Genomic DNA, 54855 nt, shown 5'->3' with positions numbered 1-54855 from the left:
AACATGTTCATCAGGGCGTAGTAGTTGATCTCGAGATTGAGCGTGTAGCCGATGGCGTCCATCAACGCCCGGGGACCCTTGTTGTGGCCGCCCATGATCTCCGGGTGGTCGTTGGCGTACTGCCAGACCTCGTTGAGCAGGCCGCCGTTCGGCAGCTCGGCCATGTAGCCGTTCGGGAACTGCTTGTGCAGCGGCGACGACGGCGGGAAGCGCACGTGCTGGAGGTTGCGCGGCAGGCTGAACAGCACCGTGTTGCCCGTCCGGATGTCGACGCTGGCCACCGTCATGCTGTCGGTGCGCACGCCCGTCCGGTTGCCCGCCGCGTCGCCGCCGATCAGCAGGAAGTTCACCCGGTTCTTGCCGTTCCAGGGGTCCGCCTCCTTGATGGGCGCCACGTCCGGGTCGCTCGGGACGCTGGGGAAGATGGTCTGGATGGCGTCCCTGGTCTCCAGCACGGTGTTCGCGGTGAGCGCGAACGGCGCCATCACCGACACGCACAGCACGCCGACCACGATGCCGGAGACGATCTGACCCTGCTGGTTCAGCCGGTTGGGGCTCAGCGCCACGTACGAGGTCACCACCACGGCGAACCAGCACAGCGCGCCCAGCGCCGCCAGCGCGGTCACCGCGATCAGCGCGTCGTCCCCGACGAGGGTGGCGACGTTCTCCTGGGTACGCGTCAGGACGTAGGCGAGGGCGGCGAGCAGCAGCACCGCGTACGCGCCGATCAGCACCAGCCCGGTACGGCGGTGCCCGGCGCGCAGGTGCGCGACGCCGGGCACGATCACGGACAGGGCCGTCCAGCCGAGGACGGAGCCGACGGTCAGCGGCTTGGCGAAGCGCGGCGCGCCGCCGGCCGGCCGTCCCGGTCCCCGGCCGACCTTCCCGCCGGGCGGGCGGCCCTTGCCTGCCGGCCGGGTCTCACCGGCTCGGCGGCCTTGGCCGGTCTCGTCCGCCCGATGCCCTTCGCCGGCCTCATCGGCCTGGCGGCCCTCCCGGGTCTCGTCGGCCCGGTGGCGCTCCCCGGTCTTGCCGGCTCGGCGGACCTCCCGGGTCTTGTCGGCCTGGCGGCCCTCCCCGGTGCCATTGCTCCGGACGCCCTCGCCGGTGCCCCCGGCCTGGCGTCCCTCGCCGTTGGTGTCCCCGGCCCGGAGGCCCTCGCCGGTGTCCTCTGCGCGGCGGCCCTCGCCGGGCGCGACCGGCTTTGTGGAGGGGCGCGGCGGTTCGCTCCGAGGGCCGCTCACGGGTGCCGCAGGGGATTCGGCGCCCTCCGACGCGGAGGGGCCCGACCCGGAGCCGGACGCCGCGCGAGGACGGCGCGGACGTCGTTTCCCGCCCCCCGTCCCGGCGTCTACCCCATCGCGCTTGCTCACACCGGCTCCTTCACGCCTGCCAGGCAAAACTCGGTTTTGCCCCCCGTTGGGCACAAGATTGCCAGGATTCTAGTCCCCATATACGGACAACCGAGACATGTGCTCAAGCTGAGATGAACGCCGAATGACGTCAGGACGTCGTGGAGGACGGAGCCATCCACGTATTGCACTGGTACACCTGACTGCGCTCCCAGCCCTGCCGGAACCACCGGTTGTTGTTGGGCGGCGAGCCGTGGTCGCGCGGGTAACCCGGGTAGTCGCCCACCTGGCCGTAGAACCAGAACAGGCGGCCGCGGTTCGAGGTGTTCACCGGGTACGAGCTCGCGACGGAGCGCATCCACATGCCCGCGAAACAGGTCGCCTGCAGCTCCAGCTTCCGGCTGAGCGCCAGCTTGCCGCTCCTGCCGCTCGTCTCCAGCGTGCGCTCCCACCAGGAGTCCATGAGGCCCGTCAGGTTCTGCACGTGATGGCCGTACTCGTGGGCCATCATGCTGACGATCCCGCCGTTCCACGCGAGGAGCTGGGCGTAACCGCGTGACGTGCCGTTGCCGCGCGCCATCGCCGAGGTCGAGGCGTAGATGGTGTTGTTGCGCGGGCAGTAGTACGGGACCATGCCGCCCGGTGCCGGGTAGTCGCCGCACGCTCCTCGGCCGCGCTTGGCGGCGATGGCGTAACCCGGCGGGCTGAACGCGATGCCCTGCTTCTCCAGGATCGGCCGCCACGCCTTGTCCATGCACGCGCCGGTCTTCAGGATGAGTGCCTTGAGCTGGGCGTGGTCGAACACGTTCGCGTTGCCGGCCCGGCAGCTCAGCCTCGGGAGCGAGCCGGCGCGGTAGACCGTGTTCGTCTTCAGGCTCCGGTCCAGCTTGACCTGGGCCGGCGGGGTGACCGTGTCGTCGGGGGCCGGCGTCTCCTCGGGCTGCTGCGTGTCGCGGGTCTCCGAGGGGCGGGCCCGGGTCGTGGTGGGGAACGGGTCCGCGGTGCCGCGCGAGGTGGGCCGCTCGTAGGTGGGGATGGCGACGGGCGTGGTCGTCTCGGTGCCGGAGGTCCTGAACGCCACGGTGCCGATGACGAGCAGCACGAACAGCGCCGCCATCGACGCGAACACCAGGCCCACGATCCCTGCCGCGCTCATGCCCCGCTTCTTCCGGGGCTGCTGCGGCCACCCGTACGGGCCCGGGGGTGGGGGTGGGGGTGGCTGGGGCGGGCCCGGTTGGTACGGCGGTTGGTGGGGGCCCGGCGGGGGCGGCCACGCCGAGCCGCCCGGAGGCGGCGGCGGTGGCGGCGGCGGTGGCGGGACCTGCCGGGGCGGGCCCTGCGGGGGAGAGGGCGCCTGCGGGTGGGAGTACGGCGTGCCGTACGGGGAGCCAGGCTGTCCCTGCCGCCCAGGGGCCGGGTACCCGGGATACGGCTGGCCGGGAGACGGCGGGCCGTACGGCGAGTTCCCAGGTGCCGGGGACGGGCCCGGCCGGCCGTACGGGGTCCCGCCTTGAGGGGGCGCGGACGGCGGCCCGTACGGCGTTCCGCTCTGAGGTGGCCCGTACGGCGTTCCGCTCTGAGGTGGCGCGGACGGTGGCCCGTAAGGAGAGCCGCTCGGGGGCGGCGCCGACGGCCATCCGTGGGGAGAGCCGTCCGGGGAAGGGGCGTGGTCCTCGCCGGACGGGCGGTGGCCGGGGGGCGGCCAGGGGAGCGAGGGTGGCCGCTGGGGGTGGCCGGGCTCCTGGGGCGTGGGGGGATGCTGCCCGTTGCCTGTCACGCTGTCTCCCCGACTGGTCGCTTGTCCGTAATGCGTGACTTGAGAAGTCACTGGCCGAAGCTTTGCCAAATTTGGGGCAGAAGCATACTGATTTCTCACCCGTCACGGATGTGACAGCACTCGGTCACGGTCCGAAATCATTCGAGGTGATCTCCGCTATGTTCCCCACCGCGCGGCGGGCGGTGTCCTAGCTTCTTTGGCATGAACCTCCAGCAGCTCCGCTATGTGGTCGCGACTGCGGAGCACCGCACCATGACCGACGCGGCCAGGTCGCTCTATATCGCACAGCCTGCGCTTTCGCGTGCGATAAGGGATCTGGAACGCGAACTCGGCCTGACGCTCTTCGCCCGGTCCGGACGCGGTGTCGTCGTCACCGCCCAGGGCCGCCGGGTGGTGAAGCTGGCTAGGGAGGCGCTCGACGCCGTCCACGAGATCGAAGGACTCGCCAGCCACGCCGGCTCCACCGACACGGAGCTGCGCATCGCCTCCACCCCCACCCTCGAACCCGGCCTCGCCGGACGCCTCCTGCCCGCCTACGCCGCCGAGCATCCCGGTGTACGTGTGCAGATCGTCCGCTGCGAGGGGCGCGAGGCCGTGGTCAACGCCATCCGGGAGCAACGCGCCGACCTCGGGCTCACCGACCTGCCCGTGCCGGCCGACCTGATCACCCATCCCCTGGAACGTCAGGAGATCGTGCTGATCTCACCCCCCGGCATGGAGCTGCCGAACCCGGTGCCGATGGGCCGGCTCGACGGCATGCGCCTGGCGTTACCCGCCCGTGGCAGCCTGCGGCGCAGGGAGCTGGACGCGATGTTCGGCAAGTACTCCGTCAACCCGGTGGTGGTCCTGGAGACCGACGAGCGCAACGGCTGGCTCAATGCCGTGCGCAGCGGGAAGGCGTCGCTCCTGTGGTACCGGGGGATGGCCGAGCAGGCCAGCCGCGCCGGGCTCGTGGTGCGCTCGCTCGAACCCGCCGTCCGCCGCGTCATCGCCGTCGTCCACGCTCGCCGCCGCCTGCCGCTGATCGCCCAGGACTTCCTGTCCGCCGCCGAGAAGGGCTCCGCCGCCTGACGGCGCCGCCGTCGGCCGCCTCACCCTTCACTCCCCGCCCCTCACTCCCGCACTCCGTGCACGGGCCCCGCCCCTGCCGCCGGCACCGAACCCTCCTCCGGTGCCACCCCTCCCCGGCCGCGCACCGATCCAGGTGCGTCGCCTCCCCGGCCTCGCACCGCCTCGGGTGTGTCGCCTCCTGGAACGGCCTACCTAGATCCACCCGGCCTTTCCGGCACCACTCGCCGGCCACGACCGCACCGGCGCACTCGCACCACCGCCGCCTCCGGCGCCGCACCATCGCCCTCCACGGCACCGCACCACCCGCCGGCCCGTTACGGCTACCCCGCGGGCGCCGCCTTGCCGCAACCCGTCGGACCGCATGTCCCGTATGTCCTGGAAGCCGGAAATGCCCGCCCCACGGGCATCGGGTCCTCCGGGGCGGGGCCTGGAACGGTCCGGCGGGGGCTGCCGCACAGTGGACGCCCCATGACGAGGCCGCGCGCAGGACCGCCCAGCGGCCCTGGAGCGTGGTCCTGGAGTGGGGGCGGGAGGGTGGGCCGGAGGTGGGTGGGTGCGCGGTACGCTCGCCCCTGATGAGCACTTTGCGGCTGCGCCACCGGACGTTCGGGCCGGGGGAGTACGCGGTGATGGCCGTGGTCAACCGAACTCCCGACTCGTTCTACGACAAGGGCCGCACCTACGGCTTCGGCGCGGCCGTCGAGGCGGTCGACCGGGCCGTCGAGGGCGGCGCGGACATCGTGGACATCGGCGGCGTCAAGGCGGGCCCCGGTGACGACGTTGACCCCCGGGAGGAGATCCGCCGTGTCGCCGGGCTGGTCGAGGCCGTCCGCGAGCGGCACCCCGAGCTGATCATCAGCGTCGACACGTGGCGGGCCGAGGTGGGCGAGGTGGTCGCCGGCGCCGGCGCGGACCTGCTGAACGACACCTGGGGCGGCCCCGACCCGGGCCTGGCCGAGGTGGCCGCGCGGCACGGCATCGGGCTGGTGTGCGCCCACGCGGGCCCCGCGGCGCCCCGTACCCGGCCGCACCGGGTCGCCTACGCCGACGTGGTGGCCGACGTCGTCTCCCACACGGTGGGCCTGGCGCGCCGGGCCGTGGCCGCCGGGGTGCCGCGCGAGTCGATCCTCATCGACCCGGCCCACGACTTCGGCAAGAACACGTACCACTCGCTGGAGGTCAGCCGCCGGCTGGGGGAGATGACCGCGACCGGGTGGCCGGTGCTGGTGGCGGTGTCGAACAAGGACTTCGTCGGCGAGACGCTCGGCGGGCTGCCCGTCGAGGAGCGGCACGCCGGCACGATCGCCACCCTGGCGGTGTCGGCGCTGCTCGGGGCGCGGGTGTTCCGGGTCCACGACGCCGCGTCCGCCCGTACGGCGCTGGCCGAGATCGCCCGGCTCGGGTGATCAGACGGTCCGGGCAGCGGTATGGCTGATCACACGGCCGGGCGCCGCCATACGGCTGATCGGACGGCCGGGCGCCGTCGTACGGCTGATCGGACGGCCGGGGCAGCCGTACGGTTGATCAGACGGCCGGAGGCAGCCGTACGACGGCCCGCAGCCCCGGCCCGGCGTCCTCCAGATGAACCGTGCCGCCGTGGGCGCGCACCGTCTCCCGCACGATCGCCAGCCCCAGCCCGGCGCCGCCCTCGTCCCGGCTGCGCCCCGAGTCGAGCCGTGTGAACCGGTTGAACACCCGCTCCCGGTCCGCCTCCGGGATGCCCGGCCCGTCGTCGGTCACCGTCAGCACCCCGTCGCGCGTCAGCGCCACCTCCACCTTGGAGGCCGTGTGCCGGACGGCGTTGTCCACCAGGTTCGTCAGCACGCGGCTCAGGTCGAGGGCGTCGCCCCGCACCACCACCGGGTCGCACACGACCAGCCGCGCCTCGCCGTACCTGTCGACGATCTGCCGCACGACCTCGTCGAGGTCGACCGGCTCCCTCCGGGCGGGCACGCCGCCGCGCTCGTCCAGCCGGGCCAGCGCGAGCAGGTCCTCGGCCAGCCGCGACAGCCGCATCGCGTCCTCCAGGACGCCCTCGGCCGTCTCCGGCCAGTCCTGACCCTCGGGGTGGCCGAGCGCCACCTCCAGTTGCAGCCGGATGCTGGCCAGGGGGCTGCGCAGCTCGTGCGCGGCGTCCGAGACGAGGGCCCGCTGGCGCTGCTCGGCCTCCTCCAGCCGGGCCAGCATGCCGTTCAGCGTGACGGCCAGGAAGTGGACCTCGTCCCGCGACTCCGGCACGGGCAGCCGGCGCGAGCGTGCCGTGTGCGTGATGTCGGCCGCGCCCCGGCGCAGCGCGGCGATCGGCCGCAGCGTCCGCCCGATGATCATCCAGCTCGCCAGGGCCAGCACCACGACCAGCAGCGGCGTGCCGACGAGCAGCACCCGCCCCGCCGTGCCGACGCTCGTCTGGATCTCGCCCACGGGCCTGGCCGCGAGCACGGTACGCCCGTGGTCCGCGCTGACCGCCATCACCCGCAGCGGCCCCGGGATCGCGTACGGCCGGCCGTCCAGGAAGATCGCGGAGCCGTCGCGCAGCAGCCGTGCCCGCTGCCGGGCGTCGACCAGGGGCACCAGCCGGTCGGTGCCGTACGTGGCGTGCGTGATGCGGCCGGAGGCGTCGACGACCTGCACGATCGTGCCGTCGTTGGTGGTGATCGGGTTGGTCAGGGTGCCGGCGTCGGCGTGGACGCGCACGGTCTGCGCCTGCTGCCGCGTCGTCTCGTCGATGGTGTCGACCAGCGCCCGGTCCAGCACGCTGACCAGCACCGACGCCGACAGCGCCAGCGCCGCCGCGAGCACCGCGACGGCCACCACGGTCAACCGGAACCGCAGCCCCTGCCGCCGCCACCACGCGTACGGCGTGTCAGGCACCGTCGCCGGCCAGCCGGTAGCCCGCGCCGCGCACGGTCTGCAGCGAGTTACGGCCGAACGGCCCGTCGAGCTTGCGCCGCAGGTAGCCCACGTACACCTCCACCACGTTGGGGTCGGTGTCGAAGGTGTCCCAGACGTGCTCCAGGATCTCCGCCTTCGACACCACCTCGTCGCGCCGGCGCATCAGGTACTCCAGCAGCGCGAACTCGCGGGGGGTCAGCTCCACCGGCGTCTCGCCGCGCTGGACCTTGCGCCGCGCCGGGTCGAGCGACAGGTCGCCGGCGGTCAGCACGGCCGGGCGCCGCCCGGAGTCGCGCCGCAGCAGCGCGCGCAGCCGCGCCACCAGCACCACGTACGAGAACGGCTTGGTCAGGTAGTCGTCGGCGCCCAGGTCGAGCCCGTCGGCCATGTCGTACTCGCCGTCCTTGGCCGACAGCATGAGGATGGGCACCCAGTTGTCCTCGGCGCGCAGCCGCTTGCACACGTTGTAGCCCGACAGGCGCGGCAGCATGATGTCCAGCACCACCACGTCGTAGTCGCCGTGCCGGGCCAGGTGCAGCCCGTCCTCGCCGTCGTGGGCGAGGTCGACGGCGAACCCCTCGGCCTGCAGCCCGCGCTGCAGCGCCGCCGCCATCCGCCGCTCGTCCTCGACGACCAGTACTCTCATGCGCCCCATCCTCCCGTGCCCGCCCTGAGACGGAGCTGAGAAGCCTGAGAGCCGTCTCAGCCCGTCTCAGGCTCCTCAAAGGATGCATGACGCAAGCTGCTGACATCGACATGAGCGTCGAGCTGAACATCCGCATACGGTTGAGGAGTGACATGCGTAGAGGCACGTTCGTGAGGTGGGCGGTCCCGGTCGCGGCGGCAGCCGTCATCGGAGGGGCGCTCGGCGCCGGTCCCGTCATCGCCGCCGTCAGCGGTGAGCCGGCGCTGCCGGAGCGATCGGCGCAGCAGCTGCTCGCCGACGCGGTGGCCGCGTCCAAGGACAAGAACGGCCCGCCGGCCATGTCCGGCACCGTCCAGCAGACCGCGTCGCTCGGCCTGCCCGCCCTGCCGCAGAGCGGCGGCGAATCGCCGTTGACGCTGCTGTCGGGCTCGCACGAGATCAAGGTCTGGTACGGCTCCAGGAACCGGCTGCGCGTGGCCATGCCGACGCAGATGAACGAGACCGACCTGATCGTCAACGACGACCAGACGTGGTACTGGGACAGCGCCGCCAACACGGCCACCCGCCTCAAGGTCAAGGCGGGCGCCAGGGACACCCCCGAGGCGCACCGCCCGGCCACCTCCACGCCCGCGGCGATGACCCCGCAGGCGGTGGCCGAGCACCTGCTGGCCACGGCGGGCGAGTACAGCACCATCAGCGTGGCCAACACCGACAAGGTGGCCGGCCGCCCCGTCTACCAGCTCGTCGTCGCCCCCAAGGACGAGGGCTCGCTGGTGAAGGAGGTGCGGCTCTCGCTCGACGGCGAGACGTACGTGCCGCTGCAGGTGCAGGTGTTCGCCAAGGGCTCGTCCGAGCCGGCGTTCCAGCTCGGCTTCACCCAGGTGACCTTCAGCGAGCCGGCGGAGGAGAACTTCACCTTCACCCCGCCCGCCGGGGCCAAGGTGAAGGAGACGACCATCGGCGACGAGCCGCCCGCCGGTCAGGAGAAGGCCGTGGAGAAGGCCGAGGAGGCGCGGAAGGCCGCCGGCGACCGGCTGAAGATCGTCGGCGACGGCTGGACCAGCGTCGCGGTGCTGAAGATGTCCGAGGCCGACCTCAAGGGCCTGCAGTCCGGACAGCCTCAGCTGGACGGCCAGGACGGCCGGAAGGGCCAGGACGGCAAGGCCGACGGCGCGCAGGCCGGCGCGATCACCGAGAGCCTGCTCAAGGCCGCCACCCCGGTGAGCGGCACGTGGGGCTCCGGCAAGCTGATCAGGACGAAGCTCGTCACCGCCCTGATCACCGACGACGGCCGGGTCCTCATCGGCGCGGTCACCCCGGAGGAGATCACCAAGGCGGCGGGCATCAGGTGACGACCGTCACGCTCGAAGCGGGGGCGCCCTTCGGGGCGGCCCCGCCCTCCGCCGGCCCCGCGATCGTCACGCGGGAGCTCACCAAGCGCTTTCGCGGCGGTCAGGTAGCGGTGGACGCGCTCGACCTGACCGTGCCGCGCGGCTCGGTCTTCGGGTTCCTCGGGCCGAACGGCTCGGGCAAGACCACCACCATCCGCATGCTGCTCGGCCTCGTCGCGCCCACCTCCGGTGAGCACGAGCTGCTCGGGCTGCCGCTGGGCGAGGCGCTGCCCCGGGTCGGGGCGCTGGTCGAGGGGCCCGCGTTCTACCCGTACCTGTCGGGCGAGGCCAACCTGCGCCGCTTCGACGCCGCCGACCCCACCGCGCCGCCCGCGACCGCGCGCCGGCGCGTCGCCGAGGCGCTCGACCGGGTCGGCCTGACGGCCGCCGCGGGCAAGCGCTACCGCATGTACTCGCTCGGCATGCGCCAGCGGCTGGCCATCGCCGCGGCGCTGCTCGGGCCGCGCGAGCTGCTCGTCCTGGACGAGCCGACGAACGGGCTCGACCCGCAGGGCACCCGGGAGGTGCGCTCGCTGGTCAAGGAGATCGCGGCCGGCGGCACCACGGTGTTCGTCTCGTCGCACCTGCTGGCCGAGGTGGAGCAGATGTGCACCCACGCGGCGGTCATGCGGGCCGGCCGGCTCGTCGCCCAGGGGTCGATGGCCTCGCTCAGCGGCGGCCAGGCCACCCGGGTCCAGGTGCGGACGCCGGACCCGGCCGCCGCGCAGCGCGTCCTGCGCTCGCTGGGCCTCACCGACGTGCGGGCCGACGCGCGGGCCGAGGCCACGGCGGAGGGCTCCGCGGTGAGCGCCGAGCTGGGCGGGCACGCGCCGGAGCGGGTCAACGCCGCCCTCGTGGGGGAGGACGTCGCCGTCCGGGGGTTCGCGGTCGTACGGCCGAGCCTGGAGGACGTGTTCGTCAGACTGACGGGAGAAGGATTCGATGTCGACGGCTGAGACGCGCCCCCGGCGCACCCCGGGCCTCGTCCCGGTCTCCGAGACGCTCCGCACCGCCGACCGCGACAGCCCCGAGTTCGCCCCTGCCGTGACCGAAGGGCCGGCCGTGGCGGAGGCGGGCACCGGAGCGGGCGCAGCGGGGGGAGGCGCCCGGGGCGACGGCGGGCCGCTCCCGCGCCGCGCCGGGGCGTTCTGGCGGCTGCTCGGCTCCGAGCTGGGGCTGACCTTCCGCCGGCCGCGCAACCTCGTGATGCTCGCCGTGCTGGCCAGCGTCCCGATCATTCTCGGCGTCGCGCTGCGCCTGGTCGCCGACGGTATGGGCGACGACGGCCGGGGCGGCGGGATGGGCGGTCTCATCGAGTCGGTCGCGGGCAACAGCCTCATGCTGGCCTTCGCGTCGCTGTCGTTCCTCGTCGTGCTGCTGATGCCGGTCGCCGTGAGCGTGGTGGCGGGCGACGCGATCGCCGGCGAGGCGGGCGCGGGCACCCTGCGCTACCTGCTGGCCGCCCCGGCGGGGCGCACCCGGCTGCTGGCGGTCAAGTACCTGAACGCGGTCGTGTTCTCCTTCGCCGTCGCCGCCGTCGTGGCCGTGTCGGCCCTGCTGACGGGGCTGGCGTTGTTCCCGGTGGGGCCGGTGACGCTGCTGTCGGGCACCACCGTGTCCGTGGCCGACGGGCTGCTGCGCATCCTGGTCAGCGTCGGGTACGTCGGCGCGGGCATGGCCGCGCTGGCGGCCGTGGCGCTGGCGCTGTCGACGTTCACCGAGGTGTCCATCGGGGCCATCGCCGGCACCGTGGTCATCGTCATCGTGTCGCAGGTGCTGCGCGCCGTGCCGCAGCTGGAGGCGGTCAGCCAGTACCTCCTGCCGACCTGGTGGCCGCGCTTCGACGGGGCGCTGCGTGACCCGATCGACGTGGGGGCGATGCGGGACGGGCTGGTCGCGTTCGGCGCGTACATCGTGCTGTTCGGCTCCGTGGCGTGGGCGCGCTTCACCGGCAAGGACATCACGTCCTGAGCCGGACGAGGGGCCTGTCCCGGGGGAGTTCGTCGCCGTCGGGTCCGCGGCCGGGGGAGCGGTGGGGGCCGGAGAGCCTGCCCCCGCGTGGCTCTCCGGCCCCCTGACCCGGTGTTTCCGCAGCTTGCGCGCGTACCGGGTGCAAGGTGTGGATGCCCGATAACCATCTGTGTATGGGTGAACGCGCCCCGATGTGGGGCACCTCACAGACGCCGGGCGGTGTTTCCGGGGCCGTCCTCCGGATAGGGGGAACGGCAAGAGCGGACGAGACCCGAAGGAGGCACCGACATGGGGACCGACGACAAGATCTCCAACAAGGCGGAGGAACTGAAGGGCCGGGCCAAGGAGAACATCGGCGACGTCACCGACGACGAGCAGCTCCAGGCCGAAGGCCGCGCCGACCAGACCGAGGGCGCGCTCAAGCAGGCCGGCGAGAAGGTGAAGGACGCCGGGAAGAAGGTGAAGGACGCCTTCACCAAGGACACGTGACCGCGCCCGCGCCGCGGCGCGGACCCCGGGTGGGGCCCGCGCCGCGGGGGCCGGTCACGGCATCAGCCGGATGAACTCCTCCAGCGAGAACCGTCCGTCGCCGTCCGCGTCGCCGGTGTCGCGCAGCGCGGGCATCGCCTCGGCCGGCAGCGCCGGGAAGTGGGCCCGGAACTCCGCCTCGGTGATGTAACCGTCGCCGTCGCCGTCGAGCGCCGCGAACTCCTTCTTCAGCCGCGTCAGCCGCTCATCCGTCACGTCTCATCACCTTTCCGTCGGGGCCCGTCGGGGGCACGTCCACCCGACAACCTAGCGACCCCGCCGTGCCGGCTCGCGGGCCGCCCTGCCGGTCAGGAGGGGCGGCGGCGCAGGGCGAGGACCGCGACCACGATCCCGACGACGCCCACCAGGAGCCCCGCCCCGCCCAGCAGCCGGGCCGTGCCGTCGGAGGCGGACGACGCCGCCACCGGCTGGGCCGCCACAGAGGGGGCCGAGGCGGGGGCGGCCGCCGGGCTCGCCGCCGGTTCCGCCTTGGCGGCGGCCGGGGTGAGCTTCAGCAGCGGCGCCGGGTGCTCCGCCTCCGTGCCGTCCGTCTTGGGGGCGTCGGACCAGTTCACGACCTCGCCGCCCGAGTACGTCTGCTTGGTCGGGAACATGAGCTGGTCGACGCCCTCGGGCAGCTTGCCCATGGACACCTCGAACTCCTGGAACTCGCCCTTGGAGATCTTGCCGCCGGACCAGACGACCTTGGAGACGGCCTCGGTCAGGTCGCCGTACTCGGTCTTGACCGGGGCGGGCAGCTTGCTCTCGGTGACCTTGACCGTCCAGCCGGGCACGGGCTTGACCGACACGAACGCCAGCGGGTGGTCGGTGGGGAAGGTGACCTCGACGCGCTCGGTCGAGGCGTCGTCGCGCTCGTTCGGCACCCGGAACGCGACCTTGGTGAAGCCGCCCTGCTCGGCGGCGGCGGGGTTGATGGTGACGTGCGCCAGGGCGGGCAGCGCGGTGGCGGCGGTCACGGCGGTGACGGCGGCGAGCACGGTGACGGCGCGGCGCGCCAGCGAGCGCCCGGACACGGCGAAGGACATGGTGAACGACATGCTGGATCTCCACGTGAGAATCGGGGGGAATGACAAGGGGTGTCAGAGGTCAGGCGGTACGTGGAGGACCGCGCCTGGCCAGGCTGTGACGGAGAGCGGGATCAGGAGGGACGACGCGCACCCGCACCACGGGGGGCGCCTGCCGCGTGGACGGCAGCGCCGGGAACGGCCCGGCGAGCAGCGCGCGCCCGAGACGGCGTCCCAGGCCGTCGTGGAGGCGGCGCAGCAGTGACCAGAGCGCGGTCTCGCCGCGCGCCAGCCACCAGCCGGTGACGAGTGTGGCCGTCAGATGCGCGGTCAGCATGCCGGCGTCGACGGCCAGGCCGTGTCCGCTGCCGGGCATGCCGGCGTCGACGGCGAGGCCCGTCCCGCCGGCAGGAGAGCCGGGCAGGTGGACGGTCACGTAGCCGGTGTAGCCGTGGGTGGTGCCCCCGGCGAACAGCTCGTGCAGGCCCGCCTGCGCGGCGGCCAGCGCGAGGTTGACCGTCAGCGGGTGCCGCTCCCTGCCGCCCAGCGCGAGCGCCAGCACGGACACCGCCCCGAGGCCGAGCGCGGCCGTGCCCGGCGCGGGCACCGATCCGCCGCCCGCGGCGTGCGCCAGGGCCGCGAGGACGACGCAGACGGCGGAGAAGACGGCCGTCCGCGCGATCCTGAGGGGAAGGTGGGCGCGCATGAGCGGCCCCATCGTCTCACGGTCCCCCGGCCCTCGCGCAGCCAACACCCATAACGGTCAGGCCATGTCACCCGAGCCATGTCACCCGAGCCGCGCCACCCGAGCCGGGGCCGTCCAGGCCGGTCCCGTCCAAGCCGTGCAATGCGCGTTCGATTTGCGGAGAATGTCGCTAGGGTCGTGCCGATCACGTTGACATAGAGGTGAGAACGTTGCGGCACTTTGCTGGATTACTCCTCGGGGTCGTGGTGACGGCGGCCCTGGTCGGAGGCGGGGGATGGGCGGTCCAGCAGGCGCTGAGCACCGCGCAGCCGCCGGCCGGCCAGAAGCTCTGGATCGCGCTCGGCACGATGGCCGCACTGGGCCTGGTGATGGGGCTGGTGGTGGCGGGACGGGTCTCACCGCTGGCGACCTTCCTGCCGTCGATGGCGCTGCTCGCCTGGACGGTCGTGTACGCGCTGGACATGAACCGCGCGCTCTCCTGGATCCCGGCGGAGCCGTCGGTGAACCAGATCGTCCGCGAGGCCGGGCAGGGCGCCAGGACCCTGCTGACCACGGGGATGTTCGCGCTGCTGGGCGTGGCGCTGTTCATCCCGGTGCTGATGCCCTCGCGCTGGGCGCGCCGCTACGACGACGATGACGACGAGTACGAGGAGAGCCCGCAGGGCGGCTACTACTGACGGCCGCCCTGGCGCGCGCTCACACGGACTCGACCGGCGGCGGGACGGCCTCCCCGCGCGTGTAGAGGCGGGTGACGACCTCCTCGATCGTCGCCTGCCCGGGGGCGGTGGCCATGAGGTCGCCGACCGTGCCGTCGAAGGCCAGCCGCCCGTGGTCGATGAGCATGACCCGGCGGCAGAGCCGCTCGACGTCGCCGAGGTCGTGCGTGGTCAGCAGCACGGTGGTGCCCCGCTCGGCGTTGACCCGCAGCAGGAACGACCGGATGCCGGCCTTGCTGACCACGTCCAGCCCGATGGTGGGCTCGTCGAGCACCAGGACCTCGGGGCCGTGCAGCAGCGCGGCGGCCAGATCGCCGCGCATCCGCTGGCCCAGGCTGAGCTGCCGCACGGGCGTGCCCATGAACCCGCCCAGGTCGAGGGTCTCGGTCAACTCGTCCAGCCGCGCGGCGAACAGCTTGCGATCTACTTTGTAAAGGAGCCGGATCAGCTCGAAACTGTCCCGCAGCGGCAGGTCCCACCACAAGGTGGTCCGCTGCCCGAACACCACGCCGATCCGCCGCGCCAGCGCCGTCCGCCTGCGCGACGGGTCGAGCCCGGCGACGCGCACGCTGCCGGAGCTGGGGGTGAGGATGCCGCACAGCATCTTGATCGTGGTGGACTTGCCGGCGCCGTTCGGGCCGAGGCAGCCGACGAACTCGCCCGGCTCGATCCGGAACGACAGGTCGCTCACGGCGTGCACGACGGCGCGCCGCACCTTGAAGGTACGGCCGACGCGGTCCGCCTCGATGATGGGCATGGTCAACTCCCCGTGGATCGATAGTGCCTGAGGCCCTGCCGCCAGGCCAGCCACGCCGACAGGGTGAGGACGGCGGCGGCGACCGGGCCGAGGAACCGGACGAAGCCGGGCGTGCCGAACGGGTCGTCCCGGTCCAGCACGTACAGGGCGGGCTGCCAGTTGACGAACGCCAGCGGCAGCACGTACGTCACCCCGCGCGCCAGGTCGCGGCCGTACACGCTGAGCGGGTACTGGGTGAGCTGGCCGCCGCCGTAGGTGAAGGCGTTGGCCACCTCGGGGGCGTCGGTGAGGAAGAACTGGGCCGCCCCGCCGAGCGTCCAGATCGCGGCGAAGATGACGACGCCGGTGACGACCATGACGGGGACCATCCACAGCCTCCGGACGTCCACCTCCAGGACGGACAGCGCGTAGCCGAGCACGACCGCCGCCTGGACGACCCGCCCGGCGCGGGTGGGGGCGAAGCGGTCGGTGGCGAGCTGGATCCACGCGCCCACCGGCCGCACCAGCATCGTGTCGAGCGTGCCCGCCCTGATGTGCTGGCTGACCCGGTCCACGTTGCTGACGAACATGTCGCACAGGGCGAACGACAGGCCGGCGCCGCCGTACAGGAAGAGGACCTCGTCGCGGGTGAAGCCGCCCAGCGCGGTGGTGTGGGAGAAGATGACCAGGATGACCGCCACGTCGGTGGCGGTGACGGCCACGCCGAGCACGACCATGAGGGCGAACGAGGCGCGGTAGGCCATGGCGGCGCGGGTCCACGTCCACGCCAGCAGCGCGTACGTCCTAACCACCCTGGATCACCACCCGGTGGCGTACGGCGAGGGTGGCCAGGGCGCCGAGCCCGAGGAGCGCGGCGGCCCACAGCGCCTGGAAGGCGAGGGTGGGCCCGGCCTGGGCCGTGCCGAGGTAGACGTCGGCGGGCGCCTGGGCCATGGCGGCCCACGGCAGGGCCCGCACCACCTCCCCGAGCGTGCCGGGGAACAGCGCGAGGGGCACCATCATGCCGCTGAGCAGCGTGGTCAGCAGCATCGAAAAGACCATGACACCCCGGTCGTCGGCCAGCCAGCAGACCGACAGGGCGACGAGGTAGCGCCAGGCGAAGCTGACGACCACCCCCGCCGTGAGGCAGGCGAGGAAGCCCGCCCACTGCGCGGGGCCCGCCGGAACGGTGATGCCGAACAGGACGGCGCCCGCGACCATCGGCGGGACGCCGCGCACGAGGAGCTGCTGCGCGGCCCGGCCGAGGTCCTCGGCCAGCGTCCAGAGCTGGAGCGGCGCCGGGCGGACGAGGTCGAGCGCGATGTCGCCGCTGCGGATGCGCTCGGGCAGCGTCAGGCCGCCGCCCAGGAGCTGCATCGGCCCGATGAACGCCTGGGTGATGAAGCAGAACGTGACGGCGGTGCTCACGTCGTAGCCGGCCAGGCCGGGCCGGGCCTGCCAGAGCGCGATGAGGATGTACGCGCGCAGCACGCCGAACACGCTGTTGGTGAAGGCCCCGGCCAGGGCCGCCCCCACGTACGTGGCGTGCTTGCGGAATCCGTACCGGACGAGCCGGGCGTAGAGGGGGAAGGTGACGCACCTCCGGAGAGTGATGGCACGGTGACATGCCGTGCCCGGGCCCGCGCGCGGGCCGGCCAGTGGGAGCGCTGGATTATGGTCCGGGCGTCGCCGGCCTCGCAACGGATTTACCGCAGGCCCGGGGCGAGTGATGCGTCCGCGACAAGCGCGGGTGAGGGACGAGTTCCTTACTCGTTGGTAGATCGGTGTTCTGCGGGGAAAGGGACTCATCGGAGGACCGATCATGCACATCGACAGGGACGTCGCTCCGGACTATCCCCTCAGCTGGCAGGCGCGCGCGTTCATCGGCCTGATGCGCGGCACGCTCAAGCCGGCGTCCAGCCTGTTCATGCGGCACGCCCTGGCCCTGGACTGCGCCTCCCGCCTGGGCGGGCTGGTCGACCTGCTGCCGCTGCGCCTGCCCGGCCACGTCACGGTCACCCCGGCCGCGTTCTCGGCGTGCGGGGGCGAGTGGGTGCGCGCCGGCGAGGAGGTGGACGAGGCCAAGGTGGTGCTGTACTTCCACGGCGGCGGCTACTTCTCCGGCTCACCGGCGACGCACCGGCCGATCACCTGGCGCCTGTCGCGCGTGGCCAGGCGTCCCGTGCTCGCCCTCGACTACCGTCAGGGCCCGGTGCACCGGCTGGCCGACTCCTTGTCGGACGCGCTCGACGCGTACCGTTGCCTGCTGGAGCAGGGGTACGCCCCGGAGGACGTCATCCTCGCGGGCGACTCCGCCGGCGGGCACCTCACCCTGGCCAGCCTCCTCGCGCTGCGCGACCGGGAGCTGCCCATGCCCGGGGCGGCCGTCTGCCTGTCGCCGTGGGCCGACCTGACGGACTTCCCGCGCCGGGTCAACGCCTGGCAGGACCCGATGCTGCCGGCCGGCCGGGTGCGCTGGCTCGCCCGTCGCTGGACCTCGGGCCTGGACCCGCGCGACCCGCTGGTGTCGCCGGTGCTGGGCGACTTCGCCGGGCTGCCCCCGTTGATGATCCTGACGGGCTCGACGGAGGTGCTGCGCGACGAGGCCCGCCGCGTCGCCGTCCGCGCGCGGCAGGCGGGGGTGCCGGTGCGCTACGAGGAGTGGCGGCGGATGCCGCACTGCTTCCCGCTGCTGGCGGACGTGGTGCCGGAGGCGCGGCTGGCGTTCCGCCACATGGGGGAGTTCCTGTCGGCCGTGGGCGCCTCCTCGGCCCGGGACGAGGGGGCCGCAGCCTGACCCTTGCGTAGGGCCGCGTCACTTGGGTAGTCGGTGTAAGTTAGGCTTCCCTAAGTAGAGCGGAAGGGTTGGTGTATGTCCGGCAAGCCCAGGGACCACCATCGCGGCGTCGTCCTGCGCACCGAGCGGCTCACCCCGCACATGATCCGCGTCGTGGTGGGCGGTGACGGCCTGAGTGACTTCGCCACGTCCGGGCTCACCGACCACTACGTCAAGCTGGTCTTCCCGCACGAGGGCGTCGACTATCCCGAGCCCTTCAGCGTCAAGAACGTCCGCGAGACCATGCCCCGCGAGCTGTGGCCCCGGCTGCGCAGCTACACCGTGCGCTCCTGGGACGCCGAGGCGCGCGAGCTGACGATCGACTTCGTCCACCACGGCGACAAGGGCCTGGCGGGCCCGTGGGCCGCCCGGGCCGTGCCCGGCGACGAGCTGCTCATGCTGGGTCCGGGCGGCGGCTACGTGCCCGACCCGGCGGCCGGCTGGCACCTGCTGGCCGGTGACGAGAGCGCGCTGCCCGCGATCGCCGCCTCGGTGGAGGCGCTGCCCGCGGGCGCTCTGGCGTACGTGCTGCTCGAGGTGGACGGCCCGGCCGAGGAGCAGAAGATCGAGACCGTGGCCGACGCCCACGTCACCTGGCTGTACCGCGACGGCAGGCCCGTCGGCGAGGCGCTGGTGCAGGCGTTGTGCGAGCTGGAGTTCCCGGAGGGCGACGTGCACGCGTTCGTCCACGGGGAGGCCGGCTTCGTCCGGCGGCTGCGCCACCACCTGCGCATCGAGCGGCGGGTGCCGCTGGAGCGGCTGTCGATCTCCGGCTACTGGCGCTCCGGCGTGGACGACGAGGCGTGGCGGGCGGTCAAGAAGGAGTGGAACCGGCAGATCGAGGCCGAGGAGACGGCCGAGCTCGGCTGACCGCCTCCCCGGGCTCCGGTCACGGGATCTTGGTGAGGTCCACGAGACGCATCCGGCCCTGGACGGTGTAGGAGAGCAGCCGCTGCGCGGCGTAGGGAACGGGGATGGGCATAGGCTCGTCCGGGCTCTGGATCCCCAGCTCGGCCGACTTCCCGCTCATCCTGTCGTGCAGGACGACACCGCAGCACGACCACGGCCCGCTGCCGGCGGGGCAGCCCGGCCAGCGCGTGCCACAGCCGCTGCTCGTCCCCGCTGGGCAGCGCGTCGTGGTGCGCACGTTCGGGCGGGTCCCAGGCGAGGTGCTCGCGCCGCCGTGACCGCCAGGCGCGGATGTGCAGCCTGGCCATCGTGGTGCGCGCGTAACTCTCCGGGTTGTCCTTCAGCCGCACCCGCGCCCAGGAGCCGCGCAGCTTGACCAGCGCCTCCTGCACCAGATCGGCGGCGTCGTGCGGGTTCCCGGCGAGCACGTATCCGTAGCGCAGCAGCGCGTCGCCGCGTTCGGCGACGAACTCCGCGAAACGGGGGTCTTGGTCCACGTGCGTCAGCCCTTCGTCGTCTTGGTCACCTCCCAGAGGCGCCGGGCGCGGAAACTGTTGCACGCGAAAGGGCCGCGCCGATCCGGGGGGAGATCGGCGCGGCCCTCGGTGTCGCCGGGGGAACCCTTCCATGCCCTGAAGGTGGCCGGCGAGCCTTGGCGGCCCGTGGAGGTCAGTGGGCCGGGACGAACTGCTCCTCTTCCGTCGAGCCCTTGAGCGCGGTCGTCGAGGAGTCGGGCGCGACCGCGGTGCTGACCAGGTCGAAGTAGCCGGTGCCGACCTCGCGCTGGTGCCGGGTGGCGGTGTAGCCGCGCGCCTCGGCGGCGAACTCCGCCTCCTGGAGGTCCACGTACGCCGTCATGCCGCCGGCGGCGTACCCCTGGGCCAGGTCGAACATCGAGTAGTTCAGCGAGTGGAAGCCCGCGAGCGTGATGAACTGGAACTTGTACCCCATGTGGCCCAGCTCCTTCTGGAACCTGGCGATCGTGGAGTCGTCGAGGTGCTTCTTCCAGTTGAACGACGGGGAGCAGTTGTAGGCGAGCATCTGGTCCGGGTACTCCGCCTTGATCGCCTCGGCGAACTCGCGGGCCACGTCGAGGTCCGGTGTGCCGGTCTCCATCCACAGCAGGTCGGAGTGCGGCGCGTAGGCCAGGCCGCGGGCGATGCACGCCTGGACGCCGTTGCGCACCCGGTAGAAGCCCTCGGGGGTGCGCTCGCCGGTGGTGAAGCGCTGGTCGCGGGGGTCCACGTCGCTGGTCAGGAGCGTCGCGGCCTGGGCGTCGGTCCGCGCGATGATCAGGGACGGGACTCCGGCCACGTCGGCGGCGAGCCGGGCGGCGTTGAGCGTCTTGATGTGCTGGCCGGTCGGGATGAGCACCTTGCCGCCGAGGTGGCCGCACTTCTTCTCGGAGGCGAGCTGGTCCTCCCAGTGCACGCCTGCCGCGCCGGCGGCGATCATGCCCTTCATCAGCTCGAAGGCGTTCAGCACGCCGCCGAAGCCGGCCTCGGCGTCGGCCACGATGGGCGCCAGCCAGTCCCGCTGCTCGCCCTCGGACCAGCTGATCTGGTCGGCGCGCAGCAGGGCGTTGTTGATGCGCCGCACGACGGCCGGCACCGAGTTGGCCGGGTAGAGGCTCTGGTCCGGGTACGTCTGGCCGCCCAGGTTGGCGTCGGCGGCGACCTGCCAGCCGGAGAGGTAGATGGCCTGCAGTCCCGCCCGCACCTGCTGGACGGCCTGGTTGCCGGTCAGCGCGCCGAGCGCGTGCACGTAGTCCGTGGTGTGCAGCAGCCGCCACAGCCGCTCGGCGCCGAGCCGGGCCAGCGTGTGCTCCTCCTGGACGCTGCCGCGCAACCTGATCACGTCCTCGGCGCTGTAGGTGCGCTCGACGCCCTCCCACCGAGGGTCGTTCTCCCACTCTTCACGCAGCTGCTCCGCAGCTCCCTTGAGGCGATCGTTCATGTTTTCACTCCTTTGTCGTCCCCTGGGGCCTGTCACGAGTGTGTGCCCGGGAAACGCCCGATCGACAGGCCGAATCGCTCAGAAGAACGTCGAATATTCTGCCTATGGTTAATACCGATGGGTATTCGACGGAGAAGAAATCGCGAGTTTTCCCGTTGGACTAGACCAATCGCGGGCGTCGGACCTGGTGCGCCGACGCTTCCGGCAAGATCGCGAAGGAGCTAGAAAATGGGCCGAAATTCTGTCTAAGATGCCGACATGGCCTCCTTGGTAGGGGAAGAACCGCTGCTTTTGACGCAGAAGCTGGATCTCATCGCGTTCGGCCAGCGCCTACGCCACCTGCGCAAACAGCGCGGGCTCACCCTGTCCGACCTCGGTGCGCGCGTCAGCCGGGCGCCGAGCCAGCTCTCCCTGCTGGAGAACGGCAAGCGGGAGCCCAAGCTGTCCCTGCTCAAGGCGCTCGCCGCCGCGCTCGGCGTACCCATCGAGGAGCTGCTGCGCCGCCAGCCGCCCAACCGGCGCGCCCAGCTGGAGATAGCCCTGGAGGAGGCCCAGCGCGACCCCATCTACGCGGCGCTCGGCCTGCCCCGGCTCAAGGTCTCCGCGCGCGTCCCCAACGACGTGCTGGAGCACATCCTCGGCCTGTACGGCGAGCTGCGCGCACGGCAGGCGCGCGGCACCGCCACGCCCGAGGAGGCCAGGGCCGCCAACGCCGAGCTGCGACGCCGCCAGCGCGAGCTGGGCAACTACTTCCCCGAGATCGAGAACGCCGCCGCCGAGGCCCTGGCCGCCGTCGGCTACCGTACGGGCGCCCTGTCCCAGAGCATGATCCAGAGCCTGGTCACGCACTTCGGCTACACCGTGCACACCGCGCAGGACCTGCCCCGGTCGGTGCGCTCCATCACCGACCTGCGCAACCGCCGCATCTACGTCAAGCACGAGCAGCTCGGCATGCACACCCCGCGCACGATCCTGCTACAGACGCTCGGCCACCTCGCCCTCGGCCACGGCAAGCCCCGCGACTTCGCCGACTTCCTGCGCCAGCGCACCGAGGCCAACTACTTCGCCGCCGCCGTGCTCGTCCCCGAGAAGGCCGCCGCGGTCTACCTCCAGGAGGCCAAGGCCGACCGGGCGCTGTCGGTGGAGGACCTGCGCGACGTGTTCGCCGTGTCGTACGAGATGGCCGCCCACCGCTTCACCAACCTCGCCACCCATCACCTCGACCTGGTCTGCCACTTCGTCCGCAACGACGCCGGCGGCACCATCTACAAGGCGTACGAGAACGACGGCATCGTCTTCCCCGCCGACGAGCAGGGCGCGATCGAGGGCCAGCGGATGTGCCTGCAGTGGTCGGGACGCCAGGTGTTCACCTCGCCGGACCGCTTCTCCGTCTTCTACCAGTACTCCGACTCGCCGACCGGCACGTACTTCTGCGTCGCCCACGTCGACCCGTCGCGCGAGCGGGACTTCGCGATCACGCTGGGCGTGCCGTTCCGGGAGTCGCGGTGGTTCCGCGGCCGGGAGACCACCAACCGCACCCGCAGCCACTGCCCCACCGGCGACTGCTGCCGCCGTCCGCCCGCCGACCTGGCCGAGCGCTGGGAGGGGTACGCCTGGCCGTCGGCGCGCGCCAACTCCCACGTGCTGGCGGCGCTGCCGCCCGGCTCGTTCCCCGGCGTGGACGAGGCCGACGTCTACACCTTCCTCGAACGGCACGCGGCCACAACCTGACCGGGTGGTCACGGGGCGTGCGGGGGGACACCCTAAGCTTGGGGCCATGGGGTGGACGGGGGAGGAGTGTGTGCCGCCTGAAGTGCGCGCATGGTCGCGCCGTCGCACCTCACGGACGGCGGACTGGCCGGCGCGCATGCTGGCCGAGGCCAAGGGCGGCACCACGATCAGCGTGGTGCTCCCGGCGCGCGACGAGCGCGAGACCGTCGGCGACATCGTCCGGGTGATCCGCGGCGAGCTGGCCGGCCTGGTGGACGAGGTCGTGGTCATCGACTCGCGCTCCACCGACGACACGGCGGCCGTCGCCGCCCGCGCCGGAGCCCGCGTCCACGCGCAGGACGACATCCTGCCCCACCTCGAACCGCTCGGCGGCAAGGGCGAGGCGCTGTGGAAGTCGCTGGCGGTCACGGAGGGTGACATCCTCGCGTTCGTGGACGCCGACATCCGCAACTTCCGGCCGGAGCTGGTGACCGGCCTGCTCGGCCCGCTGCTGTACGACCCCGGCGTCGTCTACGTCAAGGGCTGCTACGACCGGCCGCTCAGCGGAGCGCCGACGGGCGGCGGGCGCGTCACCGAGCTGGTCGCCCGCCCGCTCATCAACCTGCACTGGCCGGAGCTGGCCGGGTTCGTCCAGCCGCTGGCGGGCGAGTACGCGGGCCGGCGCTCCGTGCTGGAGCGGGTGCCGTTCATCACCGGCTACGGGGTGGAGCTCGGGCTGCTCGTGGACCTGGCGGAGCTGGCCGGGCTGGACGCGCTGGCCCAGGTCGACCTGGGGGTGCGGGAGCACTCGCACCAGTCCACCGAGGCGCTCGGGGCGATGGCCGCGCAGATCATGCTGGCCGCCTGGTCCCGGCTGGAGCGCCAGGGCAAGATCCAGGCGTTCCAGCGGCCCGGGGTGCGGCTGACGCAGTTCAGGCGGGGCGAGGCCGGCCATGAGGCGTTCGCCACCGACGTGTCCATCGCCGAGCGCCCGCCGATGAGCACCGTGCGCGCGGCCTGGCCCGGAAGGGCTACTGGCCGGTAAGGTATGGCCGCGGTAGACCCGGCGGGGAGTCCGGGGCGCCCCGGTGCGCGCCCGTTCCCCGGCCGGTGCGGCCTCGGGTCCTTCTCAGGGAGCGTGCATGGGCGGGTTCGATCTGGAGCTCGGCGACGACGTCATCGAGGTGCGCGACTGGGTGCACGCGTTCGCCCGTGACGTGATCCGCCCGGCGGGCGCCGAGTGGGACGAGCGCGAGGAGACGCCCTGGCCGATCCTCCAGGAGGCCGCCAAGATCGGGCTGTACTCGCTCGACTTCTTCGCCACACAGTCGTTCGAGGAGAGCGGCCTGGCGCTGCCCGTGGCGTTCGAGGAGATCTTCTGGGGCGACGCCGGCATCGGCCTGTCCATCGTGGGCACCGGCCTGGCCGCCGCCGCGCTGTCCGCCAACGGCACGCCGGAGCAGATGGGTGAGTGGCTGCCGCAGATGTTCGGCACCGCGAACGACGTCAAGCTCGGCGCCTTCTGCGCCTCCGAGCCCGACGCGGGCTCCGACGTCGGCGCCATCCGCACCCGCGCCGTGTACGACAACGGCGACTGGGTGCTCGACGGCGTCAAGACGTGGGCCACCAACGGCGGCATCGCCGACGTCCACGTGGTCGTCGCCTCCGTGGACCCGGATCTCGGCACCCGCGGCCAGGCCAGCTTCGTCATCCCGCCGGGCACGCCGGGCCTGTCCATGGGGCAGAAGTTCAGGAAGCACGGCATCCGCGCCTCCCACACGGCCGAGGTGGTCCTGGACGGCGTCCGCGTGCCCGGCTCGTGCCTGCTCGGCGGCAAGGAGAAGCTCGACGCCCGGCTGGCCCGGGTCCGCGGCGGCGAACGCGCCGGGGAGCAGGCCGCGATGCGCACCTTCGAGACCACCCGCCCGTCGGTCGCCGCGATGGCGGTCGGCATCGCCCGCGCCGCCTTCGAGTACGCCCGCGACTACGCCCGCGAGCGGGAGCAGTTCGGCCGCAAGATCGGCGAGAACCAGGCCATCGCGTTCCTGCTGGCGGAGATGGCGACGCGGGTCGACGTGGCCCGCCTGCTCACCTGGCGCGCCGCCTGGATGGCCCGCACCGGCAAGCGCTTCGGCCAGGCGGAGGGCTCGATGTCGAAGCTCGTGGCGGGGGAGACGGCGGTCTGGGTGACGGAACAGGCCATCCAGATCCTGGGCGGGGCGGGGTACACGCGGGAGCACCCGGTGGAGCGCTTCCACCGCGACGCCAAGATCTACACCATCTTCGAGGGCACCAGCGAGATCCAGCGCCTGATCATCGGCCGCGCGATCACCGGCCTGCCCGTCCGGTGAGAACTTCGCAGGTCAGAGGGGCACCCTTCGCGCTCAGCAGGGCGTGAAGAAGACTTTCTGCGTGCCTTCCAGCGTCCCCCATGCGCCCGGAGGCTGACCGCACCCGGACCAGCGCTGTCCGATGAGCTGTTCCCCGCTGTAGTAGCTGATGACGAGGAGGTTGTCGCCCCCTGGCGGGGGAGGAGGAATGGCGTGAGCCGGGGTCGAGCCGGCAGTGAGCGCGCCGGCGGCCAGCACCGCCGCTAAAACGCCTCGTCTGATGTGCATGAAGGTTCCTCCAGAGCGAACGCCGAGGGCCTTGTGCATGATCTGAGATCAAGGTATCCGCCTTCGACGAACGTTGCCAGCAGCAGCCGATCATTCATGTCCGGCGTGATGGCGCGAATTCTGCTACGCCCATCGAGCTGGTGTGGGTCATGGACACGCTCGCGCGCGATCTGGCCTCGCAGATCACCACGAGCCCCGCCGTCGACGGGTACGGACCGCCGAAAGACCCGGGGTCCTGGGGTTGCTCGCCGTCGTCATGGCGGCCGGCGGCGCGAGGCTCCCCGCAGCCGCGCTGCTGGCCGTGGTCGCCGTGCTCGGCCTCGCCGCGCTCCTGGCGGGGGCCCCGGCCTTGACCCACGCGCCTGCCGCGTTCCTCACCCGTCCACGCCGGGGCCGCTGATCACCTCACCCGGCAGTACCTGACGAGGATCGGCGAAGGGGCCGCAACGCCTCGCCCCAAGCGACGACCTGGTCCAGCATGGCGGTGAGCGCGTCCTCCTGCTGGGCGGCCGGTTTGAGGACGCTGAAGTGCTCGAAGTCGGTGAACAGCGACAGCGCGACCTGGGCGCGCACGTCGGCGACCTGGAGCTCGCCCATCACCAGCCGCAGGTGCTCCACCGCGCGGGTGCCGCCGGCGCTGCCGTAGCCGACGAACCCGGCGGCTTTGTTGTTCCATTCGGCGTACAGGAAGTCGATGGCGTTCTTCAACGCGCCCGACGTCGAGTGGTTGTACTCCGGTGTCACGAACACGTAGGCGTCGAAGGACGCGATCGTCGCGGCCCACTCGCGGGTGTGCGGGAGGGCGTACTGGCCCATCGCCGCCGGCATCACCTCGTCCAGATGCGGCAGCTCGTAGTCCTTGATGTCCACCACTTCGTACTCGGCGTCGCCGCGCTTGACCGCCAGGTCGTGGACCCAGCGAGCCACGCTCTCCCCGTTACGTCCTGGGCGGGTGCTGCCGATGACGATCGCTACCTTGATCATGGTTGTTCTCTCCGTTCAGCAGGAGCTGGGATCGCGGGCCGGGCTGTCCCGGGCGGCCTTCGCCCGCCGCTTCACCGCGCTGGTCGGTCAGCCGCCGCTCACCTACCTGACCTGGTGGCGCATGACCACGGCGGCCCGGCTCCTGCGTGACTCCGACGCCCCGCTGAGCGTCGTGGCCCAGCAGATCGGCTACACCTCGGAGTTCGCCTTCGCCAACGCCTTCAAGCGGCAGTACGGCACCGCCCCTGGCAAGTACCGACGACAAGGAGCCTGACGCGGCTCGGCGGCGTGGGACGGTACGCGCCTGTCCCGGTCGGAGGGTGGGCGGCTCACGGGAGCGGGCCGGGCCGGGCCGGTGGACGCTGCGGATCGCGGCGACGGCCGGATGCGGGAGCGGATCGCCCGGTGCCGCGGCCATGGCGTTGAGTTCCTGCTTCACCCGCGAGGCGATGCCGCCCCCGAGCACGTACCCGGTCGGGGTGGCGGCCCGCCGGGCGCCCGCTGCGCTACGGGCTCCGCCCCGGCAACCTGCCGGAAGTCGATCAGTTCGCGCACCGGTTCGGCGGGGCCGTCACAGGAGGCGGCGGATGTCGCCGTAGGCGCGGTAGAAGCCGCCGCGGCCCGACGGGCGTACGCCGTCCACCAGGTAGCGGGCGCCCTCCTCACGGATCTCCTTGGGGAACTGGACGTTCCACCGCTCGTAGCCGGGGCTGGCCACCCGCACCCGCAGCCGGTCGCCCTCGCGCGTGCACTCCACGACGACTCCCTCGCCGGCGTGCGTGGTGGTCTCCACCACGACCGACGGCTCGACCGGGATGAGCGTGGCCGCGGCCTTGACGTCCACGGGCTGCGGGACCGTGCCCTCGCGGGCCGCGGCGATCGCCGCCTCGCTGGCGTCGATGCAGGCCAGCGTCCCGTCGGTGGTGACGATGTAGAGGCGGTCGTCGAGGAACTGCATGGACAGGGCCGAGCCGCAGCCGGTGGCGAGCTTCCACAACCGCTTGCCGGAGGCGTCGAAGCAGTACACGGAGGAGTAGGCGTCGCCGGCGAAGACGTGCCGGCCGCCGGGCGAGGTGGCGCAGGAGTAGACGTAGCCGTCGCACTGGTAGACGGCCTCGGTGCGGCCGTCGTCCTTGGCCAGCCGGTGGACGGTGTGGCGGGCGGTGCCGGCGTAGACCGACCGCTGCTCCTGCCAGCCGAACAGCACGCCGCCGGCCGACGCGTTCTCCCACACGAGGGTGCCGTCGGAGGCGTCGTAGCGGGCGACGCCGTTCGAGTGGCCGTGGTAGACGGAGTCCTGGTCGCACCTGACCATCCAGGCGGAGTCACCGCGGCCGGTGCGCGCCCACTGGAACTCGTCCTCGTAGTCGATCGTGGTGATGCGCCCGGCGCGGTCGGAGACGCCGAGGATGCCGTCGCGGATGTCGAGCCAGTAGATGTCCACGTCCGCGGCGATCTCGTACGCGGCCCGCGGCACCTTGCCGCTGAGGTCGTACACGCGGCCGTCGTCGCAGCCGGCGTAGATCCAGAAGTCGTCGGCGACGATGCACTTGACGCCGTCGGGCAGGCGGTACTGGTTGGTGACGGTGCCGGAGTGGGTGACGGTGTAGGCGTCGCCGCGCTGGTTGCCGACCCAGCAGCGCTCGGCGTCCACGAAGATGCCGAACGCGGCGGCGCCGCTGGCGAAGCGCCACAGGACCGGAGCCTGCCGGGCCGTGGAGCGGCTGCTGGTGACCGCCCGGCGGGTGATCGTCCGGCGCTGGCGCACCCCGCGCACGGCCGGCGCGTACCCCTTGCGGATCTTGTCGCCGATCTTCTTGGCGGCCGCCGCCTGGGCCTTGGCCTCGGTGGGGAAGCCGGTGACCTTGGTCTGGCCGGCCTCGCCGATGCGCCCGTAGGTGATCGTCACCTGGGCGCCGGACACGATCACCTCGTAGAACTTGTGCGATCCGCCGTCGTCTTCCGACAGCTCCAGGTACGTCATGTCCGTGCTCTCCAGGGTCGGGCTTGATCAACTGCCCGGGACACTAGAGGATCGCGGTGACAAACTGGGATATGTGCTGATCAGTGGGCCCGGAGCCACTCCAGGGCCGCCGGGGCGGATGTGAGGATGGAGAGGTGCCCGTCCTCGGGGGACAGCCGCAGCTCCGCCCGGGGGCAGCGGCCGGCCAGCCACCGGCCGTGCGAGCTGGGCACGACCCGGTCCTGGCCGCCGTGCGCCAGCAGGACCGGCGCGGTGATGTGCGCCGCGTCGAAGCCCCAAGGGGCGACATAGGCGAGATCGTCGTCTATGAGCGCAGCCGGGCCGTTCTCGACCGCCGGGCCGACGACCTCGTTGAACCAGGACCACGAGCCGGAGAGCGCGGCGTGGTCCGCCGCCGTGAACATGTCCGAGTCGTACTCGGAGGTGGCCTCGTACGCCTCCTTGGCGGCGCGTCCCTCGGCGGCCGCCCGCAGCGACGCCATGCCGGATGCGTGCATGCCGGCGAACCAGTCGAGCCCGTCGGCGCCGAACGGGGCCAGGCCCCCCACGCTGACCACGGCGAGAACGCGCTCCGGCAGGAGGGCGGCGCAGGCCAGGGCATGCGGGCCGCCGCCGGAATGGCCCATGACCGCGAACCGGCCGATTCCCAGCGCGTCGGCCACGGCCGAGGTGTAGGCGGCCGCCGAGGCCACGTCCCGGCCCGGGGCCGGCGTCGAGCCGCCGTATCCGGGCCGGTCGTAGGACACCCAGCGGATGCCGAGCCGCTCCGAGGCGGGAAGGAGCGGCCGGGGAGGCGCGCCGATGTTCGGCGTGCCGTGGTGCCACAGGACGGGGAGGAGGCCGGGGGAGTCGTCCCCGCCGGTGTCGTAGACGTGCAGGGTGGTGCCGTCGTCCAGCTTCAGGTCCAGCTCCGTCACCGGCCGCGCGCCGCCTGAGTTCATGGCTGTACGGTACACGGCCTCGCGACTCGCCGGACGGGGGGCGGGCGGTCGTCGGCGGGTCAGGTGCGGCCGTGCCTCAGTGGCCCGAGGGGCGGCGGGCGGCCCAGGCGGTGCGGGTGCCGCGGACGACCAGGTCCCGGCGGCGCAGGAGCGAGCCGGGGGTGTCGCGAGTGGTTCACGGTCCTGTCCGGCACGGCCCGGCTGCACCTGGGCGAGCGCGTCATCCTGGTCTCGGCGGGCGACGCGGCCGAGTTCTCGACCATGGTGCCGCACGCCATCGGCGCTCACGACGGCCCCGTGGAGATCCTCACCATCTTCGACCACGACGGGCAGCGCGCCCACCTGCACGGCTCATGACAGCTCGCGTGAGCGCATGACGTCCGCGTACCAGCGGGGGCGCCGGCCCGTTCAGCGGGTTCTCACCGAGGGAGCTCGTCCGTCCACTCGGTGGTCACCGAGATGTAGGAGTTGCTCATGGCCGAGCCACCTTCGGCCGTCAGCAGCATGTTGGCGCGCGCCACCCGGGCGGCCTCGGGATCGACGACCATCCTGATCTCCAGGCTCCCGGAGAGCGGGATCAGCAGTTCCTGTCCCCCCTCGACCGGCCCCGCGTTCTTGACCGCCGGCGTCGAGGCGAGGGCCGCGAAGGCCGCCGAACGGACCCGCGCGGGCGTCGGCAGCTCCGTGATCAGGGTGATCAGCGGGGAGACGAGCTCGCCTTGCCGATCGGCAGGCATCATGGCGCTGTCATTCTGCGGAAGCCCGGCGATGCGCTCCTTCAGCTCCTCCGGATCCGACGGAAGCCCTTCGAGCTCCTCCCAACCGATTTCGGCGCCCATGAGCCGGAACGGGGCCGGGTCCTCGACGACGGCGCCGGGAGGGGCGTTCGACTCGTTCCTGGACCAGCGGTGGCCGTCGCGGGTGGTCCAGCTCTCCTGCACGTGGGGCCCGTCCGGGGTCTGCCACGTACGCGTGACGTGCCAATAGGTACCCGTGCCCTGGGGGACGCGCTCGGCGCTGGCCGCGGCCATGAGCAGGACGTCCCTGCCCGAGACCGGCGCGGCGGCGGGCGGGGCCACGCTGGTGAGGATCACGGCGACGGCCGCTGCGGCGGCGACCGCCGTGCCCAGCACCGGCAGGAGCCAGCCACGGCGCCGGCGGGCGCGACCCCGCGTCACCCTCTCCTGGAGACGTCCCCTGCTGCGGGTGATCGCCTCGGTGGACGGCTCGGGCTTGGCCAGCAGGGTCGCAACGGCGTTCAGGTCATCCATGAGCGTTCTCCTTGTCAATGAGGGCGAGGATCCTGCTGCGGGCCCGGCTGAGCCGGGAGCCCACGGTGCCGACGGCGATGCCGAGCGCCTGAGCCACCTCGTCGTAGCTGAGCTGGCCCAGGGCCACGAGCAGCAGCACGTCGCGCTCGCCGCCGGACAGGGCGGCGAGCGCCTTGGCCAGGTGCGGCTGCATGCGCTCGGCGGCGACGGAGGTGATGACCCGGTCCTCGTGGCCTTCCACGACCGGCTCGGGCCCCAGCCTGGCCAGCGCCTTGTAGTGGCGGGTCTCCTTACGGCGGTGCCTGGCGATCAGATTGGTGGCGATCCCGAACAGCCAGGGCCGCAGGTCCCCGCGTTCCGGGTCGTACCGGTCGCGCCGGTCGAAGGCCAGCAGGAACGTCTCGGCGGCGAGATCCTCGGCGATCTGCGTGTCCAGGCGGCCGGCGACGTACAGGTAGATGTCGCGGTAGTAGCGGTCGTGGACGGCGGTGAACAGGGCGGGGTCGCGCCGGTACCGCGCGACGAGCTCGGCGTCGGTCACCTGCGCGCTCACTTCGGCGCTCACGTTCTTGTCTCCGGCATGAAGTCGGCCTTCCGGTCAGCGGTCACCATCACCTCTCCTTCGCCGCAGGCCGGAATCGTCTTCCCGCGCGTCATCGTGCAGGGGGATGCCCGCCGCCACGACGTCACGGCGTTCAGCAGCGACCGTACGAACTGCTGGTTCTCGAACAGCCGGACCTACCGGTCCACCGCGACGGAACCCGACGGCAGGTTCCTCGCGTCATGCCCTCACCCTGGCAGGCCCGCCGCCGCGGCCGCGAGCGAACAACCGGCCGAGCGGGACAGGGGCGGCGTGTCAGGCGGGGGTGGCGCGGGACAGGCGGGTGGTCAGGGCGCGGATGTACGCGATCAGCTCCGGCGGCTCGTGGACCTCGAAGTCCACGTCGAACATGCCGAGCGTGAGCGCCAGCCACTGCAGCGAGTCGGCCGCCGTGTGCAGGCGGCAGGTGTGCTCGTCCACCACCGTGAGGACCCCGTCCTGGGGGCGCAGCCGCTCCGCCACCGCGGCGAACGGCGCGTGCAGCGTGACCACCGCCCGGTGCCGCGCCAGCGAGGACGTGACGGACTCGGCGACGTACCGGGCGATGTCCGGCGAGGGCAGCTCCCTGGGCTGGAAGCGCTGTCCGGCCGGCTGCGGCGACGACATCCGGTCGGCCCGGAACGTCCGCCAGTCCTGGCGGCCCGCGTCCCAGGCCACGAGGTACCACTTGCGCGCCAGATGGACCAGCCGGTACGGCTCCACCAGCCGCGTCCCGCCGTCGCCGTCGCGCTTGCGGTAGGCGAACCCGAGCCGTTCGTGGTCGCGGCACGCCTGGGCGATGACCGTCAGCACGTCCGGGTCGGCGGCCGGCCCCTGGGAGACCAGCGGCACCGTGTAGCTCTGCAACGCGTTGACCCGCCGGCGCAGGCGGCCGGGCAGCACCTGCTCCAGCTTGGCCAGGGCGCGCACCGACGTCTCCTCGATGCCGGCCACCGTGCCGCCCGCGGCTGTGCGCAGGCTGATCGCGATGGCGACCGCCTCCTCGTCGTCGAGCACCAGCGGCGGCATCGCCCGGCCCGACTCCAGCCGGTAGCCGCCGCCCGTACCCGGTGCGGCCCGCACCGGGTAGCCCAGCTCGCGCAGCCGGTCGATGTCACGGCGCAGTGTGCGCGGGCTGACCCCCAGCCGGGCGGCGAGCTCGGGCCCCGGCCAGCCACGGCAGGTCTGCAGCAGGGACAACAGGCGCATCATGCGGGACGGCGTACTGGCCATGGCCCGAGGATGGCACGCAAAGCGGCCAGGGCCCGTCCGCAATGGGTGGTTATGAGGCCGTCCAGGTGACGCGCTCTCCCGAGGGGTGCTCGCGGACGTAGCCCGGGCTGCGGCCCAGCCGGACCTCGATCCGGCCGCCCTCCGCGTCCTTCCACGTGAAGCCGTCGCGCACCGGCTCCACGACGGGCGGCGGCGTCGACGGCTCGCCCGGACCCAGCCACACCGCCGCGGCGTACAGGGCCTGCCCGCCCGGGTGATCGCCCACCAGGTACGGCGTCGCCGAGTGCTCGCCGACGGCGTTCTGGCCGGTACGGGCCGCGACCCGGGCCCCGTACCAGCCGTGCAGGCCGGTGATGGAGCTGACCAGCGCGCCCGAGGAGACGCGGGACTCCAGGCCGTCGAGCCGGGTGGCGCACGGCTCGTCGCCCGCCAGGGCGTGGCCGCCGTCGCGGACGGCGCTGCCCTCGGGCGCGGCGACGCGGTGGACGCGCACCTCCCACGGCCCGTCGACCACCGACGCGGTCTCCACCGCGACCTCGCCGTCGAAGTACCGGGAGGCGGCGAGCCGGTCGGTCACCACGAGCCGGTCGATGCGCCGCCGTCGCGTGGCGCTCCCGTCGGGGCGGGTGACGGTGAGGTGGCCGTCGATGTTCGCGGCCCGGCCCTCCTCGCCGGTCTCGGGAGCGGTGTGCGTGGAGTAGGCGAACTTGGCGTAGTGCGGGTCGTCGACGGAGCTGTCGCGGTTGTTGTGGTCGCTGCCGTGGTTGATCAGGCGGACGACGCCGCCGGAGCGGTGCAGCAGCCAGCCGGGCGCGGGCATCGCCAGCGTCAGGTCCTCCTGCTCGCCGGAGTCGCCGGCCTCCCCGGCGGGCTCGGTCCAGACGGGGTGATCGGGGCCGAGGAGCAGGCCGGCGAAGCCCTTGCTGGCCCAGTACGGTGAGGCCGGGCCCGAGTAGGGCTGCGTCACGGGCAGGAAGGGCCGGTGCCAGCCGAGGCTGAGCAGCCCGTCGGCGCCCGGGGTCCCGTGGCGCTCGAAGTGGCCGAGGGTCCGGTCGGCCAGCAGCCGGGTCCGGCCGGGGGACAGCGGCGTGGCGTCGAAGATCGCGCCGACCCAGAACGGCGCCACGGTCGCCATCCGGTACGTCAGCGACCGGCCCTGGTGCATCGGCGCGCCGTCCGGGGCGAACAGGTGCTGGTACGTCTCCAGGAACGTGCGCAGCCGCTCGCGGTACACGCCCGGGTCGGCCCCGGACATCCGGGTCCACCACAGCGTGTACAGGTGCATGGCCCAGCCGCAGTAGTAGTCGTAGTTCTGGCCCGCGCCGTCGGTGTACCAGCCGTCGCCGACGTACCACGGCTCGATGTCGGCCAGGTGCCGCTGGATCTCGGCGGGGTCGTGGGGGCCGCCCACGTTGGCGAGGAACTGCTCCACGATCACCTTGAACAGCACCCAGTTGCACGGCGGGGCGTACTTGCCGACGATGCCGCCCAGCCAGGCGACCACGCGCTCCTGCACGGCCGGGTCGAGCCGGTCGAACAGCAGCTCCCGCGTCTCATGCAGGGCCAGCGCGATCGAGGCGGCCTCCACGATCGTCTGGTGGTGGTCGGCGATGGGCTGCCAGGCGTGCTCGTGGCCGGGGTCGGTGCCGTGGGCCAGGCCCTCGGCGTACCGCTCCAGCAGCCCGCCGGGAGCGGCCTCGGGGTCGCCGGCGGCACGGAACGCGGCGAGCAGGAACGTGCGCGCGAAACCCTCCAGCCCGTCGGAGGCGGGGCCGGAGGCGCTCGTGCGGCCCGGCAGCCGGTACTGGGCGAAGCCCGGGGTGGCGTAGGGGACCACGGCCTCCAGCAGCCGATCCGCCACCGACACCCAGTGTTCGCGGGATCCCACAGTGCTCCTCCGGCCTTGGTAAGCGCTTTCCAACCTTCAGGTGACCCTATGGACCGGCCGCCCCGGCCGTCAAGGGCGCCGACCGGCTCGCGGACGCCGAGGTGGTCTGTGCGGACGTCGTGTCGCCGCGCCGCTCGACACTGACCCACCATCGGTCTCTCAGCATGGTGGCACGACCACGAAAACCGCGATGCGGCACTTCACGATCCACCACGACGGCGTTCGGACAGGCCCGACCGTCCCTGGATGACACCTTTGCCGAACCTCGACCGCGTGCCGGTTACCGCCGGGCAGGTCAAGGGCACAGGTCGCGCTTATGGATCGATCGGTAGCCGAGCAGCTCACTCCTCACCTCCCGGCCGAGGTTGGCGAGATCATCGGTCGTAAGCGCGAGATCGGCGCGATCAGGAGCCTCCTGTCCACCACGCGGTTGCTGACTCTGACGGGCACGGCCGGCGTGGGCAAGACGCGCCTGGCGACCCATGTGGCGGCCCACGTGCAGCGGGCCTTCCCCGACGGGGCGTGGCTGGTCGAGCTGGCCTCTCTGCAGGACGAGCAGCTGCTCGCGGTGGCCGTCGCAGAGGCCCTGGGATTGCAGGAGGAGATACCCCGGCCGTCGACCGAGAGCATGATCGACCATCTGCGGGACAAGCGGATGCTCCTGGTGCTCGACAACTGCGAACATCTGGTGCAGGCCTGCGCTTCGCTGGCCGGCACCCTGCTCGGCGCGGCACCCGGGGTGCGGCTGCTGGCCACCAGTCGCGAGGCGCTGGGAGTGCCGGGCGAGACGCCCTTCATCGTGCCCCCGATGTCCTTCCCAGGCCCCGACGACCAGGTCACCGGGAGCGACGTCCCGCGTTACGATGCCCTGGCGCTGCTGGCGGAGCGGGCCAAGGACATCGCGCCGGAGGTCGATATCGCCTCGCGGCCTGTGGCGGCGGCGCGGTTGTGCCGCCTGCTCGACGGCATTCCGCTGGCGATCGAGCTCGCAGCGGTGTGGCTGCGGGTCCTGTCGCTGGATCAGATCATCGACAGGCTCGGCCACCGCACGCACTTCCTGAGACGGGGTTATCGCACCGCCCTGCCGCGCCACCAGACGCTGGGCGCGGCGGTCGAGTGGAGCTTCGAGCTGTGCTCCGTCCAGGAACAGATCATGTGGGAACGCCTGTCGGTGTTCGCCGGCGGCTTCGACCTGGCAGCGGCGGAGGAGGTCTGCTCGGCCGCGCCGCTCACGCGCGAGGACGTCCTGCCCCTGCTGGCCACGCTGACCGAGAAGTCCATCGTGACCAGGGAGACCTACGGCACCCGCCCCCGCTACCGGATCCTGGAGACCCTGCGAGAGTACGGTCAGGACCGGCTGGCCAAGAGCGAGGCGGCACCGGCGACACGACGCCGGCACGCCGCGTACTACCTGGGCCTGGCCGAACGCAACAGGGCCGGCTGGTTCGGCTCCAACCAGGTGGAGTGCTTCACCACGGTCGTCCCCGAGATGCCGAACCTGCGGGCCGCGCTGGACCACTGCCTGGGTGAAGACCTCCGTACCGAGGAGGCGATACGGATCTTCACGGCGCTGGAGGGGTACTGGAGCTTCTTCGGCGGTCCATCCGAAGCCCGCCATTGGATCGACCGGCTCCTGGAGTGCCGGCAGATAACCGGGCGGGAACGCTTCAGCGTGCTGACCGTGGGGACCTTCTTCGCCCTCATGCAGGGCAGGATCGACACTGCGCGGCCGCTGCTCGAGGAGTGCCGGCTGCTGGCCGACGGCTGCGAGAGCCAGGGGCCGAAGGCGATAACGAGGTTCCTGTCAGGACGGCTGACTCTGATGGAGGGTGAGTACCAGGGCGCGATCGGCCTGCTCGAACCGGCCCTGGACTGGTACGAGCGCAACACGGGCGAGACCGCTGAGGACGGGGTCCTGCATGACGCGTTCCTACCGGCGTTCTACCTGGCCCTGGCCGCGATCTTCGCCGGCGATCCACGCGCCGGGTCCTGGGTGGCGCGCTCCCGCCAGATCGCCGAGGCGGCAGACTCGCGTGGCGAGATCGCGCTGGCGATGTGGGCTGCGGGCATCCAACGCTGGTCCGCGGGCGACCTGACCCAGGCCGCCTCCTTGTTCCGGTCCAGCCTGCGCCTCGAAGGATCGGCCGGCTACCGCTACAGCCCGGCGTGGTTCGTGGAATCACTTGCCTGGGTCGCCGCCGCGCAGGGGCACGACGTGCCCGCCGCGCGCCTGATCGGCGCCGCCGGCATGATGCGACGCCGGCTTGAGGTGTCGCTGGAAGGCTTGCGCCCTTACGACGACGCCCACCGTGCCACAGAGTCGTCGCTGCGCGCCCGTCTCGGCGCGAAGGATTACCGCAAGGCTGTCGATGAGGGCGCCAGCTTCGACTTCGACGCGGCCATCGGCTATGCCTTGCAGGAGCCACCCGAGCCGCGGGCCGACTCCGCGCCCTCCGCCGCACCGGCGCCGGCGCTGTCGCAGCCGGTGCTGACCCGGCGGGAGGCCGAGGTGGCCCGTCTCGTCGCAGAAGGCATGCGCAACAGGGACATCGCGGCCGGCCTGGGCATCTCACAGCGGACGGCCGAGGGCCATGTGAAGCACATCCTGGACAAGCTCGGATTCACCTCTCGTGCACAGATCGCCGCCTGGTACGTCAACCGGTGATGCCAGGGAATCACCGCTCGCGAAGGGCTCCCGCACCAGGCCACCGGGCCGGCGATGACGTCAGGCCGGCCGCCAGCCGGACCAGCACCGTCCGGTCGCCCAGCTTCGTGGTCTTCGCCTTGTGGGCGAATCGATCGTACTTTTGGCAGGCGATTGACTACTCATGGTGATATGCGCAGGCAGGCGGGTAGGCCCTGACCGTGACGAGGAGGACCGGGAGACGGGGGGCCGCGGCCGTGCTGCTGGCCGGGGCCGTGTTCCTGCCGGCCGCCTGCTCCGGCGCCGGCGGCCGGAGCGTCCCGCTGGTCAACCTCTACAACGCGCCGCAGGAGAACCTCGCCGCCATCGTCGCCCGCTGCAACGTCCAGGCCCGCGGCCGCTACCGCATCCTGCTCAACACCCTGCCCCGCGACGCCGACGGCCAGCGCGAGCAGCTCGTGCGCCGGCTCGCCGCCGCCGACCCCGGCCTGGACGTGCTCGGCCTCGACGTCACCTGGACGGCCGAGCTGGCCGAGGCCCGCTGGATCCGCGAGTGGACCGGCGAGCACGCCCGGCTGGCCCGCGCGGGCACGCTGGCCAAGCCCCTCGACACCGCCACCTGGCGGGGCAGGCTGTACGCGGCGCCGTACAACACCAACGTGCAGCTCCTGTGGTACCGCTCCGACCTGGTGCCGCGCGCGCCCCGCACGTGGGGCGAGATGGCGAGCGCCGCCGCCGGCCTGGCGGCGCGCGGCAAGCCGCACTACGGCGAGGTGACCGGCGCCCAGTACGAGGGCCTGGTCGTCTGGTTCAACAGCCTCGTCGCCTCCGCCGGCGGGCGCATCCTCGACCCCGGCGGCACCCGCGTGGCGCTCGGGCCGCCCGCCCTGGAGGCGCTCACGGCGATGCGCGACTACGCCCGCTCCCGGGCCGCCGACCCGTCGCTGTCCAACACGCAGGAGGACTCCGCGCGGCTGGCCATGGAGGGCGGCCGGGCCGCGTTCGAGGTGAACTGGCCGTTCGTGTACGCCTCGATGGCCGCCAACAAGCCGGAGCTGCTGCCGCACTTCAAGTGGGCGCCCTACCCGGGCATCCGCGGCGCGGGCGCCTCGCCGCTGGGCGGCGGCAACTTCGCGGTCAGCTCGTACTCGCGGCACCCCGAGCAGGCGTTCCAGGCGGCGCTGTGCCTGCGCGACCCGGTCAGCCAGCGCATCGCCGCGGTCAAGGACGGGCTGCCGCCCACCATCGAGGCGGTGTACCGGGACCCCGCCATGGCCGGGCCGTACCCGATGCGCCAGGCCATCCTCGACGCGCTGAGGACGGCCGCGCCCCGGCCCAAGACGCCCACGTACCAGAACGTCTCCACGACGATCTCCGCGGCGCTGTCGCCGCCCGCCTCCGTCGACCCGCCCGTCACGCTCGCCGGGCTGCGCGAGCAGATCTCCCTCGCGCTGCGCAGCCAGGGGGTGCTCCCGTGAGCGCGACCGCCAAGGACGGGCGCCAGCCGCTCACCGAGGGACAGCGGGCCGAGCGGCGGCTCGGGCTGTTGCTGTGCGCGCCCGCCGCGTTCGTCATGGTGGTGGTCACCGGCTGGCCGATCGTCTACTCGGTGCTGCTCTCGCTCCAGCGCTACGACCTGCGCTTCCCCGCCGCCAGGGCCTGGGTCGGCCTGTCCAACTACGCCACCGTGCTGACCAGCTCCGTGTGGTGGAACGCCTTCTGGGTGACCCTGGTGATCACCGTCGTCAGCGTCGCGATCGAGCTGGCGCTCGGCATGCTGCTGGCGTTCGCGATGTACCGGGCGCTGGTCGGGCGCGGCCTGGTCCGCACGGTCGTGCTCATCCCGTACGGGATCGTCACGGTCGCCGCCGCCTACGGCTGGAAGTACGCCTGGACGCCCGCCACCGGCTGGCTGGCCGGTCTGCTGCCCGAGGGCACGGCCCCGCTGACCGAGCGCGGCCCGGCCATCGCGATCATCATCCTGGCGGAGGTGTGGAAGACCACGCCGTTCATGGCGCTGCTGCTCATGGCCGGCATGGCCGTGGTACCCGAGGAGCTGCTGCGCGCCGCGTCGATGGACGGAGCCGGCCGCTGGCAGCGGTTCACGCGGGTGACGCTGCCGCTGATGAAGCCGGCGATCCTGGTCGCGCTGCTGTTCCGCACGCTCGACGCGTTCCGCATCTTCGACAACATCTACGTGCTGACCAACGGCTCCCAGAACACCTCCTCCGTCTCGGTCAGCGCCTACCACAACCTCATCGGCGGCCTGAACCTCGGCATCGGCTCCACCATGTCCGTGCTCATCCTCGTCACCGTCGCGATCATCGCGGTGATCTTCATCCTGGGGTTCGGCACGGCCGCGCCCGGAAGCGAGCGGTGATGGAGGCCGGCCGCCGGAGCGTCTCCGGCTGGACCGTCGCCAACGTCGTGGTCGTCCTGTACGCGATGATCCCGGTGCTGTGGATCGCGTCGCTGTCGTTCAAGGATCCCAGCACGTTCACCGACGGCTCGTTCATCCCGCGCAGGTGGACGATCGACAACTACACCGGCATCTTCGCCAACACCGACTTCGTGCGCGGCCTGATCAACTCCATCGGGATCGGGCTGATCTCCACGCTCGTCGCCATCGTGTTCGGCACCATGGCCGCCTACGCCGTCGCCCGGCTCGCCTTCCCCGGCAAGCGGCTGCTCATCGGCGTGTCGCTGCTGATCGCGATGTTCCCGCAGATCTCCCTGGTCAGCCCGCTGTTCCAGATCGAGCGGGCCCTCGGGCTGTTCAACACCTGGCCGGGGCTCATCATCCCGTACATCACGTTCGCGCTGCCGCTGACGATCTACACGCTGTCGGCGTTCTTCCGCGAGATCCCGTGGGAGCTGGAGAAGGCGGCCAAGATGGACGGCGCCACGCCGTTCCAGGCGTTCTGGCAGGTGATCGTGCCGCTCGCGGCGCCCGGCATGGTGACGACCGCGATCCTCGCGTTCATCTTCTGCTGGAACGACTTCCTGTTCGCCATCTCCCTGACCTCCTCCGACGCCGCCAGGACCGCGCCGGCGACGATCTCGTTCTTCACCGGCAGCAGCCAGTTCGAGGACCCGACGGGCTCCATCTCGGCGGCGGCCGTGGTCATCACCATCCCTATCGTGATCTTCGTGCTGTTCTTCCAGCGGCGGATCGTGGCCGGGCTGACCTCCGGGGCGGTGAAGGGATGACGCGACGCCATGGCTGAGATCGTGCTCGACCACATCACCAAGAGGTACGCCGACGGCACCGTGGCCGTCGACGACTTCGACCTCCGCATCGCCGACCACGAGTTCGTGATCCTCGTCGGGCCGTCGGGCTGCGGCAAGTCCACCACCCTGAACATGATCGCGGGCCTGGAGGACATCACCGACGGCGAGCTGCGCATCGACGGGCGCCGCATGAACGAGAAGGCGCCGCGCGACCGGGACATCGCGATGGTCTTCCAGTCGTACGCGCTCTACCCGCACATGACGGTCCGCGAGAACATCGCCTTCCCGCTCAAGCTCGCCAAGATGGACAGGGCGGCGATCCAGGAGCGGGTGGAGCGGGCCGCCGGGCTGCTCGACCTCGCCCCGTACCTGGAGCGCAAGCCCGCGGCCCTGTCCGGCGGGCAGCGGCAGCGCGTGGCGATGGGCCGGGCCATCGTGCGCGACCCCAAGGCGTTCCTCATGGACGAGCCGCTCTCCAACCTGGACGCCAAGCTGCGGGTGCAGATGCGCACGTCCATCTCGCGGCTGCAGAAGAGCCTCGGCACGACCACCGTGTACGTCACCCACGACCAGACGGAGGCCATGACCCTCGGCGACCGGATCGTCATCATGCGCGCCGGGCTCATCCAGCAGATCGGGCCGCCGCAGGAGCTCTACGACCACCCGCGCAACCTGTTCGTGGCCGGGTTCATCGGCTCGCCGTCGATGAACGTCCTGCCGGCGCGGCTGGAGGAGGGCGCGCTGCGCACGGCCATCGGGGACATCCCGCTGCGCGGCCGGCTGGGCCAGGCCGCGCGGGGCCGGGACGTGCCGCGCGAGGTCATCGCCGGCATCCGGCCGGAGTCGTTCGAGGACGCGGCCCTGGTCCACGACGCGGACGGGGGCGGCACGTTCACCGGGACCGTGGACCTGCTGGAGTCGATGGGGCCGGAGAAGCTCGCCTACTTCACGCTCGGTGCCGCCGCGGTCCGCTCGGAGCACCTGGCGGACACGGGCGGCGAGGAGGCGGCGGAGGGCACCCAGCTCGTGGCGCAGCTCGACCCGAAGTCACGGGCCCGCCGGGGGGAGCCGCTGCGGCTCTGGTACGACACGCAGGCCGTTCACCTGTTCCATCCCGAGACGGGGGAGAACCTCACTGAGCGCGCCTGACGCGGACACTCACGCGCGTGCCGCGAAGCGCCGTCCCGACACGCCCCCCACCACCGGGCTGAGCACCCACAGCAGTGGCACGCCGTCCACCAGCCAGGTCAGCCCCGCGGTGAGCAGCCAGAACGCCCCCACCACCATGAGCGTGGCGGCCTGCACCCGCATCGCCGCCGCGTCCGCCCCCGGCCGCAGCACCTGGTCACGCAGGATCGCCCGCAGCAGCGCCGCCTGCGCGAACAGCAGCGCCGCCACCGCGCCGGCGAACAGGCAGACGGTCAGCGGGTTGTCCGCCGACTCGCCGATCAGCCCCGTGGCGTACGGCAGCAGCACGACCACGATGAGCAGCGGGACGTGCCTGGCCATGATGCGGGGCGAGACCCGGACGACCATGTCGAGGGTGCGGTGATGCTCCCGCCAGACGCCCCACAGGATGAGGAAGGCGATGACGAAGGCCAGCCAGGTGCTCCAGTTGTCGCCCAGGAAGTCCCACAGCCGGGCCGCGCGGGCCATCCGCGACCCTTCGCCCTCGGCCACGTTCGCGGGCGGGCGGGGGATCTCCACGGCCAGCAGCGTCATCGCGATCGCGAACACGGCGTCCACGAACATCGCCACCCGCTCGTGCGTCATCCCCGCCGCGACCGCGTCCCCCTCGCCCATGCCACCCTCCCTGGTCACCGAGCGTAACGACGGGCCGGGCCGTCACGGTGCAACGGTGAGCCAACCGGGCCCCAATCCATGGCAGATCGACAGGAGGCGTACCTGTCCCGTGCGCGACGACGACCTCGACGGGTACGCCGCCCCGGTGGCCGTCCAGGCCCGCACCGCCTGATCCGTCTCTCACCGCTTCCGGGCCGTCCTCTAGAGTGCGGGCGTGATGTCGCAGACGTACCTCTCCGAGCTGTTCTCCCTGGACGACAGGGTCGCCATCGTGACCGGCGGGAGCTCCGGCATAGGCCGGGCGATCGCCGGGGCCCTGGCCCGCGCCGGCGCGCGCGTCGTGGTCGTGGCGCGCAGGCAGGCCGAGCTGGCCGCCACGGTGGACGAGCTGACCGCCGGCGGCTGCCGCGCCGCCTGGGTCAGCGCGGACCTCGGCACCCGCGACGGCGTGCGGGCGGCGGCCGAGCAGGCGGCCGGGGTGTTCGGCGAGCCCGACATCCTGGTCAACAGCGCCGGGATCAACCTGCGCCCGCCGATGAACGAGATGACCGACGACGTCTGGGACATCACGATGACGGTCAACCTGGAAGCGCCCTACCTCCTCGGCCGGCGGTTCGGCCCCGGCATGGCGGAGCGCGGCTTCGGGCGGATCATCCACGTCAGCTCGCAGCAGGCGCACCGCGCGTTCGTGCAGAGCGGCGTGTACGGCGTCTCCAAGGGCGGGCTGGAGTCGCTGGCGCGCTCGCAGGCCGAGGCGTGGTCGGCTCACGGCGTCACCTGCAACACGCTCGTGCCCGGGTTCGTGATGACGCCGCTCAACGCACGGCTGTCGTCCGATCCCGAGAAGGTGGCCGAGCTGGCGGCCCGCACCATGGTCGGCCGCAACGGGCTGGCCGAGGACTTCGCGGGCGCGGCGGTGTTCCTGGCCGGCCGCGGCTCCGCGTACGTCACCGGGCAGTCGATCTTCGTGGACGGCGGCATGTCCGTCCACTGAGGGCTCCGGACCGCCCACCGGTGCGGGCGGTCCAGGGTCGTGCGCGGCCTGTCAGCCGATGCGCAGCGGCAGCGTCCGCGGTCCGCGGACCTGGCCCGCCGCCCAGCTCACCGCCGCCGGGTCCGCCAGCTCGAACACCGGGACGCGCTCCAGCCACACCTCCAGCGCCAGCCGCAGCTCCATGCGCGCCAGGTGCGAGCCCACGCACCGGTGGATGCCGAGGCCGAACGCCACGTGCCGGTTGACCTCGCGGTCGATGACCACCTCGCCGGCCCGGTCGAACTGCGCCGGGTCACGGTTGGCCGCCGGGAACGACAGCAGCACCCAGTCGTCGGCCTTCATGTAGACGCCGTTCCACCGCATGTCGTCCTTGACCAGCCGCGCCATCGTGACCGGCGCGTAGACCCGCAGCAGCTCCTCCATCGCCGTCGGCAGCAGACCCGGCTCGGCGACCAGCCGCTCCCGGTCGGCCGGCGTCCTGGCCAGGTGCCACAGCGACGCGCCGATCGCGCTCCAGGTGGTGTCGATGCCGGCGATGAGCAGCAGCGCCATCGTCCCGGCCACGTGGGACGGCTCGAGCTTGCGGCCGTACAGCTCCGCCTCGATGAGGTACGTCGTCAGGTCGTCGCGCGGACGGGCGACGTGCTCGCGGATCTGCTGGAGCAGGTAGTCGAACAGCTCGTCCATCCGCTCGATGCGCTCGTCGGGCGGCCGGTTGACGCCTTCGAGGGAGTTCTCGATGAACTCGCGGAAGCGCGGCCCGTCCTCGGGCGGGAAACCGAGCATGTCGGCGATGACCCGTACCGGGATGTGCTGGGCGTAGTCGCGGGCGGCGTCCACGACGTCGCGCCCCTCCAGCGCGTCGATGAGCTCGTGGCATAACGCCCGCGTCGCCGCCTCCCGCTTCGAGACCGCGGTCTTGGTGAACGCGGGGAGCAGCAGCTTGCGGGCGTCGTGGTGGAACGGCGGGTCGGAGGAGATCGGCGGCACGCCGCCCACCGGAGCGATCTCGGGGGGCGGCCGGAAGTTGCTCATGACGACCGCCCGCGAGGAGAAGTGCTCGGTGTCGTAGGCGATCGCGGCGACGTCCTCGTAGCGCGTCGGCAGCCAGCCGCCGCCGAACCGCTCGGTGTGCGCGATCGGGCAGCGCTGCCTCAGATCGTCCTGGATCGGGTACGGGTCCGCCGCCCACTCCGGCTCCATGTGGGAGAAGTCGGTCGCCCAGTCCGAAACCGGGCCGATGACCGGGTCGGTACGGATGCCCGGGGGCGGCTCGTCGCCGCGCGGCTCCCGGAAGTCCTCGGTGAAGCGGTCGTCGACGGTCATCTCACGCCTCCTGTAACAGGTCGATCGCGCGTTCGGGACAGTTGGACACCGCCAGGCGGGCCGCGCGGTCCTCGCCGGGCGGCACGGCCCCGTCGCCGGCGACGTGCCCGTAGCCCTCGTCGTCCTCCTTGAAGATGCCGGGGGCGAGCGTGTAGCAGCGGCCGTGCCCCTGGCAGCGCTCGGAGTCGATCTGCACTTTCACCGCGTCGCTCTCCTCTGTTCGTTCATTCGTTGGTGCCGGACGGCGCTCCGGACGGCGCTCCGGACGGCGCTTCGGACGGCGCTTCGGACGGGGCTTCGGACGGGGCGAGGGCGGTCACGACGCGGGCGAGCAGCGTGGCCCACTCCTCGTCGCCGACCGTGTGCAGGTCCGGAGTGACGAGCGAGCTGCCCATCGCCAGGAGAAGGCAGAAGTGGGCCAGCGCGTTCGGCGACAGCGCGGGGTCCAGCTCGCCGCCGTGCTGGGCGGCGCGGACGAGCGTGGCGACCCAGTCGGCGCGCTCGCCGACGTAGTCGCGCATGGGCCGGGCGACCTCCTCGTCCCGGCGGGCCGCGACCAGCGCCTGCACGATGAGGTGCCCGCTCGGGTCGCGGCGGCGGGGCAGCCAGCGGCCGATGACCAGCAGCAGGTCCGTGGCGGACCGGTCGGGGTCGGCCGCGAACAGGTCGGCCAGCAGCCGCCGCCCGTGCGCGCGCAGCGCCGCGACGAGCAGCTCGGCCTTCGACCCGAAGTGCGCGTAGAGGGCGCCGTTGCTGACGCCCGCGGCGGCGGCGATGTCGGCCACGCGCGTGCCGTCGTACCCGCGCTGCCCGAACACGTCGGCGGCGGCACGCAGCAGCCGCTCCCGCGTCTCGGCGGCGGTGACACCGGCGATGCGCCCCATGAACGAATTAAAAGATCGTTCATTTGACACGTCAAGAACAGCAGTGAGATCTCGTCAGTTGTCTGGCGACGTTCGAGTTGGCAGTAGGGAACAGGAACTGACAGTGGATATGGCAGTGAGTACCACTAGATGGCAGTGAGGTCAGTAAGGCGGGTGTCGCGGGCGGGTGGAGGAGGGCATGGGAGTCTGGCCTCGGCGGCTGGCATTGGTGGTCTCTCCTGCCCCTGGCGAGTCGTTCGCCTCGTGGGTTGATCGATTGGCGGTGCGCAACGGATGCCCGCCATGGATGATGGCCGAGTCGCTGGGATTGGATCTGCGTTCGGTGTCCGGCGATGTGCGTTCGTTGGCGTATGGTGTCGTCGCAACCGCGGAGATGTGTGAGGCGATCAGTGCTGCCACGGGGGTAGACACCGAGGTCGTGCGGGATATGCACCTGGGGGTTTTTAGCGGCTCCGCCGTGGACCTGACGGGCGTCCGTGTGGGCGACAAGGAGTCTGTTTGCCGGGCGGAGGTTCGTGAGTGGGCTCGATTCTTCGGCAGCCGGGCGTGCCCGCAGTGTCTGACGGCTTCGAGCGGGGTGCGGCAGGTCTGGTGGAAGCTGGGCTGGGGCGCGGTCTGTCCGGTCCATCACGTGCTGCTCGTGGATCAGTGCCCAAGGTGTGGTGTTCGGCTGCGCCGAGGTTCGGCTGGTCGGCCGCTCGGCCTGTCGCGCAGGCGGGCGCCGGATCCGTTGCGGTGCGGTGCGGTCGTGAGCGGGATGGTGTGTGACCAGCTGATTCCGCGGATCAGGACGAGCACGGTGAGCGGGGACCTGGCAGGCAAACAGCAGATGGTTCTCGAAGTGACTGAGCGTCGTCGAGCGCCACTGGTCGGGGGCCAGGTGGTGAGTGCTGGGCAGTGGTTTGCGGCTTTGAAGGCGGTCGCGGTGTTGGTCCGCCTGGGCGTTCCGGAGGTTTTGCCCCTGCTGAAGGCAGGGTCATCCGACGGTGGCCAGGCCTTGATCAGAGAGGTCGTACGGCACCAGGGCAACCGAGCCGGTCCGCAAGGCCGCTTCGGCACGGTTCCACAAACGGCGGGCGCGGCTGCCGAGCTGCTGACGGTGGCCCTGGACTTGGTGGGCGCGGATGGGAAGTCGGAGCTGGTGGCCCGTCTGGCGCCGCTGAGCGCGGTCGCGCGGAGGAGATGGACAGGGTTGCGTTCGGATCCGCTGGCGGAATTGAGTCTGCCGTCAGTGTTCGCTGCGGCCTTGAGCATCGCCTGGTGAATCAGGCCGAGCTCGTCACACGGCCGGGCGGCTATGGATGATTGACGCGAAATCGGGACGGAGTCATGGCGGAAGAGTTACCGTCGGTTCATTAATCGTTACCATCCGCTTAGCGGAGGATCTCGACGAGGTTAGGCAGTCGCTCTGACGATCTCGGGAGGCGCGATGAGGCCAGCGAGCGACCTACAGCTGCGCAGCGTCCAGGTTCGCTACCTACACCCCGATGGGCAAGAAGGGCGCTGTCCGCTGGAGGCTGCCGCTGAGGTGGCCTTCGAGAACTGCGGCGCCATCCGGCGGTTCCCACATCGAGCCGACCAGTCGCACACGCCCAGCACGCACTGGTCCTCCACGACGAACCGGATGATCGACTGCGAGTCGTATCTAGAAAGTGTCTGGATGACGCTGCTGGACTTCGACCCCGAGGTGAGCGGCTTCTCCAGCCAGCCCATGCAACTGCTCGGCGTGGACGACCGCGGCACTTGGAAGGCCACTCCTGACTTGTTCGTGCGCCGGTTGGACGGTTCGGCAACGGTGATGGAGGTCAAGAATCCCAGCCGGCTGGCCGATGCGAGAGTGAAGGCGACCGCGGAACGAGTCAGGGCCTGCTGCGCCGTCGCGGGCTGGGGCTATGAACTGGTCGGCGAACCGCCCGGACGGCAACGCACGATCAACGTGCTGACGTTGGCGGGATATCGCCGCGAGATGGTGGGCGTGAGCAATTACCGTACGCAACTGCTGGCCTTGGCCGACAAGCGGTGTCGCTGGGGCAGTTGGTAAGCTTCGCCGCCGAACCATTGGTGGCCCGCGCGGTCGTGCTGCACCTGTGCTGGACCGGCGAGCTGACGGCGGATTTGTCACGCCCGCTGGAGGACACCACCGCGGTCTGCGCGGCTTGGGCTAACAGCGCCGCCGGAGCACGTCAGTGAGCGGGCCGGATGAGATCGCAGGTCGTCGGCTGGCCATGGGCATGTGGGTGTGGTTCAACGACGAACACCACCAAGTGGTTGGCCACAGCGGCAGCGAAGTCCACCTGCACTCCGCCGCCGGGCAGTGGACGGCCATCTACATCTCGCATCTGATGGCTGCTTCAGAGTTTCGGCTGCTGAGCGAAAGCCCCGTTGAGTTGCCCGTCTCCAACGTCGATCCCGGGGCGTTACTGGACGGTCTCGCTGAGGGCAAAGCGGCAATACTGCGTGACCTTGAAGGGCACCTGAACGAGATGTGGAAGGGCTATCGCAGCGGTCAGCCGGATCAGGCAGAGCCGGGGGAACCACGCCCGTCCTATGATCCAGCCCTGGTGCCGAGACTGAGTGATCGGCTGGCGGCCAAAGCCATCGAGCTCGGCATGGGAGAGCGGACCCTCTGGCGAAAGCTGCAGCGTTACCGCGAGGAGAAGCGCAAGGGGTTGATCGACGGGCGCGGCGCCGAGATGCACGATCCACTGGCTCGCGCCGATAAGCGAGTGTTGGATGCGATCGTCGTTCAGCACACGATCGCTGAGCGAGAGGACTCCACCGTCACCAACCGGGTCCTCAACTACCTCAAGATCAGATACGTCGATCCGGCGCTGCTCAAACCGCTCGCGCTCTGGGAACCTGGCGCGCCCCATCACCTGCACCCAGCCGAAACCGTCGAGAATCTGCACCTGCCCGAGGCGGCACTGCTCCTGGCCGGCGAAGGACGACGCCCCTGGCAGACCACTGCAGGTGTCCGGGCATCCCCGCAGCGAGTACGGGCTAGCAGTTGATCTTCGGCTCCGTATTGTCAACTTCGATGACACAAACGCCGGCACTTCGAAATCGATCGGACTGACAGTGCCCAGGTCGGCCGGTCAGTGACGCCGGGAAGTCAACCACCACTCAGGGTTCCAGCAGGCGGTGAGGGCCCGGACCGTGGTCCGCGAGCGTGTCCGCGGGGTTGACCAGCGCGCACTGCTCGAAGGACAGACACCCGCAGCCGATGCAGTCGGTGAACCGGTCGCGCATCCGCTCCATCTTCTCGATGCGGGCGTTGATCTCCCTGCTCCAGCACACCGACGCGTTCATCCAGAACTCCCGGGTGGCGGGCTCGCCCTCCGGCAGGAAGCCCAGCACCTCTCCGATCACCGACAGCGGCATGCCAACGCTCTGTGAGGCGCGGATGAACGCCACCCGGCGCAGAGTGCTGCGGTGGTAGCGGCGCTGGTTGCCGTCGGTGCGACGGCTGGTTATGAGTCTCTGACGCTCGTAGAAGCGCAGCGCAGAGGCAGGGACGCCGCTGCGACCGGACAGCTCCCCGATGGTCAACTCCTGAACAACGTCCAAATCCGACATATCGCTCAGCCTAGCTTGACTTAAACCTTTGTTTAAGCACGAGGCTGTTCACACGGCGCGACGAGCGCCGCACTCTCCAGCAACCCCGAGGAGCCCTGTCATGTCCGAGCAGCCGATCAGGCTCGTTGTCATCGTCGGCAGCGTCCGGTCGGGCCGGTCCGGCCCGACCGTCGCGAACTGGTTCGCTCGCCAGGCCCGCCGGCACGGAGAGTTCGAGGTCGATGTCGTCGACCTGGCGCAGGTCCCGCTCCCCATGACGATGCCGGATTTCGGGTCGGCGCCGCCCCCTGGGGCGGCACAGGCTCTTGAGAACCTGACCCCGCGGTTGGACGCCGCCGACGTGTTCGTCGTCGTGACGCCGGAGTACAACCACAGCTTCCCCGCGTCCCTGAAGAACGTCATCGATTGGCATCACCGGCAGTGGCAGGCCAAACCGGTCGGCTTCGTCTCCTACGGAGGTCTGTCCGGCGGGCTGCGGGCGGTGGAGCACCTGCGTCTGGTCTTCGCCGAACTACACGCGGTGGGGATCCGGGACACCGTCAGCTTTCACGGCGCCGGCCAGTTCGATGACAAGGGCGACCCGGCCGACCCGGAGGGCTGCATGAGCGCCGCCAACCTCATGCTTGACCGGCTCACCTGGTGGGCCAGGACATTGCGCGACGGCAGGACCACCCGCCCTTACGCCGCCTGACCCGCACGCACAGAACGCGACCTGCCCGCCCCGAGCAAAATCCACGGAGACAGCAATGACCGAGACAATACGTCAGTGGATCAGGCAGCATGCCCATGCCCTCACCACCCTTGCCCCCCACGACCCGCTGGCCGATCTGGCGGCCCTGCGCGACCTGACGCGTGATACCACGGTCGTCGCCCTCGCCTCATCGGCCCGCCAGGCCCACGAACTGTCGGCAATCGCCCATCGCATGCTGAGATTCCTGGTCGAGGAGATGGGGTTCCGCTCGATCGCTCTGGAAGGCGACAGCGCCGCACGCCTGAACCTCGACGAGTACGTCCGCACCGGCCGGGGCGACCCGCATACGCTCCTGGCCGACGCCCGGTCCTTCTGGCAGACCGAGGAGATCGTGGGGGTCATCCGATGGATGCGCGCCTACAACGAACGACACCCGGACGACCCGGTCCGCTTCGCCGGCGCTCCCGACCGAGCCCCCCTGAAACCCGGCAATCTGCCGGAGATGGTCGGCGACGCCATCGAACAACGCCTGGCCGAGGACACAATCTGGTGGCACGACCACACCGGAGACAAGATCGTCTACTGGGGCGGTCTCGCACACATGGTCAACGGCGCCACCCGGACGCTCTCCCCATCGCTCACGCACCGCAACGCGGGCAGCTACCTACGCGAACGCTTCGGCAGCGGTTACCTGTGCATCGGACTGACCTTCCACCACGGGTCGCTGCCCTTCCATGTCCCCGCCCCGCCGCCCGACTTCGCCGAGACACCTCTGGGCGATGCCGGCCTGGACTCCTTCTTCCTGGACCTGCGCGCGCAGAGCCCGGCCCCGGTTCGCGCCTGGCTCAACACCCCGGCCAGAACCCGGCTGATCGGCCCCGTCTACGACCCCGGCAACGACGCCGCCCACCACCTAACCGGCGGTTCACTCGCCGACTGGATGGACATCGTCGCCCACCACCGGCAGGTGACACCCGTCCGCCTCATCGGCCACTGATCCGCCGGGGCGTCAGGCCCTCGCGAGCCTCCTTCAAGCTGAGATGTTCTCCCGGCAGTCGATCTTCGGATGGCTACTGTCAACTTCGATGACGCGACCACCGATATTTCGACGTGAGTCAAAGTGACAGTGCCCAGGTCAGGGGCGGGTCTCACTGTCATCTTCGCTGCTTCCAGACATCAGTTGTTGTCTGACGGCCTTGCAGATGTCAGTACGGCACCAGGGATGTCAGTGCATCCGGCAGTAGACCATCGGAGATGTCAGTGGGCACGTGTGTCGCAGGAGGTTCGGCCCGGGAGATGGTGGCGATCTGGCCCCGGCGGCCGGCGCCGGCGTCACCGGCGGCCGCGCGGTCGATCGTTGCCCGGCGTCAGCCGCTCCGCGATCCACAAATACGTCCCCGAGCTCGCGAGCGGCCGACCTGCCGTCGATCCGATGTCCCTCCGTCAGTGGGGCTCATCGACGCGTGCATGGACAACGACGCCGGTGTCGAGACAGTGAACGGTAATCGTCACCGGGCCGTTCTTACGCGCAGTATCCGACGAGCTGGCTGGGATCAGATCGCAAAATGCGCCGGTGAGGCGGCGGGTCATGAGGTCGATCATGGTGGTGTGGATCGTGGCTTGGGACCGGGCGGCGGTGGGCCATCAGTCGGCCGGTAGACGTCACCTACGACCGGCTGGTGGCCCTGCATGGCACCGCGAGCTCGAACATGAGGCGCCGGTGTCCGGCCTGTCTGGATGCGCTATTCGGGCTCGACGAACTGCATGTCGAGCTGGATCTTGATGGAGTCACCGAGGACAGCGAGGGCGAAGCCGAGACCGAAGTCGCTACGACGGATGTCGCCCTTCGCCTCGAAGCCGGCGTGCCGGCGTCCGTCCACGGTGGAGTGCTCGACACCGCCGAACTCGACGTCGAAGGTGACGGAGCGGGTCACCTCGCCGATGGTGAGGTCGCCCTCCATGGTCCAGTCGTCGCCGTCGCCGTCGATCCTGGTGGAGCGGAACGCCATGGCCGGGTGGTTGGCGACGTCGAGCATGTCGGGGCCGCTGACGTGGGCGTCGCGGTCGGCGTTGCCGGTGTCGATCGAGGCAAGCGCGACGGTGGCGGTGACCGCGCTGCCGTCGAGGGTCTCGCCGACGATGAGGTCCGCCTCGAAGCGCCCGAACTGGCCGCGCACCTTCGAGATGCCGAGATGGCGGATCGTGAAACCGACCGCTGAGTGGAACGGGTCAAGGGTCCAGTGCCCGGCACGGAGCGGCAGGGCAGTCGTGGTCGTCGTGGTGGTCTTGAAAGTCATGCCCCCAACCTGGCCCGGGCGTCGGCGTGCAGGGAGGCCGGGCTGAGGCTGGCCCTGACAGGGCGACGATGAGCGCGCCGCGGGCCGGTAGGTTGCGGATGTGAGCGTCAACGAGCTGGGCGCGTTCCTGCGGAGCCGCCGAGAGGCCATCACTCCCGCCGACGTAGGGCTTCCCACAGGATTCCGGCGGCGGACCCCGGGGCTGCGCCGCGCCGAACTTGCCACACTGGCGGGGGTCAGCGTCGAGTACCTCGCACGGCTGGAGCAGGGCCGCGACCGGCGTCCGTCACCACAGGTGCTCGGCGCGCTCGCCGACGCCCTGCGGATGTCCACCGACGAGCGTTTCCACCTGCGGCTCTTGGCGAAGGCGACCGAAGGCGGCAGCGCGTTCGTCTGCCCTTCGGCTCAGCCACCGGTCGTGTCCATCCGGCCGACGGTGCGGGCCTTGCTGGACAAGCTGGAACCCGCCCCGGCCGTGCTGATCAACCGGATCACGCAGGTGCTCGCGTACACCACGGGCTTCGAGCGGCTGGCCCGGCCTACCGGGCTCCTGGACGCGGCCGAGCCCAGCTTCGTACGGTTCCTGTTCACCGACCCGCGCGCCCGCGACGTCTACCCCAACTGGAACGCCGTCGCGACCCAGCAGGTCGCCATCCTCAAGCACGCGGCCGGTCTCGCCGACCCGCACGTGGCGAACCTCGTTGACGAGCTCACCGTCACGGCCGGGCAACTCTTCGCTGAGCGGCTCACGACGCCGGGCCTCCCCGAGCGGGCCGGTGTCCAGCTCTGGACGCATCCGAAGGCCGGGGAACTGCGCCTCGCGTACGAGGCGCTCGAACTCTCCGACGACCAGCGCCTGATCGCCTACTTTCCGGCGGACGAGACGTCGTCGGCCACGCTCGATCGCCTGGCCGGCCGTCACCCCGGCACACTCCGCGTCGTCAACGGCTGACCGCGGATGTTCGCCTGCCGAGGGTTCCGCCGTTCGTTGGGCGGCCTGTTCCCGGTGGGCTGCTCCGATGGCCGGGTCGGTGAGAGTCAGGGGCACGGCAGAGGCGCTGACGCATCGGCGGGTGGCCGGTGACCAGGAACGCGAACCGCAAGGTGACGATCACCCACGCTGTTTTCGTGATCAACTTCTAGTGACAGGCGACAACCACATGAGATTGAGCACGTTCCGCATTGGAGGTGAGCTCAGCGTGCAGCGGGTCGGCTTCGGGGCCATGCAACTGCCGACCGAACCCCGACCCGCTCGGGAGGCCGCCATCGCTGTGGCCCGGCGCGCCGTCGAGTTGGGCGTCACGCTGATCGACACCGCGCACCTGTACGGCTGGGGCGCCAACGAGGAACTCCTCGCCGAGGCACTGCATCCCTATCCGGACGACCTGCTCATCGCGACGAAGGTCGGGGTCGCGCCGCCGAACCCCCCGCAAGACGCGGCGATCTGCGGACGGCCCGACTTCCTGCGCGATCAGGTCGAGCAGGGCCTGCGTCGGCTCCGGGTCGAACGGCTCGAGCTGCTCCAACTGCATCGCATCGATCCGACGGTGCCGCTCGCCGACCAGCTGGAGGCGCTGCGCGAGCTCCAGGTCGCGGGCAAGATCGGCCACATCGGCCTGTCCGAGGTCACCGTCGCCGAGCTCGAGGAGGCGCGGCAGATCATTGACGTCGCGAGCGTGCAGAACCGCTACAACGTACTCGATCGCGAACACGAGGCCGTGCTCGACGCCTGTGCCGCGGCGGGGATCGCCTTCCTGCCTTGGCGGCCCATCCATCCCGCGGTATCGAAGGCGACGGCGGAAATCGCCGCCGTGGCGGCCGAACTCGGCGCCACCGCAGCGCAGGTCTCGCTCGCGTGGCTGTTGCACCGTTCGCCGGTCATGCTGCCCATTCCTGGCACCGGCACGATTGGGCACCTGGAAGAGAACGTCGGCGCGGCGAACCTGCGGCTGAGCGACGATCAGTGTCGGCGGCTCGATCGCATCCACCCGCGATGAGACGTGATGACAGCTTCGTTGGCGACAGGTCCGCCGCGAGTCGCGTCCTCGCCGGAATGACCCGCGCGCAGCAAAACCAGAACCATGCACGCTCATGACACTTGATCTTCGGCTGGGTACTGCGAACTTCGGGCTCTGGCGCTGATCTTGTTGCGCGGCGGATTCGACTTGACGGTCCTGCGGCTCTTGGTCAGGTTCGTCTCAGTCTTCGTCGGCCGCTAACGAAACAGCGGGACGGCGGTCTCGTCAGCGGCCGACGAAGACCGCTGTCCCGCTGTTTCGGTCTGTGACTACAGGTGAGGCGCATCTCCGTCTCAAGGCGGTCGGCTAACCAGATGAGGTCCGCACTCAAGATCGCCCATCCCATGCCGATGGTTCAGGGACGATCGTAGAGAGCCCACCGATCAAGGTGCATGAGCGCCCGCGCGTAGGCGCGCTCGCTTGTCTGAGCGGTCAGTCCGGCGAAGAATACGTGCTCAGCCGCGAGACGCTCAGCGTCCGCGAGGTTGGTCGGCGGACGGGACACAACGAAGCCGGTGGCAAGACCGATCACGGTGGGTTCGGCCCCGTGCTGGTCATACCAGCGGTGAGCTGCCGCGACCAGCAACTCAGGCTCATGTCCGGACGAATAATAAGAGTCCAGGTAGGCGAACGCGGCCCATGGTTCGGGCCGCGGCAGGACAACTAGGTCCTGCGGCTGCCCAAAATGGGCAACGTCATACCCATCAAGGTTGTATCCCTCCTCCCCAGTGCCGAGATCCCCAGAAGCCCTCCGAGCGCTAATCTCGGCGATGCGAGCGTCGACGTCGACCGCTGCGGATCTGGCCAGCACATCGGCTGGCGCGTTGCGTGGGTCAGTGGGAAAGAAAAGCTCCAGTTCCGAGGCGTATATCCGGTCCAGCGTAAGGACAGGATAGTGATCCGGCAGCGCAGTCCGGACCTGCCGCCACAGCTGTTGCCCGTCGCCGGTGATGTGAACGACCAAGACAGGCCCGCCAAGAACCAGAACCTCCTCGGCGGGATACGACTCGAGGCCAGCGGCGCTCAGGATCTCCTTCATGGAACGACTCTAGGGGGTGCTTGATCAGTTGCGGCAGAATCACAAGCCACCCCGGCCACCGCACCCGCATAGTCTCCCCGGTCCTGGAGGCATCGCCCCAGCCGATGTCGCCAACGGCCTGACGGAGATCCGGGCCTCCGTCGGTCCCTTCCTCTGCCTACAACGCCGCTCGCCGCCACCGAGACGGGAAACAGATCAACTGACGAAATCTGGCTCTAGGCAGTGTTTTGTGGATCAGAAGGAGTGTTTAGCCGCCTGATTCGCCGATTCGGGCAGCACGGTGAGCTCGGGCGTGGCTCGATGGGTACATGGTTCGTCGCCATGAGTTAACGGATGCTGCGTGGGAACGTGTCGCACCGCTGCTACCGGCCAATCCGGGGCGGGGTGGTCGCTGGCGGGACCACCGCCAGGTCCTCAACGGCATCGTGTGGAAGATCCGCACCGGTGCCGACTGGCGGGACATCCCTGAACGGTACGGTCCCTGGCAGACGATCTATCAGCGGTTCCGTCGCTGGTCAGCGGACGGGACGTGGCAACGGCTGTTGGAGCATGTCCAGGCTCATGACGATGCGGCAGGCGCGGTGGACTGGTCAGCGGTGTGCGTCGACTCGACCATCGTGCGGGCCCATCA

56 protein-coding genes and 2 pseudogenes (1 of these 58 only partly in view) are annotated in these 54855 nt (G+C 71.4%); 30 read left to right on the top strand and 28 right to left on the bottom strand.

What is annotated here, in order from left to right; translation table 11 throughout:
• Positions 1-1244, bottom strand: the 5' portion of a protein-coding gene (locus ACIBG4_RS00290; protein WP_397199979.1) for an LCP family protein. Its footprint begins 625 nt before the window's first position; the window shows 1244 of its 1869 coding nt (coding positions 1-1244); it begins with the start codon at positions 1242-1244; its stop codon lies beyond the left edge, outside the window.
• Between the two features lie 259 nt (positions 1245-1503).
• Positions 1504-2508, bottom strand: a complete 1005-nt coding sequence (locus ACIBG4_RS00285) for a neutral zinc metallopeptidase (protein WP_397199978.1) — start codon at positions 2506-2508, stop codon at positions 1504-1506.
• An 822-nt stretch (positions 2509-3330) separates the two neighbouring features.
• Here ACIBG4_RS00285 and ACIBG4_RS00280 point away from each other — a divergent pair.
• Both ACIBG4_RS00280 and folP read left to right on the top strand, forming a co-directional pair.
• Positions 3331-4200 carry a LysR substrate-binding domain-containing protein gene (locus ACIBG4_RS00280; RefSeq protein ID WP_397199977.1) on the top strand — a complete coding sequence of 290 codons (870 nt, stop codon included), beginning with the start codon at positions 3331-3333 and terminating at the stop codon, positions 4198-4200.
• 575 nt (positions 4201-4775) lie between these two features.
• Positions 4776-5606, top strand: a complete 831-nt coding sequence (folP, locus tag ACIBG4_RS00275) for a dihydropteroate synthase (RefSeq protein WP_397199976.1) — start codon at positions 4776-4778, stop codon at positions 5604-5606.
• Between the two features lie 118 nt (positions 5607-5724).
• On the opposite strand, the gene ACIBG4_RS00270 is transcribed toward folP, so the two are convergent.
• Both ACIBG4_RS00270 and ACIBG4_RS00265 read right to left on the bottom strand, forming a co-directional pair.
• Entirely contained in the window at positions 5725-7071 is a 1347-nt protein-coding gene (locus ACIBG4_RS00270; RefSeq protein ID WP_397199975.1) for a sensor histidine kinase, read from the bottom strand.
• Positions 7064-7738, bottom strand: coding sequence for a response regulator transcription factor (locus ACIBG4_RS00265; protein ID WP_310712043.1), 675 nt, complete (start codon positions 7736-7738; stop codon positions 7064-7066). The genes ACIBG4_RS00270 and ACIBG4_RS00265 overlap by 8 nt, the downstream gene beginning before the upstream one ends.
• A gap of 152 nt (positions 7739-7890) precedes the next feature.
• On the opposite strand from ACIBG4_RS00265, the gene ACIBG4_RS00260 reads away from it, so the two are divergent.
• From ACIBG4_RS00260 to ACIBG4_RS00245, 4 genes are all read left to right on the top strand, one after another.
• Positions 7891-9090, top strand: a complete 1200-nt coding sequence (locus tag ACIBG4_RS00260) for an outer membrane lipoprotein carrier protein LolA (protein ID WP_397199974.1) — start codon at positions 7891-7893, stop codon at positions 9088-9090.
• On the top strand, positions 9087-10085 hold the full coding sequence (locus tag ACIBG4_RS00255; protein ID WP_397199973.1) for an ATP-binding cassette domain-containing protein: 999 nt from the start codon (positions 9087-9089) through the stop codon (positions 10083-10085). The genes ACIBG4_RS00260 and ACIBG4_RS00255 overlap by 4 nt, the downstream gene beginning before the upstream one ends.
• On the top strand, positions 10072-11100 hold the full coding sequence (locus tag ACIBG4_RS00250; protein WP_355435778.1) for an ABC transporter permease: 1029 nt from the start codon (positions 10072-10074) through the stop codon (positions 11098-11100). The genes ACIBG4_RS00255 and ACIBG4_RS00250 overlap by 14 nt, the downstream gene beginning before the upstream one ends.
• 288 nt (positions 11101-11388) lie before the next feature.
• Positions 11389-11589 carry a CsbD family protein gene (locus ACIBG4_RS00245; protein WP_355435775.1) on the top strand — a complete coding sequence of 67 codons (201 nt, stop codon included), beginning with the start codon at positions 11389-11391 and terminating at the stop codon, positions 11587-11589.
• A gap of 54 nt (positions 11590-11643) precedes the next feature.
• On the opposite strand, the gene ACIBG4_RS00240 is transcribed toward ACIBG4_RS00245, so the two are convergent.
• From ACIBG4_RS00240 to ACIBG4_RS00230, 3 genes are all read right to left on the bottom strand, one after another.
• Positions 11644-11844 carry an EF-hand domain-containing protein gene (locus tag ACIBG4_RS00240; protein WP_355435772.1) on the bottom strand — a complete coding sequence of 67 codons (201 nt, stop codon included), beginning with the start codon at positions 11842-11844 and terminating at the stop codon, positions 11644-11646.
• Between the two features lie 92 nt (positions 11845-11936).
• On the bottom strand, positions 11937-12686 hold the full coding sequence (locus ACIBG4_RS00235) for a YcnI family protein (protein WP_397199972.1): 750 nt from the start codon (positions 12684-12686) through the stop codon (positions 11937-11939).
• A 49-nt stretch (positions 12687-12735) separates the two neighbouring features.
• Positions 12736-13359 (bottom strand): MFS transporter, encoded by a 624-nt coding sequence (locus tag ACIBG4_RS00230; protein ID WP_397199971.1) that lies wholly within the window; start codon positions 13357-13359, stop codon positions 12736-12738.
• A gap of 209 nt (positions 13360-13568) precedes the next feature.
• Between ACIBG4_RS00230 and ACIBG4_RS00225 the strand changes: the two genes are divergently transcribed.
• Positions 13569-14036, top strand: a complete 468-nt coding sequence (locus ACIBG4_RS00225) for a hypothetical protein (protein ID WP_397199970.1) — start codon at positions 13569-13571, stop codon at positions 14034-14036.
• A 19-nt stretch (positions 14037-14055) separates the two neighbouring features.
• On the opposite strand, the gene ACIBG4_RS00220 is transcribed toward ACIBG4_RS00225, so the two are convergent.
• From ACIBG4_RS00220 to ACIBG4_RS00210, 3 genes are read right to left on the bottom strand one after another with little or no spacing between them, the layout of a single operon-like run.
• Positions 14056-14832, bottom strand: a complete 777-nt coding sequence (locus tag ACIBG4_RS00220) for an ATP-binding cassette domain-containing protein (protein WP_397199969.1) — start codon at positions 14830-14832, stop codon at positions 14056-14058.
• A 2-nt stretch (positions 14833-14834) separates the two neighbouring features.
• Complete coding sequence (locus tag ACIBG4_RS00215) at positions 14835-15623, bottom strand: ABC transporter permease (protein ID WP_397199968.1); 789 nt, start codon at positions 15621-15623, stop codon at positions 14835-14837.
• Entirely contained in the window at positions 15616-16347 is a 732-nt protein-coding gene (locus tag ACIBG4_RS00210; RefSeq protein ID WP_397199967.1) for an ABC transporter permease, read from the bottom strand. Before ACIBG4_RS00210 ends, ACIBG4_RS00215 begins: the two co-directional genes overlap by 8 nt.
• 286 nt (positions 16348-16633) lie before the next feature.
• On the opposite strand from ACIBG4_RS00210, the gene ACIBG4_RS00205 reads away from it, so the two are divergent.
• From ACIBG4_RS00205 to ACIBG4_RS00195, 3 genes are all read left to right on the top strand, one after another.
• Positions 16634-17608, top strand: coding sequence for an alpha/beta hydrolase (locus ACIBG4_RS00205; protein WP_397199966.1), 975 nt, complete (start codon positions 16634-16636; stop codon positions 17606-17608).
• 75 nt (positions 17609-17683) lie between these two features.
• Positions 17684-18517: a siderophore-interacting protein gene (locus tag ACIBG4_RS00200; protein ID WP_397199965.1), complete on the top strand. Its 834-nt coding sequence runs from the start codon at positions 17684-17686 to the stop codon at positions 18515-18517.
• Positions 18518-18621: 104 nt separating this feature from the next.
• Positions 18622-18834, top strand: coding sequence for a hypothetical protein (locus ACIBG4_RS00195; protein ID WP_397200702.1), 213 nt, complete (start codon positions 18622-18624; stop codon positions 18832-18834).
• 48 nt (positions 18835-18882) lie between these two features.
• Here the strand turns inward: ACIBG4_RS00195 and ACIBG4_RS00190 are convergent.
• Both ACIBG4_RS00190 and aceA read right to left on the bottom strand, forming a co-directional pair.
• Positions 18883-19185: pseudogene (locus tag ACIBG4_RS00190) on the bottom strand (hypothetical protein); the annotation flags it as partial.
• A 40-nt stretch (positions 19186-19225) separates the two neighbouring features.
• Entirely contained in the window at positions 19226-20512 is a 1287-nt protein-coding gene (gene aceA / locus ACIBG4_RS00185) for an isocitrate lyase (RefSeq protein WP_397199964.1), read from the bottom strand.
• Positions 20513-20770: 258 nt separating this feature from the next.
• Here aceA and ACIBG4_RS00180 point away from each other — a divergent pair, with 258 nt between their 5' ends.
• The 3 genes from ACIBG4_RS00180 to ACIBG4_RS00170 all read left to right on the top strand — a co-directional run bounded on the left by ACIBG4_RS00180 (position 20771) and on the right by ACIBG4_RS00170 (position 24573).
• Positions 20771-22243 (top strand): helix-turn-helix domain-containing protein, encoded by a 1473-nt coding sequence (locus ACIBG4_RS00180; protein ID WP_397199963.1) that lies wholly within the window; start codon positions 20771-20773, stop codon positions 22241-22243.
• A gap of 70 nt (positions 22244-22313) precedes the next feature.
• Positions 22314-23267, top strand: coding sequence for a glucosyl-3-phosphoglycerate synthase (locus ACIBG4_RS00175; RefSeq protein ID WP_397199962.1), 954 nt, complete (start codon positions 22314-22316; stop codon positions 23265-23267).
• Positions 23268-23364: 97 nt separating this feature from the next.
• The gene (locus ACIBG4_RS00170; RefSeq protein ID WP_310712063.1) at positions 23365-24573 is read left to right on the top strand and encodes an acyl-CoA dehydrogenase family protein; all 1209 of its coding nucleotides are present in this window, start codon (positions 23365-23367) and stop codon (positions 24571-24573) included.
• 33 nt (positions 24574-24606) lie between these two features.
• Here the strand turns inward: ACIBG4_RS00170 and ACIBG4_RS00165 are convergent, their stop codons facing one another.
• The gene (locus tag ACIBG4_RS00165; protein WP_397199961.1) at positions 24607-24879 is read right to left on the bottom strand and encodes a hypothetical protein; all 273 of its coding nucleotides are present in this window, start codon (positions 24877-24879) and stop codon (positions 24607-24609) included.
• 202 nt (positions 24880-25081) lie between these two features.
• On the opposite strand from ACIBG4_RS00165, the gene ACIBG4_RS00160 reads away from it, so the two are divergent.
• Entirely contained in the window at positions 25082-25240 is a 159-nt protein-coding gene (locus ACIBG4_RS00160; protein WP_397199960.1) for a hypothetical protein, read from the top strand.
• Between the two features lie 5 nt (positions 25241-25245).
• On the opposite strand, the gene ACIBG4_RS00155 is transcribed toward ACIBG4_RS00160, so the two are convergent.
• Positions 25246-25824: an NAD(P)H-dependent oxidoreductase gene (locus tag ACIBG4_RS00155; RefSeq protein WP_310712065.1), complete on the bottom strand. Its 579-nt coding sequence runs from the start codon at positions 25822-25824 to the stop codon at positions 25246-25248.
• Positions 25825-25846: 22 nt separating this feature from the next.
• Here ACIBG4_RS00155 and ACIBG4_RS00150 point away from each other — a divergent pair.
• Positions 25847-26098 (top strand): annotated as a pseudogene (locus ACIBG4_RS00150) (helix-turn-helix transcriptional regulator); the annotation flags it as partial.
• A gap of 297 nt (positions 26099-26395) precedes the next feature.
• Here the strand turns inward: ACIBG4_RS00150 and ACIBG4_RS00145 are convergent.
• Together ACIBG4_RS00145 and ACIBG4_RS00140 are read right to left on the bottom strand one after the other, a co-directional pair.
• Positions 26396-27808 carry a WGR domain-containing protein gene (locus ACIBG4_RS00145; protein ID WP_397199959.1) on the bottom strand — a complete coding sequence of 471 codons (1413 nt, stop codon included), beginning with the start codon at positions 27806-27808 and terminating at the stop codon, positions 26396-26398.
• Positions 27809-27888: 80 nt separating this feature from the next.
• Positions 27889-28749: an alpha/beta fold hydrolase gene (locus tag ACIBG4_RS00140; RefSeq protein WP_397199958.1), complete on the bottom strand. Its 861-nt coding sequence runs from the start codon at positions 28747-28749 to the stop codon at positions 27889-27891.
• A gap of 63 nt (positions 28750-28812) precedes the next feature.
• Between ACIBG4_RS00140 and ACIBG4_RS00135 the strand changes: the two genes are divergently transcribed.
• Entirely contained in the window at positions 28813-29106 is a 294-nt protein-coding gene (locus ACIBG4_RS00135) for a cupin domain-containing protein (RefSeq protein WP_397199957.1), read from the top strand.
• Positions 29107-29168: 62 nt separating this feature from the next.
• Here ACIBG4_RS00135 and ACIBG4_RS00130 read toward each other — a convergent pair whose 3' ends face one another.
• The 4 genes from ACIBG4_RS00130 to ACIBG4_RS00115 form a co-directional block, all read right to left on the bottom strand.
• Positions 29169-30020, bottom strand: a complete 852-nt coding sequence (locus tag ACIBG4_RS00130; RefSeq protein WP_397199956.1) for a CU044_5270 family protein — start codon at positions 30018-30020, stop codon at positions 29169-29171.
• Positions 30013-30585: an RNA polymerase sigma factor gene (locus tag ACIBG4_RS00125; protein ID WP_397199955.1), complete on the bottom strand. Its 573-nt coding sequence runs from the start codon at positions 30583-30585 to the stop codon at positions 30013-30015. The genes ACIBG4_RS00130 and ACIBG4_RS00125 overlap by 8 nt, the downstream gene beginning before the upstream one ends.
• Positions 30586-30876: 291 nt before the next feature.
• Positions 30877-31833, bottom strand: coding sequence for a helix-turn-helix transcriptional regulator (locus ACIBG4_RS00120; RefSeq protein WP_397199954.1), 957 nt, complete (start codon positions 31831-31833; stop codon positions 30877-30879).
• A gap of 49 nt (positions 31834-31882) precedes the next feature.
• Positions 31883-33721 carry a DUF2264 domain-containing protein gene (locus ACIBG4_RS00115; protein WP_397199953.1) on the bottom strand — a complete coding sequence of 613 codons (1839 nt, stop codon included), beginning with the start codon at positions 33719-33721 and terminating at the stop codon, positions 31883-31885.
• Between the two features lie 316 nt (positions 33722-34037).
• On the opposite strand from ACIBG4_RS00115, the gene ACIBG4_RS00110 reads away from it, so the two are divergent.
• The 5 genes from ACIBG4_RS00110 (at position 34038) to ACIBG4_RS00090 (ending at position 40745) form a co-directional block, all read left to right on the top strand.
• Positions 34038-36386, top strand: coding sequence for a LuxR C-terminal-related transcriptional regulator (locus ACIBG4_RS00110; RefSeq protein WP_397199952.1), 2349 nt, complete (start codon positions 34038-34040; stop codon positions 36384-36386).
• Between the two features lie 200 nt (positions 36387-36586).
• Complete coding sequence (locus ACIBG4_RS00105) at positions 36587-37843, top strand: ABC transporter substrate-binding protein (RefSeq protein ID WP_397199951.1); 1257 nt, start codon at positions 36587-36589, stop codon at positions 37841-37843.
• A complete protein-coding gene (locus ACIBG4_RS00100) occupies positions 37840-38745 on the top strand; it encodes a carbohydrate ABC transporter permease (RefSeq protein ID WP_397199950.1) in 906 nt (301 codons plus the stop codon). The genes ACIBG4_RS00105 and ACIBG4_RS00100 overlap by 4 nt, the downstream gene beginning before the upstream one ends.
• Positions 38745-39575 (top strand): carbohydrate ABC transporter permease, encoded by an 831-nt coding sequence (locus tag ACIBG4_RS00095; RefSeq protein ID WP_397199949.1) that lies wholly within the window; start codon positions 38745-38747, stop codon positions 39573-39575. Before ACIBG4_RS00100 ends, ACIBG4_RS00095 begins: the two co-directional genes overlap by 1 nt.
• A gap of 9 nt (positions 39576-39584) precedes the next feature.
• On the top strand, positions 39585-40745 hold the full coding sequence (locus ACIBG4_RS00090; RefSeq protein WP_397199948.1) for an ABC transporter ATP-binding protein: 1161 nt from the start codon (positions 39585-39587) through the stop codon (positions 40743-40745).
• Positions 40746-40754: 9 nt separating this feature from the next.
• Here ACIBG4_RS00090 and ACIBG4_RS00085 read toward each other — a convergent pair whose 3' ends face one another.
• Complete coding sequence (locus ACIBG4_RS00085) at positions 40755-41399, bottom strand: TMEM175 family protein (protein ID WP_397199947.1); 645 nt, start codon at positions 41397-41399, stop codon at positions 40755-40757.
• A 217-nt stretch (positions 41400-41616) separates the two neighbouring features.
• Here ACIBG4_RS00085 and ACIBG4_RS00080 point away from each other — a divergent pair, with 217 nt between their 5' ends.
• Positions 41617-42393, top strand: a complete 777-nt coding sequence (locus ACIBG4_RS00080; protein WP_397200677.1) for an SDR family NAD(P)-dependent oxidoreductase — start codon at positions 41617-41619, stop codon at positions 42391-42393.
• A 51-nt stretch (positions 42394-42444) separates the two neighbouring features.
• Here the strand turns inward: ACIBG4_RS00080 and ACIBG4_RS00075 are convergent, their stop codons facing one another.
• Genes ACIBG4_RS00075 through ACIBG4_RS00065 form a run of 3 tightly spaced genes read right to left on the bottom strand, consistent with a single transcriptional unit; the run spans position 42445 to position 44603 of the window.
• On the bottom strand, positions 42445-43719 hold the full coding sequence (locus tag ACIBG4_RS00075) for a cytochrome P450 (RefSeq protein WP_397199946.1): 1275 nt from the start codon (positions 43717-43719) through the stop codon (positions 42445-42447).
• 1 nt (position 43720) lies between these two features.
• Positions 43721-43921, bottom strand: coding sequence for a ferredoxin (locus tag ACIBG4_RS00070; protein WP_310712092.1), 201 nt, complete (start codon positions 43919-43921; stop codon positions 43721-43723).
• 22 nt (positions 43922-43943) lie between these two features.
• The gene (locus tag ACIBG4_RS00065) at positions 43944-44603 is read right to left on the bottom strand and encodes a TetR family transcriptional regulator (protein ID WP_397199945.1); all 660 of its coding nucleotides are present in this window, start codon (positions 44601-44603) and stop codon (positions 43944-43946) included.
• Between the two features lie 178 nt (positions 44604-44781).
• Here ACIBG4_RS00065 and ACIBG4_RS00060 point away from each other — a divergent pair, with 178 nt between their 5' ends.
• From ACIBG4_RS00060 to ACIBG4_RS00050, 3 genes are all read left to right on the top strand, one after another.
• Positions 44782-45867: a TniQ family protein gene (locus ACIBG4_RS00060; RefSeq protein ID WP_397199944.1), complete on the top strand. Its 1086-nt coding sequence runs from the start codon at positions 44782-44784 to the stop codon at positions 45865-45867.
• Between the two features lie 165 nt (positions 45868-46032).
• Entirely contained in the window at positions 46033-46644 is a 612-nt protein-coding gene (locus ACIBG4_RS00055; RefSeq protein ID WP_397199943.1) for a TnsA-like heteromeric transposase endonuclease subunit, read from the top strand.
• A 145-nt stretch (positions 46645-46789) separates the two neighbouring features.
• Positions 46790-47614 (top strand): hypothetical protein, encoded by an 825-nt coding sequence (locus ACIBG4_RS00050; protein WP_397199942.1) that lies wholly within the window; start codon positions 46790-46792, stop codon positions 47612-47614.
• Positions 47615-47726: 112 nt separating this feature from the next.
• Here ACIBG4_RS00050 and soxR read toward each other — a convergent pair whose 3' ends face one another.
• The gene (soxR, locus tag ACIBG4_RS00045; protein WP_397199941.1) at positions 47727-48179 is read right to left on the bottom strand and encodes a redox-sensitive transcriptional activator SoxR; all 453 of its coding nucleotides are present in this window, start codon (positions 48177-48179) and stop codon (positions 47727-47729) included.
• A gap of 100 nt (positions 48180-48279) precedes the next feature.
• Between soxR and ACIBG4_RS00040 the strand changes: the two genes are divergently transcribed.
• Together ACIBG4_RS00040 and ACIBG4_RS00035 are read left to right on the top strand one after the other, a co-directional pair.
• Positions 48280-48870: an NADPH-dependent FMN reductase gene (locus tag ACIBG4_RS00040; RefSeq protein ID WP_397199940.1), complete on the top strand. Its 591-nt coding sequence runs from the start codon at positions 48280-48282 to the stop codon at positions 48868-48870.
• A gap of 55 nt (positions 48871-48925) precedes the next feature.
• Positions 48926-49867: an erythromycin esterase family protein gene (locus tag ACIBG4_RS00035; protein ID WP_397199939.1), complete on the top strand. Its 942-nt coding sequence runs from the start codon at positions 48926-48928 to the stop codon at positions 49865-49867.
• 446 nt (positions 49868-50313) lie between these two features.
• On the opposite strand, the gene ACIBG4_RS00030 is transcribed toward ACIBG4_RS00035, so the two are convergent.
• Both ACIBG4_RS00030 and ACIBG4_RS00025 read right to left on the bottom strand, forming a co-directional pair.
• Positions 50314-50472 (bottom strand): hypothetical protein, encoded by a 159-nt coding sequence (locus ACIBG4_RS00030; RefSeq protein ID WP_397199938.1) that lies wholly within the window; start codon positions 50470-50472, stop codon positions 50314-50316.
• Positions 50473-50612: 140 nt separating this feature from the next.
• The gene (locus ACIBG4_RS00025; RefSeq protein ID WP_397199937.1) at positions 50613-51167 is read right to left on the bottom strand and encodes a YceI family protein; all 555 of its coding nucleotides are present in this window, start codon (positions 51165-51167) and stop codon (positions 50613-50615) included.
• Between the two features lie 100 nt (positions 51168-51267).
• Here ACIBG4_RS00025 and ACIBG4_RS00020 point away from each other — a divergent pair, with 100 nt between their 5' ends.
• Together ACIBG4_RS00020 and ACIBG4_RS00015 are read left to right on the top strand one after the other, a co-directional pair.
• Positions 51268-52119 (top strand): helix-turn-helix domain-containing protein, encoded by an 852-nt coding sequence (locus ACIBG4_RS00020; protein ID WP_397199936.1) that lies wholly within the window; start codon positions 51268-51270, stop codon positions 52117-52119.
• A 208-nt stretch (positions 52120-52327) separates the two neighbouring features.
• The gene (locus tag ACIBG4_RS00015) at positions 52328-53164 is read left to right on the top strand and encodes an aldo/keto reductase (RefSeq protein WP_397199935.1); all 837 of its coding nucleotides are present in this window, start codon (positions 52328-52330) and stop codon (positions 53162-53164) included.
• A 376-nt stretch (positions 53165-53540) separates the two neighbouring features.
• Here the strand turns inward: ACIBG4_RS00015 and ACIBG4_RS00010 are convergent, their stop codons facing one another.
• Complete coding sequence (locus ACIBG4_RS00010) at positions 53541-54224, bottom strand: DUF4253 domain-containing protein (protein WP_397199934.1); 684 nt, start codon at positions 54222-54224, stop codon at positions 53541-53543.
• Between the two features lie 308 nt (positions 54225-54532).
• On the opposite strand from ACIBG4_RS00010, the gene ACIBG4_RS00005 reads away from it, so the two are divergent.
• Positions 54533-54855 (top strand): IS5 family transposase (locus ACIBG4_RS00005; RefSeq protein WP_397199933.1); only part of this gene is annotated, 323 nt, incomplete at its 3' end.

The organism is Nonomuraea sp. NPDC050383 (assembly GCF_044459125.1).
Lineage (GTDB): Bacteria > Actinomycetota > Actinomycetes > Streptosporangiales > Streptosporangiaceae > Nonomuraea.
Note: the sequence above shows the minus strand (reverse complement) of the source record. Positions and strands in the feature narration are given on the sequence as shown.

What these genes read in the sequence shown, in the direction of transcription:
- ACIBG4_RS00075 (WP_397199946.1), bottom strand. Translation starts at nt 43,719, where the DNA reads ATGACCGTCGACGACCGCTTCACCGAGGACTTCCGGGAGCCGCGCGGC.
- ACIBG4_RS00085 (WP_397199947.1), bottom strand. Translation starts at nt 41,399, where the DNA reads ATGGGCGAGGGGGACGCGGTCGCGGCGGGGATGACGCACGAGCGGGTG.
- ACIBG4_RS00260 (WP_397199974.1), top strand. Translation starts at nt 7,891, where the DNA reads ATGCGTAGAGGCACGTTCGTGAGGTGGGCGGTCCCGGTCGCGGCGGCA.
- ACIBG4_RS00080 (WP_397200677.1), top strand. Translation starts at nt 41,617, where the DNA reads ATGTCGCAGACGTACCTCTCCGAGCTGTTCTCCCTGGACGACAGGGTC.
- folP (WP_397199976.1), top strand. Translation starts at nt 4,776, where the DNA reads ATGAGCACTTTGCGGCTGCGCCACCGGACGTTCGGGCCGGGGGAGTAC.
- ACIBG4_RS00035 (WP_397199939.1), top strand. Translation starts at nt 48,926, where the DNA reads ATGACCGAGACAATACGTCAGTGGATCAGGCAGCATGCCCATGCCCTC.
- ACIBG4_RS00165 (WP_397199961.1), bottom strand. Translation starts at nt 24,879, where the DNA reads ATGCACAAGGCCCTCGGCGTTCGCTCTGGAGGAACCTTCATGCACATC.
- ACIBG4_RS00230 (WP_397199971.1), bottom strand. Translation starts at nt 13,359, where the DNA reads ATGCGCGCCCACCTTCCCCTCAGGATCGCGCGGACGGCCGTCTTCTCC.
- ACIBG4_RS00120 (WP_397199954.1), bottom strand. Translation starts at nt 31,833, where the DNA reads ATGGCCAGTACGCCGTCCCGCATGATGCGCCTGTTGTCCCTGCTGCAG.
- ACIBG4_RS00030 (WP_397199938.1), bottom strand. Translation starts at nt 50,472, where the DNA reads ATGATCGACCTCATGACCCGCCGCCTCACCGGCGCATTTTGCGATCTG.
- ACIBG4_RS00280 (WP_397199977.1), top strand. Translation starts at nt 3,331, where the DNA reads ATGAACCTCCAGCAGCTCCGCTATGTGGTCGCGACTGCGGAGCACCGC.
- ACIBG4_RS00015 (WP_397199935.1), top strand. Translation starts at nt 52,328, where the DNA reads ATGAGATTGAGCACGTTCCGCATTGGAGGTGAGCTCAGCGTGCAGCGG.
- ACIBG4_RS00205 (WP_397199966.1), top strand. Translation starts at nt 16,634, where the DNA reads ATGCACATCGACAGGGACGTCGCTCCGGACTATCCCCTCAGCTGGCAG.
- ACIBG4_RS00055 (WP_397199943.1), top strand. Translation starts at nt 46,033, where the DNA reads ATGAGGCCAGCGAGCGACCTACAGCTGCGCAGCGTCCAGGTTCGCTAC.
- ACIBG4_RS00095 (WP_397199949.1), top strand. Translation starts at nt 38,745, where the DNA reads ATGGAGGCCGGCCGCCGGAGCGTCTCCGGCTGGACCGTCGCCAACGTC.
- ACIBG4_RS00285 (WP_397199978.1), bottom strand. Translation starts at nt 2,508, where the DNA reads ATGAGCGCGGCAGGGATCGTGGGCCTGGTGTTCGCGTCGATGGCGGCG.
- ACIBG4_RS00200 (WP_397199965.1), top strand. Translation starts at nt 17,684, where the DNA reads ATGTCCGGCAAGCCCAGGGACCACCATCGCGGCGTCGTCCTGCGCACC.
- ACIBG4_RS00195 (WP_397200702.1), top strand. Translation starts at nt 18,622, where the DNA reads ATGGGCATAGGCTCGTCCGGGCTCTGGATCCCCAGCTCGGCCGACTTC.
- ACIBG4_RS00245 (WP_355435775.1), top strand. Translation starts at nt 11,389, where the DNA reads ATGGGGACCGACGACAAGATCTCCAACAAGGCGGAGGAACTGAAGGGC.
- ACIBG4_RS00040 (WP_397199940.1), top strand. Translation starts at nt 48,280, where the DNA reads ATGTCCGAGCAGCCGATCAGGCTCGTTGTCATCGTCGGCAGCGTCCGG.
- ACIBG4_RS00180 (WP_397199963.1), top strand. Translation starts at nt 20,771, where the DNA reads ATGGCCTCCTTGGTAGGGGAAGAACCGCTGCTTTTGACGCAGAAGCTG.
- ACIBG4_RS00170 (WP_310712063.1), top strand. Translation starts at nt 23,365, where the DNA reads ATGGGCGGGTTCGATCTGGAGCTCGGCGACGACGTCATCGAGGTGCGC.
- ACIBG4_RS00060 (WP_397199944.1), top strand. Translation starts at nt 44,782, where the DNA reads ATGGGAGTCTGGCCTCGGCGGCTGGCATTGGTGGTCTCTCCTGCCCCT.
- ACIBG4_RS00110 (WP_397199952.1), top strand. Translation starts at nt 34,038, where the DNA reads ATGGATCGATCGGTAGCCGAGCAGCTCACTCCTCACCTCCCGGCCGAG.
- ACIBG4_RS00220 (WP_397199969.1), bottom strand. Translation starts at nt 14,832, where the DNA reads ATGCCCATCATCGAGGCGGACCGCGTCGGCCGTACCTTCAAGGTGCGG.
- ACIBG4_RS00010 (WP_397199934.1), bottom strand. Translation starts at nt 54,224, where the DNA reads ATGAAGGAGATCCTGAGCGCCGCTGGCCTCGAGTCGTATCCCGCCGAG.
- ACIBG4_RS00145 (WP_397199959.1), bottom strand. Translation starts at nt 27,808, where the DNA reads ATGACGTACCTGGAGCTGTCGGAAGACGACGGCGGATCGCACAAGTTC.
- ACIBG4_RS00250 (WP_355435778.1), top strand. Translation starts at nt 10,072, where the DNA reads ATGTCGACGGCTGAGACGCGCCCCCGGCGCACCCCGGGCCTCGTCCCG.
- ACIBG4_RS00140 (WP_397199958.1), bottom strand. Translation starts at nt 28,749, where the DNA reads ATGAACTCAGGCGGCGCGCGGCCGGTGACGGAGCTGGACCTGAAGCTG.
- ACIBG4_RS00130 (WP_397199956.1), bottom strand. Translation starts at nt 30,020, where the DNA reads ATGGATGACCTGAACGCCGTTGCGACCCTGCTGGCCAAGCCCGAGCCG.
- ACIBG4_RS00155 (WP_310712065.1), bottom strand. Translation starts at nt 25,824, where the DNA reads ATGATCAAGGTAGCGATCGTCATCGGCAGCACCCGCCCAGGACGTAAC.
- ACIBG4_RS00265 (WP_310712043.1), bottom strand. Translation starts at nt 7,738, where the DNA reads ATGAGAGTACTGGTCGTCGAGGACGAGCGGCGGATGGCGGCGGCGCTG.
- soxR (WP_397199941.1), bottom strand. Translation starts at nt 48,179, where the DNA reads ATGTCGGATTTGGACGTTGTTCAGGAGTTGACCATCGGGGAGCTGTCC.
- ACIBG4_RS00025 (WP_397199937.1), bottom strand. Translation starts at nt 51,167, where the DNA reads ATGACTTTCAAGACCACCACGACGACCACGACTGCCCTGCCGCTCCGT.
- ACIBG4_RS00065 (WP_397199945.1), bottom strand. Translation starts at nt 44,603, where the DNA reads ATGGGGCGCATCGCCGGTGTCACCGCCGCCGAGACGCGGGAGCGGCTG.
- aceA (WP_397199964.1), bottom strand. Translation starts at nt 20,512, where the DNA reads ATGAACGATCGCCTCAAGGGAGCTGCGGAGCAGCTGCGTGAAGAGTGG.
- ACIBG4_RS00235 (WP_397199972.1), bottom strand. Translation starts at nt 12,686, where the DNA reads ATGTCGTTCACCATGTCCTTCGCCGTGTCCGGGCGCTCGCTGGCGCGC.
- ACIBG4_RS00090 (WP_397199948.1), top strand. Translation starts at nt 39,585, where the DNA reads ATGGCTGAGATCGTGCTCGACCACATCACCAAGAGGTACGCCGACGGC.